The sequence below is a fragment of the Sediminibacterium sp. genome, assembly GCF_051860225.1.
In the GTDB taxonomy this organism is placed as follows: Bacteria; Bacteroidota; Bacteroidia; order Chitinophagales; family Chitinophagaceae; genus Sediminibacterium.
In genome coordinates this window covers 1-57,671 of sequence record NZ_JBHYEI010000004.1, presented here as the reverse complement: position 1 = coordinate 57,671, position 57,671 = coordinate 1, and the positions used below count along the sequence as shown (strand labels likewise).

Below are 57,671 nucleotides of genomic sequence, written 5' to 3'. Positions count from 1 at the left end.
TTTTCCGGCTTTAATAACTCCTATACCAACAGTAGGAATATTTAATTCTTTTAACCATTCTTCTATCTTTTTATTATCAGCAAAATCAAGACTCAAGGTATTTTCAAAAGTTTTTAAATCACAAGTATTAAATCCAACAGTGAAAAGTATACTGTCTTGTTTTAAAATGGTTTTATATAGTGCTGAAGTATCATCTAATTGGGCATTCCCTTTTAGTATTAAGAGCAGCCCAAATGCAAGGGTAAGTATTGATTTAATCATGTCTGTGTTTTTTGCAAAGATGAAAGGCTACCTTAATTGTTTCATCAAAAACACCCTGACAAAAACCTGACAAGTCCCCGTCAATTTTATAAAAGGTTGAAATTAAGCTTGAAATATAGTTTTTTATTTTTATCTATTTCAAATGCGTTTCTTAAAATGATTACTACATTAGATAATGCCAACAGCACCATTAACAGTAGCGTAAACTGATTACCTAATTTTAATAACACTCCTAACAAAAAAATGATTGGAGCTATAATGGTCCACACTATTTGTATTGAGACGATTTGTTTTGTAAGTGGATTTCTAATTTTCCAAACATATATCAATATTATAGGTACTATAATATTAGCAATAGGTATTATTGTAAATGGTAGAGATGAAAGATTGATTAATTTAATTTTAATGTTGACCGTATTAACTGTCTCAGTTTTAATAGAAGTAGTTAATTCATTTTCTTCAATTCCCAATGTTTGGGCTAAAATTCTCAAAGTATATCCTTTGGGATCCTTGCCTGATTCAATACGTTGAATTGTTCTAACCGATACACCCGATTTCTCTGAAATTTCTTCTTGAGTAAAGTTTTGCTGTTCTCTTATTGCTTTTAGTTTTGACATAATCATTCTGTTTTTTATTAAACAGCAGCAATTTGCCTTGCCAATCTTTGACCGTCCATCGCAGCGCTTACAATTCCCCCTGCATAACCTGCACCTTCCCCACAGGGGTATAAATTATTGAGTTGTGGATGGGTTAATGTTGTTGCATCTCTTGGAATGCGAATAGGAGAGGAGGTTCTGCTTTCTGTTGCCACTAATACAGCTTCATTGGTATAATATCCTTTCATTTTTGCACCAAACATTTTTAAAGCACCCTGTAAACTTTCTCGAATAAAATGGGGCAATACTTCTTTTAAATTGGCAGAAGCTAGTCCAGGTAAATAGCTGCATGCTGGTAAATTACTAGATGGCTTGTTGTTGCAAAAATCTACCATTCTCTGCGCAGGTGCTACAAATTTTCCACCACCTGCATTGTATGCTTTTTGTTCTACCGATTGTTGAAAATCCATTAATAACAATGCATCAGCAGATTGCTTTTTAAAATAGTTTAACGCATCTGTTTCTGCCACTTGCACTACCATACCGCTATTGGCAAATGGGTTATTCCTTTTACTAGGACTCCAGCCGTTTACTACTAATTCGCCAGGATCTGTAGACGCGGTGGCTATGATCCCCCCCGGGCACATACAAAAACTAAATACGCCTCGTTGTTTTACTTGTTCTACTAAACTATAAGATGCAGGTGGCAGGTAATCACCACGAAAATCACAGTGGTATTGGGCTGCATCAATAATGCTTTGTGGATGTTCTATTCTAACACCTAATGCAAATGGTTTTGCTTCTATTAAGATGTTTTTTTCTTGCAATAACCTAAAAATATCTCGAGCAGAGTGTCCGGTTGCCAATATATATGCATCTGCAGAAAAACGATTGCCATTAGCGGCAATTAGCTCTTGTATTGCATCTTGCTTTGTAACAAAATTGGTTACTTTGGTTTCAAAATGTACTTCGCCACCTGCAGCTATAATTTGCTCACGCATGGCTGAAATAATCTGTGGTAATTTATTGGTGCCAATATGTGGATGCGATTGATATAAGATTTTTTCTTCGGCACCAAACTGATAAAAAAGTTGTAACACTTTATCTATGCTGCCTCTTTTACTACTGCGTGTATATAATTTTCCATCACTATAAGTGCCTGCACCACCTTCTCCAAAACAATAATTGCTATCAGCATTAATGATGCCCTCTTTGTTTAGTACCGCCAAATCTCTTCTTCTGGCTTTAACATCTTTGCCTCTTTCTAGTATGATGGGTTTAATGCCCAACTCAATTAATTCCAATGCCGCAAATAAGCCTGCTGGTCCGGCACCAATGATAATGACTTTTTTGGCGTTGGCTTTAATGGGCGATAATGGAACGCTGATTTTTTCTCTCTCTACAAAAGGCTCATTAATAAAAGCCTGAAGGGTTAGGTTGATCCAGACTTGCTGTCTGCTTCGGGCATCAATGGATTGCTTAAGCGTTCTGTATCCAGTAAGTGCAGTTAGGTTTACGCCGGCAGACTGCGCAATCATTTCTTGCACTAGTTGTGCATCCGCAGCTTCTTCAGGCTTTAATTTTAAAGTAATCTGTTGTTGCATACTGTCAGGTGTTGATCCTAAAAAGTAGTTAGATAATTTAGAATGGTAAGTCGTCTACCACTTCTCCTGGAGGAGGCATATCGTTGTAATTAGCCGATGGCGGCATATCTCCATCATTAGCAAGTTTCACTGTTTCCATTCTCCAAGCATCTAAATTGGTGATATAATTTTCGCGACCATCTTTCATCCATTTAGTTCCTTTGATATTGAACATCACTTTTACTTCCTCACCTAAATTAAAGCGATCGGGCATGGCTGTTTTATCTTGCACACATTGAAACTTTACATAATTGGTAATAGTTCTGCCGTTGATATCTTCTGATTTTTCTAATACAAATTCTCTTGTTTTAAAGCTTTCTGTGCGTTGCACTATATCAAATTTGGCAACCAATTTGCCCGTAATTTCGTAACTCATACTCGTATTTATTTATTACAAAAGTAGGTTTTAATTTTCCAATTATTATTGTACCTTTCTGTTCATTCAATATCTATTCATGAGAGTGATTTCATTTGTTTATTCCGGAATTTTCTTGTTGTTCCTATCATGTAGTACAGTTCAGGTTCCGAAATCGGTAAGTTATACTGGATACCCTGTTTCTCCTAAAGTATCAGCAGATACTGCTTTGCTAAATTTAGTTCAGCCTTACTCACTTGAAGTGAATAGGACCATGAATAAAGTGATTGGATTTACACCTGCTACGATGACGAAGCGATTACCTGAAAGTGGTTTGGGAAATTTTATGGCAGATTGTATGTTAGAAATGGGCACCAAAAAGTTTGGTATGCCAATCGACATTGCATTTATGAATCAAGGAGGTATTAGAGCGAGTATCAATAAAGGAAATATTACTATTGGCAATGTTTACGAATTAATGCCATTTGATAATTTACTAGTAGTGCAAGAATTAAAAGGTTCTGTGTTAGAAGCATTACTCAATCATATTGCTGCAGATGGTGGATGGCCTATTTCAAAGGGTTCTTCTTTTAAAATTAAAAATAAGCAAGCAGTGGATATTATCATCAATGGTAAGCCACTTGATCGGAATGCAACGTATCTCACTGCTAATTCTGATTATATAGCACAGGGTGGGAGCGATGCCGCTATGTTAAAAGTATTTCCTTTTCAGAACAAAGGGTATCTGATTAGAGACGCTTTATTGGAATATATCCAATTAATTACCGCCAGCGGAAAACCAGTAGATGCAAAAATTGAAAACAGAGTAACAAGTAGCAGCAATGAATAGAAGACATTTTATCAAGCAAACAGCATTGGCAGGATCTGCTGTTTTATCTAGCTCAGTAGTTGGAGCGTCTGTGTTGAATACACAGTCTATTCCTGAGGAGACACAATTAACCATTTTGCATACTAATGATGTGCATAGTAGGTTAGAGCCATTTCCAATGGATGGAAGCAGGAATCAGGGATTGGGTGGTGTTGCTGCTAGGGCTTCTCTAATTCAACTTATTCGAGCGGAGAATCCCCATACCCTTTTAGTAGACGCAGGCGATATTTTTCAAGGGACTCCTTATTTCAATTTATATAAGGGCGAACCTGAAATTAAAGCCATGAGTAAAATGGGCTATGATGCCGTTACCATGGGTAATCATGACTTTGATGCAGGTATCGAAAATTTTGCGAATCAATTGCAACATGCTCGATTTCCTGTGGTGATCAGTAACTATGATTTTGCAAACACTCCTATGGAGTACAATTATAAACCTTATACGATTATTCAAAAAGGGAAACAGCGAATAGGAATTTTAGGAGTAGGTATTGAATTAGAAGGATTAGTCCCTAAAAATTTATATGGCAATACGGTATATAAAGACCCAATTGTTGCTGCAAATGAAACTGCTGAAATTTTGCGTCAAAAAAAATGTGATTTAATCATTTGTTTGTCTCATTTAGGCGATAAATATGGAGACAATAAAGTGAGTGATGAAGTGTTGGCGAAAGAGAGCCGTAACGTCGACTTGATCATTGGGGGGCATACTCACCGCTTTTTTGATCAGCCAAGAAAATATAAAAACAAGGATGGTGGGGATATTTTGGTGAACCAAATGGGCTGGGGAGGCATCCAAATGGGTCGTTTGGATTATAATTTTTCGGAAACAAAAAGAAAAAAATCGCCGAAAGCCCATACTGTGGTTATGATTAGAAAACCTAGCGAATAAAAAAATTTTTTTTTCAACATAAAGTCTACATATTCGCATCCCTATTTTATTTCCTAAACATATCCACATATGGGGAAAATAAGATAACTTGTAGCAAGAGGATTAACTTAACTGATTATATAAAATTGTTCACCTTTTTGTATGGCTAAGAACGCTGAAAATGTTTGGGTCAATTGTTTGAAAATTATCAAAGACATTGTTGAATGGCAACATTTTAAAACATGGTTTGAACCAATTACACCTGTTGAATTAAAAGGGAATGTATTAATGATACAAGTTCCTTCACAGTTCTTTTATGAGTACTTAGAAGAGCATTATGTTACTTTATTGGCTAAAACGCTGAAACGTGAATTAGGAAAAGATGCTAGACTAGAGTACCGTATTATGGTAGATAGTGGCAATACCAATAGCAGAAATGGTTCAGTTGACATTCCTGCTCGTGGTCCTAAATCAATCAACAACAATGAGATGAATTTTCCTTTGGTGATTGATAATCCAGTGAAAAATCCTTTTGTTATTCCAGGGTTAAAGAAAATGCAAATTGACCCACAATTGAATCATGGATATATTTTTGATTCTTTTATTGAAGGAGATTGTAATAGGGTTGCCCGCAGAGCTGGTAAAACCGTAGCAGAAAAGCCAGGTGCCAATTCTTTTAATCCATTGGTTATTTATGGTGGCGTAGGATTGGGAAAAACACACTTAGCCCAAGCCATCGGAAATGATGTGAAAAGGATGCACCCTTCTAAAGTGGTGTTATATGTGAGTAGCGAGAAATTCATTAATCAATTTGTTGATCATAGTCGCAATAATGCAATCAACGACTTTATTCATTTCTATCAATTAATTGACGTATTGATAATAGATGATGTACAGTTTTTTAGCAGGGCAGAAAAAAGTCAGGATGCTTTCTTTGCCATCTTTAATCACTTGCACCAAAGTGGTAAACAGTTGGTGTTAACTTCTGATAAACCCCCTAAAGACTTAGATGGAATGCAAGAACGGTTGTTGAGTAGGTTCAGGTGGGGATTAAGTGCAGACTTACAAGTACCTGACTACGAAACAAGAATTGAGATTTTAGAAAAGAAAATGAAGAATGATGGGCTTGATATGCCGAAAGAGGTAATCAAGTACGTTGCATACAATATCAATACGAATGTGCGTGAATTAGAAGGGGCATTAATTTCTTTATTGGCACAATCTTCTTTAAATAAGAAAGAAATTGATGTAGAGTTGGCTAAGAAAGTATTGAGAAACTTTGTAAAAACAAGTAGCAAAGAAATCACCATTGATGCCATTCAAAAAATGGTCTGCGAATATTTTGATGTTCCTTACGATCGTTTATTGCACAAAACTCGAAAAAGAGAGATTGTTCAGGCTCGTCAAATTACCATGTACTTGGCCAAAGCTTTTACCAAGAACTCTTTAAAAACGATTGGAGAGCATTTTGGCGGTAGAGATCATACTACGGTGATTCACTCTTGTCAAACCGTTAAAGACTTAATGGATACGGATTCTATATTCAGAGAAAACGTAATGGAATTGACGCAGAAAGTACAGTTAGCTGCGATGTAATTTGATTTTTTTTGGGTCTCAAAATATTGTGCATCCTGTCTCTTGTAGACAGGATGTTTTATTTTATGAATTTTTGCATCATTTTTTGGCAGTTAAGCTTAGGAAACTTATTTTTGCAGCCCTCTCCCAAAAGGAGTAAGGACGGTGAGGTGGATGAGTGGCTGAAATCAGTAGTTTGCTAAACTGCCGTACGGGTTAAACTGTACCGCGGGTTCGAATCCCGCCCTCACCGCAGATTAATTAAACACTAATCTGCTAGCAAACTCAAGAATGATTTTCTCCGGCGAAAATCAGGATAACAAAGTCTCGGGAAGTAGCGCAGGCCGGTAGCGCACCTGGTTTGGGACCAGGGGGTCGCAGGTTCGAATCCTGTCTTCCCGACGAAACAAGAAAACCCTTCGACGAAGTCGAGGGGTTTTTTAGTTTGAGGCCGTCGCGAACTTGTTCGCGTAAGGGCGAGAAATTAAAAAACCCAAAGCGCGAAGCGCTGAAGGGTTTACTTGTTTTGGCTACCCCACAATTAGGATCAGCGAACGAAGTGAGCTAATCCTAATTGACGGAGCGCAGCGACGTGAATCCTTTGGTGATCTGCGAGTGAAACGAGCTAATCGATAAAAGGATCAGCGAACGCAGTGAGCTAAATTGATTTATTTTAAAAGGGACTGAATAAGCAATTTCTCAACTGGTGGATTTTGTTTTTAGGAATTGATTCATAACAAACACCAAAATTGATTCACTCTGTAGATTTTATAACGTAAAATAAATCATACTAGAAAATGGCAATGTTCTTGCTTTTATTTGAGTAATCATAACAAATCTATGTTAACCCAATAAATTGAATTCAAATTAACTTGTTCAGGTATTCCGGTAAGCTCCCCACCGATAAAATAATTTATTTTTTACTGAAGGAAGACTAGTATAACTATGTTGCAAAGCAAATAGTTATACTAGAGCACGATAAAATTATTTCATAAGTGATTAGAGTTATTAATCAAATTAAAAGTATAAAAAACAAAAAACTACTTGTCACTTCAATGCTTTTTTTGATTCAAATACTTAAAAAACTCAATCCAGTTGTATTTGAAAGTATCATTCAGGTTCTTTTAAATAAGATAGAGACAAATTCTATTGCGCCAAGTAAGTTAATCATTGACGAGCAATTTAGGATATGGCTTCCAGACTTTAATAATATTGAGATCGAAATGACTCCTCTGCCTAAAGCGTTTTATATATTCATGTTAAAGCATCCAGAAGGCATTTTGTTTAAACATCTTTCAGAATACAAAAGTGAATTATTTGAAATTTACTCACGAATCGCTAATCGTGATGATTTAGATAAAATCAAGCAGAGCATTAACGATATTGCTGACATACGATCAAATTCAGTGAATGAAAAATCCTCTAGAATCAAAGAGGCATTTCTATTAAAAATTGATGATTCAGTTGCCATTAATTACTACATCACTGGTGGCAGAAATGAATTGAAAAGTATTAAGCTTAATTCTTCACTAATTCATTTTCCAAAAAATATATAGTTTCTGCAAGGTTGCAGATATTTTTTATTCGTTTATAAGTCCAACAAATTTGATTGTAAATTCCTCCCTAATAATATGGCATATCTGCCATTGTCGGGTGAGGCGTTGTAATACAAATTTGTCTTATGTCAATGTCGAAAGAAGAATTCTGTGCTAGAGTAGGTTATCAAATCCGAAAGCTAAGATTAGAAAAGCAACTAAGTATTGAAAAATTAGCATTAGAGGCAGGTATGGAATATACCCAAGTTAGTCGCATAGAACTGGGACGTATAAATACAAGCATTTACCAAATTTATAAAATCTCAAAAAGCTTGGATGTGACAATACCTGAAATCTTCTTTGGAATTCACGGTTTCAATTTAAACAATTCCAAAAAAATAAGTAAATCGGTCCCACTTAAAAAAAGGGAAGTAATCTGAAAATGACAAAAAGTAAAGCCAACCAATAAAATATTAACAAAATCTACCTCTCAATCCAATTTCTCTTATCCTATTTATAAAACAGATGTTAGCAGTTTCGAATTATATAAATTACATTACATTTTTCTTATCCTTAATTTGTTTATTAATTGTATTATTAAGAGGTGATTGGAAGTTGCCGATGATATTTTTATTTGCTTCTACTTCAATACTATTTCTTCAAAACATTACATTAATATTATATCAAACGAATGATTATTTAAAATTTACATACTTAATAAGAGCACCAGGGCCTTTTTTATATTTAGGTGGCCCATTGATTTATTTATTTGTTAGGACTCTTTTCTATAATGAACATAAGCTTAGGCGATGGGATTTCTTACATTTTCTTCCATTTATAATGAATGTAGTAGAATTGATGCCTTTTTATTTAAGCTCTCCAGAGTTTAAGATTAAAACATTACAGGTGGTTGTTTCTGGTAAGTTAATTGATTATGATTTGTATCGAGAAGGACTATTGGGAACAATTTGGCATACTATGCTAAGAGTTATTAGTTGGGCAATTTATGCAGTTTTTAGTTGTTTAATATATGTTCGTTTTAGGAGACAAATCAAATCTAACTTAATAACAGATTTTGAATCTAAATTTAAGTTCATAAGATTATTTTTAACCTTAAAGATTTTTGGATTTATTCTTGCAGTTATTGCTGTCATTTTTATTACTGTTGCTAGTTCCATCTTTTTTGTTATGATCCTTAATAATTTGGTTAATTTGATAGTTGTCCTATTATTATTTATCAAGTTTCCTGAGTTTATTTATGGGAATTCCGTTCAAAAGGGTTCAAATATCCAACGTGAAGGTTTAATGGATATTGCTTTGAGCCAGTCCATGTATTTAAGTTTGCTTGAGTCTAGTAAATATGATATTAATATATTGATTGACAATAATTTTAAAGTTTTGTATTACGATAAATCTGCAGAGAAAATCGTATGTAATATTTTTAATAAGAAGATTGAATTTAATGTTGATTTAAGAAATGTAATCGATTTAACATTGGCACCTTTATTCATAACTAATATTAAACAAGCATTAAATAGTAAGGAGGTAGATAGTGAAATGGTGTTAACCAAATATGATACAAAAAACATGTCATATTTTGAAATTAACTTTCGACCCTTTTACAATGAAATTGGTAAAATGGTTGGTGTTGCAATAGGTGCAAATAACATTGATGAAAAAAGAAAAATGAATTTACTTCAAGAGCAGTATGTTCAAAGTTTAGATTCACTCGCTTGGAAAAGTTCTCATACTTTAAGAGCTCCTGTTGCAAATATGAAAGGAATTATTGAAATTTTAAAGTGTAATTATATTGATAAGTCATATGAAGAATCCAATCAACTAATTGATTATTTATCAACTGAAATAAATCGATTGGATAATGTAATTATTGACATGGTTTCTAAAGCTAGAGAAGAATTAGGAAGCTAAGGCTAGTATATTTAAATTAATGTTGGTTCTATTAAATATTCCATAAAGCTTAACTGTAATACTCCCATTATTTAGAAACAAAATAAGTTATCAAGACTTTATATAGTTTCAATTAAACACAAATTAAATTTTTAGCCCTTAAACTTTTAAAATTAGCATATGATAGATCAAAGCCAGGTATTAATTACTTTACCCGATGGGGTTTTTATGGAAGGTCATTTTAAGACCAAGCATTCATTAAAGATAGAAAGCAGTATAAATGGTACGCTTTTGTCAAAGCAAAAAGTGCTACTCGAATGCAATTCAGTGTTTAATGGCGATTTAATTTGCTCAGAATTGGTATTATCTGGAAAATTTAGTGGCAATATATTTTGTACTGGAAAAGTACAAGTGAAACAGGGCTGCCAAATTTCAGGAAGAATATATACTTATCGTTTTGAGAACGATGAAATGACCAATCTAGATTGTATTATTAGTGTACCAGATGCCAATACCATAAATAAAATCAAAGAAATTATTGAAGGTATAGATGTAGATCAAAAACTTAGTATAGATCCTAATTTGCCAAGCTTGATTAAAATCTACGAAGATAATTTGGCCATCAAGGAGAAAATAAAGTTACCAGAATTAGTAAAAGAAACAATTAAACCAATTCCAGTTGCTTTTAATGGAATCCCAATTTCATCCAACGGAGTTCCCAATGCCGCAAAAGGTGTATCTAAATAACAGAGATAACCTGAATAATTTTTTAAAAATTGCCTACTAGTCTGCAAATGACATGTATTATATTCATAATTAAATTTTCGGCTCACGTTTGGCTATTAAAGCTCTTAGAAATACAATCCTAATTGACGGAGCGCAGCGACGTGAATCCTTTGGAATCAGTTTAGTATTTTATTTATGTATAATTTTAGTTGAATGAAAAAACTAACTATTCTACTTTCCATAGTCTTTAGCTTTCTAAACCTCTATGCTCAAGAGAAAACAGTTCCTGTTTTTGTTTCAGGTACCGATGGTTATAAAAGTTTTCGAATTCCTGCAATTATTGCTTTGAAAAATGGTGAGTTGTTGGCTTTTTGTGAAGGGAGGGTAAATGGTGCAGGCGACTATGGAAATATTGATATTGTAATGAAACGCAGTACTGATAAAGGAAACACTTGGTCACCTTTACAAGTAGTGGCAGAGTTTGGAAACGAGCAATTGTGTAACCCTGCACCAGTGGTTGATTTAAAAGATTCTAATTTCCCACAAGGTCGAATTTTTCTATTTTATAATACTGGTAATAATCATGAAAGGGAGATTTTAAAAGGAAACGGAATTAAATATTGCTTTTATAAAACATCGATAGATGGAGGTATCAATTGGACTGAACCGATTGATATAACCGAACAGGTTCATCGCCCCAATCAACCAGCAATTAATAGCAAATTTAATTTCGTTGAAGATTGGAGATATTATGCCAACACTCCTGGACATGCTATGCAGTTTCAAGAAGGGAAATATAAAGGCAGAATCTTTATTGCGGCAAATCATAGTGAAGGAGAGCCACAAAAAGCTGCCGGACATTATGTTGCTCATGGGTATTACAGTGATGATCATGGTAAAACTTTTCACGTTGGCAAATCTCTAAGTATACATGGTAGTAATGAATCAATGGCTGTAGAATTGAGCAATGGACAACTAATGATGAATAGTCGTAATCAACGCGGTGATATAAAGGCTAGGATTGTTTCTATAAGCAGTACCGGTGGTGCAACTTGGGACACCACTTATTTTGATCAAAATTTAATTGATCCAGTATGTCAGGGAAGCATACTGAATATCGGAAAGAAAAAAGGAAAAAATATACTTGCGTTTTGCAATGCAGCAGATTCTCAAAAAAGAAATAATCTGACATTGCGCATCAGTTATGATGAGGGAGAAACATGGGATAAAAGTATATTAGTTGATAGGAGTACAGATGAAGCGAAAAGAGATTTTACTGCTTATTCTGATTTAGTTAAAGTTGGGAAAAAGAAAATTGCAGTGTTGTATGAACGCGACAATTATAAGGAAATAGTATTTAAAATAATGGGCTACTAAATAGAATTACTTTATGTTAAAACTTGTAGCCTTTCTCCGCGGCATCAATGTTGGAGGCCATCATAAAGTGCCAATGGCGGAGCTAAAGACTATACTGACCCATTTAGGATGCGAAAATGTAACAACTATTTTAAACTCAGGAAATATTGTTTTTGAAACCACAAAAAAAGATATTGCTGGTTTGGAGCGTATTATAGAATCTGCCTTTACGGAGAATTTTGGTTTTTTAATCCCAGTGATTTTAATCCCCCATAAACAAATAAACGAATTGGTAAATGATGATCCATTTGCTAGCATTGATGTTCATAAAAACATACGGCTTTACATCTCATTTTTAAAAGAACCTTCAACAATCAAATTAACACTCCCATATATTTCCAAAGACAATTCGTTTAAAATTATTGGTACAAAAAACCACATTATTATAAGCGTTTTAGACATCACCACAAGCAATACCCCAAAAGGAATGGAAGACTTAGAGAAGCTTTTTGGAAAAAATATCACCACCAGAAATTGGAATACCATTCAGAAAATAAATAACTGTTGAGTTCTCTTCGATTGAATATACCTAAAAGGGTATAATCTATGTTTAAAAATAAATTTTATACCTAAAAAGGTATAATTAAAATAAATTTATTACATTTATACCCATAAAGGTATAAAATGAATCTTTCTACTTTTCTAAAAGAACAACGAAAGCACAATAATCTTACACAGGAAGATCTTGCTGTAAAATCTGGAGTGGGTCTTCGACTCGTTAGAGAAATTGAGCAAGGAAAAGTGACTATGCGAATGGATAAGGTAAACCAGATACTGGCTTTATTTGGTGCGGAACTAACTGTCAACTTTAAAGAATACAAAAATGGCTAAAACTGCAAGAATTTTTTATGATGGGGCATTGGCTGCCTTGCTATCTGAAACAGATGATGGTTATGTTTTACAATACGATGAGCATTATCTACAAAATCCAACAAGTAAACCCATCAGTCTTACTTTACCATTACGTAAAGAAATTTACGTCAGCAAAGTATTATTCCCCTTTTTTGATGGGTTAATACCTGAGGGCTGGTTGCTAGATATAGCAGTTACTCATTGGAAAGTAAAAGCCAATGACCGTTTTGATTTATTATTAGCTACCTGCAGAGATACTATTGGAGCAGTTTCTGTTGAATCTGAATAAAATTGCACCATGAATAATTGTTGGTTTTGTTATAAAGCAATAGAAGATGGAAAATATCATCCTTCCTGTGCAAAAAAATTTTTTGGTACGAAGGAGGTACCAACGTTACAATTGGATGATGCATTGATAGATGCATTGGCTAAACAAACCGTTAATAAACGGATTGCAGTAACGGGAGTTCAACCAAAATTATCACTTACGCTACAAAAAGAAAATGACCAAAGTCGGTTAACAATTGTTGGATTGTGGGGTGAGTATATTTTAAAGCCACAGCATTACGCTTATCCGATGATGCCAGAAACAGAAGACTTGACCATGCATTTAGCAACATTGTTTAAAATACCTGTTTGCGAACACGCTCTTCTACAAGCAAGTAATGGAAGCATGGTATATATCGCAAAACGGTTTGACAGAGTTAATGGAAAAAAAATTCATGTTGAAGACTTGTGCCAAGTGTCCGAATTTTTAACAGAAAATAAATATAAAAGCTCTTACGAAAAAGCAGGTAAGCTTGTTGCAAATTATTGTAATAGAGGTCTTGACACGCTATATTATTTTGAAATTATTTTATTTAGTTTTCTATGTGGTAATAATGATATGCATTTGAAGAATTTTACCTTAATGCATCAGGAAAATGGGATTAGACTAAGTCCAGCTTACGACTTGCTAAATGTGAACTTATTAAATCCAAAAGATTTAGAAGAATTGGCACTTACAATAAATGGTAAAAAAGCTAGAATAAAATTAGTAGACTTTAAAGTATTAGCAGAAAAGTTAAGTATTAATGAAAATGTCTACAACAAAATATTTAAATTTTATAGTAGTAAAAATGATGAAGTAATGAATCTGATTGATCGGTCATTTTTAGATGATAATATGAAAATAAAGTACAAAGAAATCTGGATGAATAAACAAAAGTTATTTACTTAGAAATCATTACGAATCACTCATAAAAGCCGACTATTTAATTAAAGCTATCTTTGTATATTATTACATACTATGACGTTTCAGCAACTCAACCTCAATACCGCTCTTTTTTCAGCCTTAGATGATTTAGGATATACAACACCTACAACCATTCAACATAAGGTATTTCCCATCGCCATGTCTGGTAAAGATGTATGCGGTATTGCCCAAACAGGAACCGGTAAAACAATCGCTTATTTATTGCCCTGTTTAAAGCAATGGAAATTTGATAAAAATAAAGATCCTCAAATTTTAATTGTGGTACCTACCAGAGAGCTGGTTGTTCAAGTAGTAGAAACAGTTAAGAAATTGTCTTCGTATATGAGTTTGGATGTGGTGGGTGTGTATGGTGGTGTAAATATTAATACCCAGCAAATTGAAGTGGAGAAAGGGGTTGATGTGTTGGTTGCAACACCTGGCCGTTTGTTTGATTTAGCTATGAATGGTGCTTTTAAAACAAAGTATATTAAAAAGCTGGTAATAGATGAAGTAGATGAAATGATGAATCTTGGATTTAGAACACAGTTGAGAAATATCATGGATTTGTTACCGAAAAAAAGACAGAACTTATTATTCTCTGCAACCATCACCGAAGAAGTAGAATCATTAATGGAGACTTATTTTAATGCTCCTGTGCGAGTAGAAGCTGCTCCAACTGGTACGCCACTAGACAATATTGAACAAAGTCGTTTTAATGTTCCTAATTTTTATACAAAGGTAAATTTGCTTGAACTGCTTTTAAAACAGGATGCTTCAATGACCAAAGTATTGGTATTTACAGCAACTAAAAAATTAGCGGATCAATTGTATGAATCTTTAGAAAAACGTTTCGAAGGCACAATAGGGATTATACACTCTAATAAAGAACAAAACCATCGTTTTAATACTGTTAAACAATTCAAGGATGGGATTTATCGATTTATCATTGCAACAGATATTGTTGCAAGAGGAATTGATATTGCCCAAGTAACGCATGTGGTCAATTTTGATACCCCAGATATTCCTGAAAACTACATACATCGAATAGGAAGAACCGGAAGGTTCGATAAAAAAGGTATTGCCATTAGTTTCACCACAGAGAAAGAAATGCCTTTTATTGTTGCTATTGAGCAATTGATGAAATATGAAATACCTGTTGTTGAATTACCTATTCATTTAAGTATTTCTGATGTTCTTACAGAAGACGAGAAGCCCAAGGTTTACATGAAAGTGCCTTATATTAAGCCCAAAAAGAAATCGGACGCAGGGCCTGCATTTCATGAAAAATCAGCTAAAAATCAAAAGCGAAATGTAAAAGTGAGGCGCAAAGATGCCATGAAGAAAAAATATGGTAAACCCATCAAAAGAGGAGCTAAAAAATAAGCTATATCGTATTTTTAGTACCAGATTTTACTTTTCAAATGTAACTCTAGTAATATTGTTTAAAATATTGCAGGAATGAAAAAAGGAATTTTACTTTTTGTAATCATGCTGAGTACTATTGGGTTTATTTATTTTCTTGTAAAATATATGGGTGTTCAAGGCTTTTTATTTGCATGGGTATTGAATTTCATGTTAATGATGTTTGTGCTCATGTTTACCGAGACATTAAAATCAGCCTGTACCTCAAATTATTTCAAGGAAAAAAAATGGGAGCAAAAAGGTAAAATTTATGAGCAACTTGGCATACACCTTTTTCGAAAATTATTAGTTATAGTTGGATGGGAGAAGCTAAATAAAAAGGAAAATCCAGTTAAAAATAATTTGGCAGCCCTCGTTCATTTAGAATATAGAACAAAACAATCTGAACTAGGACACCTCATCATCTTTTTTATTGTTGGTGGATTTTCTATTTATGTTGCTATCCGGTATTGCTTTTCAGCATCAGCGTGGCTGATTTTCCTAAATCTCGTGTTAAACTTTTATCCAATTTTGTTACAGCGCTACAATCGTCCTAGATTACAAAGGGCGATTCAAATCTTTCAGCGAAAGTAATCTCTAATATAATTGCTTAAACAATGGATTGGCATTTATGAAACCTACCAAAAGAAATTGCTTCATTAATATTTTAAGAAAAGTTAGAATTAACTTTCTAAAAATTTATCACGCTCGTGGTAGTGCGCATGAAATTGCATTAGGCGCGGCTATAGGGGCTTTCTGGGGCGTGTTTCCTACTTTTGGGTTGAGTACAGTTTTGTCTTTATTGATGTATAAATTTCTTCGCTTCAATTTATTAGCTGCAATATCAGGGGCATTTATTTCTAACCCCTTAACTAGTCCATTTTTATTGATTCTTAGTTATAAAGTTGGACAATATTTCATACCAACAAATCAAACACTTGAGTTGAGTAATTGGTACACCACTCTTCCTCAAATTGGATACGTGTTGTTAGTTGGTGCTACCCTGGTTAGTATAGTAACAAGTTTCATCGTTTATTATCTTACTAAATTTGCCATTGAAAAAAGACGAAGCACTATTAAGTTATAAATCATGGCTTATTACCAATTTAGCTTTATCCGTTGCTTCCAATAACTTTTCCTTGTCTTTTAAAAAACAGGAAACATGAAAATTTCCTTCCCAAAAAAGTATGCAAAGTGGCAAATCATTGTTTAGTGTATAAAAAGAACAATCCCCTTGATCTGGATTATTAAAATGCAAAATGAGTCTGCTTTGTTAAGATTTGAGGAAAGCGGATTAAGGTGATTATATACTGGTGTTAAAATAGCCAAAACATCAATCCAGCTGCAATACTTAAGGGCCTTTTAAAAGTACTGGTTAAATTAGTCTGTCTTGTGCTGCCAAAAAATATGCTTCAATTATTTTAGTATTGCCTATAACAAAATTGGATAAGATTAATTATTGTTACGATTCACTTAAAAAGTAATATAAATAAGATTTACAATGTCATGGGGATTATGTTTCTTCGACTACTTATTATTATACTTTTTTTAAGTTTCCAAATAAAGTCTTTTTGCTATTAACTACCTATTATAATTAGACCACCAATCTATAATTTTTAATCTCTTAAAGACAGATCAAAATCAAAATTATTTTTTACAAAAATAAACAGCAATGAAAAAGAAATTCTACAAATTGAGTTTATTCTTAATGATTATTCCAGTATTTATCATTAGTTGTGCATCTATTTTAGGAAAGTCTTCCTATCCTGTTTCAATCAATACTAATCCTAATGGGGCTAATATTAGTATTACCGATAAAAAAGGAAAGGAAGTCTACAAAGGACAGAGTCCTTCTACTGTTACATTAAAATCTGGAGGCGGTTTTTTTGTGAAAGCAGAATACCAAGTTAAGATATCATCAAATGGATACAGTGAAATCATTGTACCTGTGAATTATAAATTGAATGGATGGTATTTTGGCAATTTACTGCTTGGGGGTGTAATTGGAATGTTAATAGTGGATCCCGCTACAGGTGCTATGTGGAAATTAGATACTCCACCCATCAGCGTTACCTTATCAAGGCCAACTGCAATGAGTAAACCAACTTTGGAAATTTTATCTGTAGATGAAGTAAGCAATGCTGTAAAGGAAAATATGGTTCGAATTAACTAGCAACGAATCTATGGCAAATACTATTGATATACAAGTAAACAAATACAGACAAAATGAGTACTTCTAGAAGATCATTTATTTCTCAGGTGATGCTTGCAACAGGTGGGTTGAGCGTTACTCCTTCATTTGCAGCATTTTTAGAGAATAATCTGGTTCAAAATCCAATAGGTGCTACTGGCAAATGGATGGAACTTGCAAAGTTGTTAAAGGGCTCGTTGATTATGGCTAGTGATCTTGATTTTGCAAAGTTCAATACACAATACGCACTTGCTTATTTGACAGAAATACCTGAGGCGATTGCACTTTGCACTTCTGAAAAAGACGTTATTGCTTGTGTAAAATGGGCTCGTAAGCATAAGGTTCCAATTGTGCCTAGATCAGGAGGACACTCCTATGCTGCATTTTCTCGTAATACTGGTTTGATTGTTGATCTTTCTCAAATGACTGATATCAAATTTGATGGCACTACCAATTTAGCTACACTAGAAGGTGGGGTTCACAATCAGCAGGTTTATAACTGCGGAAGACTGGCATCTGTATCTGTTTCTCATGGTCGCTGCAAGGGTGTTGGCGTTGCCGGACTTGTTTTGGGTGGAGGTATTGGTTTCAATATGCGTAAGTATGGTTTAACATGCGATCAATTAATTTCAACACGTATTGTATTAGCAAACGGTGAAGTTATTGTTGCTAGTGCCACAGAAAACCCTGAAGTATTTTGGGCAATACGAGGTGCAGGTGGTGGCAATTTTGGGATTCATACGCAATTTGTAATGCAGATGTTTCCAGTTTCCACTGTAACATGGTTTCGAATTCAATGGAGAACATCGCTTGAGCAAATATTTGATATGTTTCAAGATATTGCAATGGAAGCACCCCCTGAGCTGGGTGTAAAGTTCATGATAAACGCACAAAATGGTAATCATGAAAAAGGTAATGATCTCTACATAGAAATTTTAGGTCAGTTTGCAGGTCAGCAAGACCAATTAAGATCCTTACTATACCCACTTTATCAACTGGCAGCTCCTTCTCTTGAAATTATTCAAAACTTACCTTATTGGGATGCGCAAGAATTCCTTTCTGAAGACGGCAATCCAGAATATGCACATGAGCGTTCACGTTTTTGTTTTAGTAAAATATCTCAGGATGGGCGAGATACAATTTTTCGCAATTTGAGGAAATGGCCTGGTACATCGATTGATGCTATGTGGAAGTATTTTCTAATGGGAGGTAAAATTAAAGAAATTCCAAAATCTGCCACATCATTTCCATTCAGACAAGCAACCATGATTACTTCAATTGATGTGGAATGGTTACCAGCTGACCATAGAGATTTAGAAGCGAATTTTAAATGGTTGGATACTTTCCATGATGAAATGGAAAAATATACTTCACCATATTGCTATGTTAATTTTACAGATAGGAGACAAAAAAATCATCTGAATGCTTATTACAGTGATCACTTGGATCGCTTAAAAGCTGTAAAGCGTCAATTAGACCCTGATAACACTTTCTACAATCCGCAAAGTATACCTAGCAAATAATGAAGAATCGTTTATACCTCTATTTGCTGATTGTTTTGATAAGTTGTTCAGAGAAAGTGTCTGCGGAAGTATCAGACTCACTTGAAATGGAAAATGGGAAAATACTTGTTGGTGAATTTTTGGGATGGCTGAATAATGAAATTAGTTTTTGTATTCCAGATGTGGGAATAGTAGCTATCAAATATGAAAAAGTAAGAAAGTTGAATGCGAATTCGAATAAATATCATATTGAAACTTATACAGGAAAAATATTTTATAACAAGCTTATATGTATAAATCCTCGTGATTTTCTTTTTATTGAAAATGGTATCCCGATCTCAATTAAGTTCAAGGAAATTGAAATGATAAGTCCACTTAAAAAAGGGGTATTAACTAATGGATTTATAGGGCTTGGATACAATTATTCAAAATTTACCAATTATGGATTAATTACTATTGATGGCGGAGTAAACTTTAAAACCGAAAATTGGGTATTTGATATAGGGGCTAATAGTATGTTTATTCATAAAGAGTCAAATGGATTAGAACGTATTCGAGAGTCTGCGAATATTAAAATAGATCATAATGTGAACGCTCGATGGCAATTTGCTACTAGATACATCTATCAGCGTAATAAAGAACTCGGTCTTGCATATAGACACCTGGCTGGTGGAGGCCTACTTTATAAGATAATTAGAAGATCAATTTTACATTTAAATTTCTCTACCGGCATTGCTGCAATGGCTGAAGGAACATTTGATAATCAAAACTATAACAGATATGAAATTCCTTTTCTTCTCGAGGTAAGGTTATCTAGACTTGGCAATTCAAATATGTCCTTATATCATACACAGATTCTTTTTATTGGCACTGGAAATAATAAGCGGATTAGACACGACGGTGAGTTGCGATTGAATTTGTTATTCAATAAAAAGTTATCCTTAACCACATATATTTTTAATAATTATGACAGTGCCCCTGTTCAAAAAATTGAAACAAACAAGTTAGACTATGGATGGAATACTGGGCTTAGATATGCATTCTGAAATAAACAAGAAATTCTATTTTATCAATAAAAATGCTGTATGAAAAAATTTTTAATTATTGTGCTAGCTATAACCTTTGTGATAGCCTGCAACACAAAAGTAAATTTTCAAGGATTTTATAAATCCGAGTCTGTTCAATTTGCAGAACAGGGCTGGAGTGAAGGCGAACGAGATTACTGGCACCATCTTAACGCTGGTCAGGAGTTTGCTCCTCTCAGTTGGTTAAAATCCTTACAAGCTCCAGATACCAGTCTTTCATTAACAGATCCTGCATACCTCAGGAGTTTGGGTTTTTTAGATAAATCTGTTACTGAAAATAATCCTGAGGGTCTCCCCATTGGCTTTTCTATAAAGCCTGCAGAAAAAAATGGACGAGTAATGGTTGGATTAAACTGTGCTTCTTGCCACACTGGTCAAATCAATTTTAAAGGGAAAGCATTACGAATTGATGGGGCCTCAGCTGGGTTCAATATTTATCAATTTTTTGTTGATTATGGAATTGCTCTAGGAAAAACAATACAGGATAGTGCTGCTTGGAGAAAGTTTTCTTCTAATGTATTAAAGCAAGAGCTAGGTGATGAATCGGTTTTGCGAAAAGAGGTAGAAGAGCTGATTAAGTCTGCTCAATGGGAGGCAGAAGCCTATTCAAAAATAAAAAAAGAATCAGTTAATGCAGGCCATGGACGGATGGATCCATTTAATCGAATTGGCAATGAAGTTTTTGGCCTTGGATTAAGAGAGCAATCTAATTATTACGCTAGTGATGCCCCAGTTGGTGTTCCTTATCTCTGGGATATAGCTCGCTTAAATTGGGTGCATTATAATGCATCGTTTAATCACCGCGTATCAAGAAATATTTTACAGGTATTAGGTAACGGTGGTAAAACCTACTTCATGGATGAAAATGGAAATGTAAAAAAGGGGCCTGAGAAATGGGAAAGCAATTTTAATATTGAGCGCTTGCTCGAGATCGAAGAAGGCTATTCTGCTTTAAAAGCGCCACAATGGCCAGATGAAATGTTAGGAAAAGTAGATATGCAGAAGGCTAAAAAAGGTAGAGAACTATTTATGACAAATTGTGCAAGTTGTCATGCGCCTCGCCCCATTAATGGCTCAAATTCTGCTAAGCCTGATTGGGCAGTTGTTACATTGCCCCATAGTGTAATAGGGACAGATTCTAGTGAGGCTGCAGGATTTGTGAATAGAAGGTATGATGCATCAAAGCTTTTGGGTAAAAAATCTCCTCGTATAGATGCAGCCACAGGACTTGAACTACTTACTTCTGAAATGGCCAAATATGCCTACAATAAATTAGGATGGACAGCAGAACAAATTGCTTCTGCAAATGGAGATGATCGACCAAATAAAGTGAGAGCATATGCCGGATACAAAGCAAGACCTTTGGATGGTGTATGGAGTACTCCTCCATTTCTACACAATGGTTCTGTTCCCAATTTATATGAATTGCTAAGTCCACCTGAAGAAAGATCTACCACTTTCTGGTTGGGTACTTATGAATATGATCCTATTAAATTAGGTTATATGAGTATGCAGTCGGATAAATCATTTTTGTTTGACACGCGTTTACCTGGAAATTCAAATGCGGGTCATGCATTTTCAAATGATACAAAGACAGTGGGAAAAATTGGGCGTAAACTCAGCCCTGAAGAGCGTATGGAAATTATTGAGTATGTAAAGGTACTCACAACTATGCCACCTGCGGCGCAAAAACCAGTTGAACGTAATTGGAATAAATAACAATCAAACAAATGCTTTATGTCTAATCAATTTTATATTATCCGATTTCTGAAGGCTCAAGTTGTCTGTCTTTTTATTTTTTTATTGTGTAGTTGTTCCAATCAGCCTAATCAAAAAAATGATTCAGAAATTTATAATGGGAAACTTATTCGTGTTGATAGTATTACAACTTTTGATACTTCCAAATTGAATCGAATTCTGAATGAGGAGTTGCAACAATTTTTGCGTGGATCTACTATAACATTTTCAGAAGTAAAGGGCAAATATCAAACACCCCAAAATGGGGTTACTTTATATAAGTTAACTTACCAAAGCAGTATTCCTGAAAAAAATAATAAGCCTGCAATTACAACGGGCTTAATTGCCATACCTTCTGCATTTGCTTCTGGAAGTCCCATGATTTCTTACCAACATGGAACTGTTTTTGGAAAAACGGAAGTGCCAACATTTATTGAAGAGTCGATGGAAACCAAATTGGCAGTAGCACAATTTGGAGGAAATGGTTACATAGTGATTGCGCCCGACTATCATGGCCTAGGCGCATCTAATGAAAAAAATACCTATTTAATTCAAAAAAGTTCGGAGCAAGCTTGTCTTGATTTATATACTGCAGCAAAGGAATTTTTAGAAAAGAAAAATATTAATGTTTCACATTTTTTCACACTTGGTTGGTCACAAGGAGCATATAATACCCTGACATATCTTCGCCGACTAGAACAAGAAGGAGTTAAAGTAAATGCTACTGCTACTGCGGCAACACCATCAGACTTGAATTATTATATAAGTCAAAGTATTTTAAACCCAAGACCCGAAGATCCTGAGTGGATTCCTGCATGCTTCTCTAATCTTTTATTTGCTTATGAAGTCTATTATGATATTAAAGGATTAACAGCTAAAGCAATTCGTCCTGAATTCTTACAAGCTGCCAAAGAATTTTATGAACACAAAATTAATTTTACGGATTTCTTTAAAAGAACTGCCCCAACTGTAAAAGACTACCTCACTCCTGAGTTTATCCAAGAAATACAACTTGGCTCAAGTCCTCTTTGTAAAGCACTAACAGCATCAGAAGGGTATAGATGGAAAAGTGTAACGCCACTTCGGTCTTATTATGGTGATAGAGATGAAGTTTTTCCGGTAGATCTGGCCCAATTGGCCATTAATTACCAAGCTTTATTAGGCAAAAAGAATGGCGAACTTTTTACTGCTGGGATGAATGCAGATCATAGAGGCACATACGCTTTTGCATTATACCATGTGAAACCTTGGTTTGATAGTTTTTTAAAACAATAATTTATTCTAGCAACATCATCTTTTTTATATGCACTACAATTTATTCCTAAATTATTAAAAAATCTAAATGCAAAAAATCTTTTCCGTTTTGTTGTTCACTGCTGTACTTGCATCCTGCTCAAAAAAAGAAACCCCTGCTCCTGCTGTAAAGACTTATTCGGTTGAATATAAGTTAGAGCTAACTAATGCTGCAAATTCTAATGTGGCAGGAACAGTTAGTTACATTTCAAAGACTTCCACATCAGCTACTGCAATGCTTACAAGCCCAAGTTGGGTAGTCACTGAAAGTAATTGGGCCCTCAAATCGGGGGATAGTGTGGGCTTTAAGGCAAATATTACCAATGCGGGTTCTTATAAGGCTTATCTTTTGGTGGATGGCGGAGTTATGAAATACCAGTCTACTGCATCAACTTTTCCGATTAATGGAACAGTAACATTGTATTATACTATGCCATGATAGTTAATACATTGTGCTCTATTTTAAGATTTGTTTTAGGTTTCCAATTTTTGAATTGACTTTAAAAATTGTGTACATAAGCTAGCATAAATCCAGCAGAAAACTTAGATGCTGGTGTATTATCTTTATTCCCTTCTAAAAAATTCATTTCATTAGGGTCGTCAAAATTGACTAATTGTTCAAGTGATTTATTACGACCGTAACTTAATAGTATCCCTGCCTTTAAGTTAAATTTTCTTTTCTTAATATTTGCTCCTGCTTGTAAATGATAAAGGTCGTAATTAATGGATGAGGCGCTAAATCCATTATTATTTTCAAATAGTTCTTTATTAGAATAAGTAAAATCTGTTCTTGCTGAAATAAATCCCTTTACTTCATTTTTCAATGGAAAGCTTATTCCTATTGAAAAATTTAAAATTGATTTCCCTGCATCTTTAAAGCTTATTTCAGACGCACTAAACTCTTTTACAGTTCCTGTATCAGGTCTTATAAACGCTTCGTCTCTTGGTTGCACTAAGCTGTATGGTTTTACTTTATTAAAAAATTCAGATGCTATATATATTTCGCCTCCTTTGTAATAATGCGTATATCCTGCAGCAATACTTAATGGTCTTTTATAAGAGCTGGTTAATTTGGTTTGTCTTGTGCTGCCAAGTAAGAAAATCTCAGTATTGCTGATTCTTAAATTATTAATTGCGTACTCCGCTAGTATATCAGATTTACCAAATATTTTTAAAGTGGGTAATGTTAACATTATCCCTAAATGATTTTTATCATTAAAACTATAAGATAATCCTGCTTTAAATTGTAAGTTATAGTTTCTACTGTTTACTACATAGTATTCTGAAACGGTTACTAATTTTTGAAATAATGTTGAATTATCATTTATCAAAGCTCGAGCAGTAATATTATGACTAAATAATTGTCTTCTATTGGTAAACATTCCTGAAAATCCTATGGCTAATTTTTTGTTGACACTCTTGCCAAAAGAAAAGATTGCAGATGTTTCATTAATGGTATTACTATGAACGTATTGACCAATATAAAACTCTTTACCTGGGCTATATGTATCCGATAATACATTGATTTGCTCATCTCTTCTTTGAGACGCATTAAATTGAAAAACTGGCGTATATAAAATGGCGTAAGCAAACGTAATAGGCTTTTTTAATTTCAAATAAATCGTATTCGATGCTATGACCGGCATAATATTAGTAAATTGATGTCTTAAGTCTAAACCTTCACCTGTTCCATTTTTTATGCTAAGTAAATTGTAATTATATACACTACCGCTAATATTTGAGGCGTTTTTGGTATTATATGCTAGCAATGCTGGATTATAAAAGAGCACCCCACTGTCTCCATTTTTAGCGATTGTTGCCCCTGGAACAAAAAAGCCTCCTGGGCCATAAGCGGATGACCAATAATTGGCATCTTGTGTAAATCCATAATATACTAGCAGTAGGCTAACAAAAAGACTTAAAAACTTGCTCATATATTGTTGATTTATGGTCAGAATCAAAATAATGAATAAATTGGTAATATAAGTAAGCTTATGCGCCCTAAAAATCTTTTATTTTTCTTTCTCTGTTTTTTTAGCATTTCTGCGTTTTGCCAAGACATTGATTCCTCCCGTAGACAATTCATAGAAAAAATAAAAAAGGCAGAGAAGATTGAATTCGAAAGCAGTTTATCTGAGTTAGAGCAACATCGTGCTGAGATTAAACGGGCTAAAGTGCTAGAAGATCTGCTTAAAATAGGGCAAAGGGCTAAATCTTTTTTGAAACAGGGTGTTGACAGCAATGGAATTAAGATTAAACTTGAAAAGATTAAAGAGTGGAATACTATCGTTCAAAAAGGGGTTGAATGGTACATTGGCCCCACTCAAACACAAAGAAATTTATCTATTTCTAGTAAACTTAATAGGGAACTGATTTTTAAACTAGAACAGGAAAATATTCTCTTAGATGAATACCTAAATGAATTGATTTCAAATAGGAATCACTTGGATTCTTTAATGAGCGATAGCAGTTTATACAACTTTCCAAAAGATACAATTGGGTTAACTCAATATTATTTAAGGCTGAAATCTGTATTAGGTGTTTTAAAACCAATCGATTCAAGTTTGCAAAAAGCTATAATAAGTCTAGATAATTTAAAGAATAGATTAGTAGTTCAAAAAAATCAACTCAGTATCGAGAATGATGAATTGCAGGAGCAGCGTAAAATACTTTTTAAAAATAGTTTAAATAAAGAGTTTGTTGAAACAGTAGGATGGAGGATGAATGATTTGCCATTTAGTTACGTATTGAAATTTTCTTTTTTAAAGGAACAGCTAGCATTTATATTTTATATCCAAGATAATATTGCAAAAATATTCTTCTTATTTGTGCTAGTGTTTTTACTTTTTTATTTTGTTAAAACACTTAAGCAAAAAATAGTCGAAAGTCATTTGATTTTTAAGTACCCGTTACTTTCTGCTGTGATTATTGTATTTGGATTATTTCAATTTGTGTTTTTAGATCCCCCTTTTGTGTTTTACTTATGGTTTTGGTTAATCCCAGGTATTTCATTAACTGTTGTTTTTTGGAATTATATTGCAAAGTTTTGGATGAAATTTTGGCTTTCCATTTTATTGTTATTTATTTTAGTAGCTGCCGATAATTTAATTTTGCTAGCATCTAATATTGAAAGGGGTGTTTTATTTGTATTAGCATTTTTAGGATTATTTTCCGGATTCTATTTTCTCTTCAATTGGAATAAGCATGGTCATGAGCTTAAAGAAAGGTACATTAAGTACTTTCTTTATTTCTTAATGGGTATGCAGATTTTATCAATCATGTTCAATTTTTATGGCAGCTATAATTTGTCAAAATCAATCATGGTGTCTGGTTATTTTGGTGTCTTGACAGGCATTTTGTTGCTATGGACTGTTAGATTAATAAATGATGTCTTATTTTTTGCAACTGAAACATATAATGCACACGATAGAAAACTTTTTTATATCAACTTTGAAAAAGTTGGATCTAAAGTGCCTTCATTCTTCTATTTTTTATTAGTTATAGGGTGGTTTGTCTTAGTTAGTAGGAACTTTTATTTGTATAATCAATTGGCTGAACCAATTTCTAATTGGATGTTTGAAGAAAGAACAATTGGTGAATACACTTTTAGTATTAGAGGGGTTGCCAATTTTATTGTCATAATTTTTATTTCTTTTTTCATTTCTAGGGTTGTTTCATTTATTGCTTCAGAACCAAATCATACAAACGAATTTGCTGATAAAAAATCAACAAATGGTATAGGTAGTTGGATATTATTAATTAGAATTGTCATCATAGGTATGGGATTATTTTTAGCATTTGCTGCTGCAGGAATTCCACTTGATAAAATTACTATCATTCTAGGAGCACTTAGTGTAGGCATTGGGTTTGGTTTGCAAACCTTGATAAATAATTTGGTAAGCGGTTTAATTATTGCTTTTGAGAAGCCAGTAAACGTAGGGGATATTGTAGAGGTAATGGGTAAATCAGGTACAATGAAATCGATTGGATTTAGAAGCAGTGTAATTACAACTTGGGATGGAGCTAATTTAATTATTTCCAATGGTGATTTAATGAATGCGCAATTGATTAATTGGACACAGGATAAGGGATTTAGAAGATTAGAATTGAAATTAGATATTGTTTTAGGAATTGACTTAAATCAAGTATACGATATTGTTGAGAAAATAATTCTTGAAAATAATGAAATTCTAAAATATCCTAAATACGTGATTGAATTTAATCAAATTGTGAATGCTTCAGCGGAGTTGTCTATTTATTTTTGGGTAAGGAAATATGGAGATGCCGGACATGTTATGAGTAAATTGATTGTAGATATAGATAAAGTTTTTAGTGCTAATAAAATTGCTTTTGCTAAACCTACAAATAATATTATTATACAAAACAATAATGAAAATTAGACCCGTATATTGGTGATGAAAAACTTCTTTTTTATTTTTTATTTTGTTTCCATCATTTTCACGCTAAACGCTCAGAACCTTAATAGCAGCCTACCTGAGTTGACTAATTCGCCGTTTGTAGAATCTCCATTTAGTTCAAGTAAACCCCCATTTCAACTTTATTGGAAATCAAAAGATGGCAATTTTCTGTTAGTGAATGATAAATCATCTGCAATAAAGAAAATCAAACAATACCAGTTGTATTATTCTTTTTTGGATAAGCCAATGAAGGAAATGGATTTCGTTTCTATGCCAATTCATTTTAACACTAAGCAACCAGTTCAAATTAAACAACTGAGTCCTAAAAATTGGTTGTTGCAATTTGTTGGTTTAAACGAAAAAATATACCAAAGTGCTGTAAGTGCTTACAATGCTGCTAGATGGATGGAGCAGTTTTTAGACCCGCCATCAAGTAAACTGTCGCTAAAAGATATTGTAATCCCTGGTTCACACGATGCTGGTATGAGTGTACTTACGGCAACGGGTGGACAGCAAAAGGGTACTATTAATGCCTGCAATACCTTAACCCAACAAATATCAATTGATGAGCAATTAAATCAGGGTATCAGAATGTTTGATTTACGAGTAGGTATGTACAATCAAATGCTTTATACAAAACATGCTGCATCAGATTGTATGGAAGATGCTATTGGGGGTGGCTATGGCGAACGATTAAAGACAGTTGCAGTGGGGCTAAAAAAATTCTTACAAGTAAATTCAAAAGAAATCGTATTGATCTCTTTTAGTCATTTTTGTGAGAAAGAAGCACCTCTACAACAGTTGCAAGACAGTTTAATTAATTGGATAGGAGAAGATCAAATTTATAAAAATACTGCAGTTGCTATTGCGGATGTTCCGCTTAAGCATTTATCAGGTAAAGTGATATTAAGTTTTGAAATCCCCAATTGGAATCATTCGCTTTTTCCTCGTTGTGATATGAACGACACTTCTACCGCTTTTATTAATTTTAGAAGAGCGTATGCCAGCACGAATGATATGAAAAAACTCATGCAGACTGAGCAAGATTTTTTTAATAAGCTACAAACCGGCGTATCAAAAAATGATATCATCAGACTTGACTGGCAAATTACCCAAAGTGCGGACGAAGCTTCAGCTGTATGCAATGATTTTCAAGATGAAAAATTAAATCCTATTGTGAATGGTGCCATTCTTTTGGCCAATATGATTCGTAAAAACAAGAGCATTATTGACCATGCTAAAATTGCCAATCAACAATTGCCTATTAAAATGAATGAATGGATCCTGAATAAAACTATTACCAATAAAAACAAGCCCAATATTATTTATGTAGATGCAGCAGGTGCATGGGTAACTGACTATTGTATATATTTAATGCAAAGTCCGCTTTACTCTTCCAACTAACATTTAAATCTTTCTGCCGTAGCTTTTTCTAATGCTTCTCTATGATCAGGGTGGGCTATGCTGATTAATGCTTTTGCACGTTGGGTCATATTCATCCCAAATAAATTGACTGCGCCGTATTCTGTTACCACCCAGTGTATATGTCCTCTAGTTGTTACTACACCAGCCCCTTGTTTTAAATAGGGTACAATCCTTGAGATGCCTTTATTGGTGACTGATGGAATGGCTATGATGGGTTTGCCACCTTCGGACAGTGCTGCTCCCCTTATAAAATCCATTTGTCCACCAATACCTGAGTATTGGTACATTCCAATTGAATCGGAACATACTTGCCCTGTTAGATCTATTTCTATTGCGCTGTTTATGGCAGTTACTTTTTTATTCAAACTCAATACCCTGGGGTCATTCACATAATCTATGTCTAATGATTTGATGATGGGGTTGTCGTCGGCAAAATCATATAGTTGTTTTGTTCCCAACATAAAAGAAGTAACGCAATAACCTTTCACTATTTTTTTTCTGCTATTATTGATAGTGCCATTTTGAATCAATGGAATCACTCCATCTGAAAACATTTCTGTGTGTAGCCCAAGGTTTTTATGATTAGTTAAGTTTTTAAGAACTGCATCTGGAATGCTTCCTATGCCTAATTGTAAAGTAGCTTCATCTTCTACTAATTCTGCAACAATCTTCCCAATTTGATGATGTACTTCAGTTGCACCACTTGCATAACTAACTTCTGGCAACGGATCGTCTGTCCAAACAGCCATATCAAATTTGGAGAATGGAATAAATCCATCACCATGTACTCTTGGCATATTGGGATTCACTTGTGCAATAATCATTTTAGCAGAGCGCAATGCAGATTTTACAATATCTACAGAAGTGCCAAGCGAGCAATATCCATGTTTGTCTGGTGGTGAAACGGAAACAATGGCAACATCTACTTTTAGAATATTTCGATTAAATAGTAACGGAATCTCACTCAAGAAAACAGGCGTATAATCTCCCATCCCTTGGCTAATGGCTTTTCGATTGCTATCCGAAACAAATAGTGAATTCATATAAAAATGACCTGCCAAAGAAGGATCGTTTAAGTTGACTCCTTGTTGGGTAATGCTGATTAATTCAACGTTTTGTAATCGGTCTTTTTGCTGAACCATTTCATTGATTAATCTTACTGGAGTGGCTGCACTTCCATGTAAGAAAATGGTTGAATTGGATTGAATTTGTTGAATGGCTTCTGTTGCTGTTACAAAGGGAATAGCTGGCTTAGTGCTCATAATTTAATCGATATCTTCAAATTTACGGCAGGATTAACGAGTGTACCAAAACTGCTTTAATTTCATGATATAAATCATATTAACATGTATCAAAGTAGAGCGATTTTGCAGTTGTGTATTGTAATAAGTTCATTTTTCAATCTGTGCTATGCACAAAAAAATACGGCAACTGCTTACATCACAAGTGGCGATCAAGTGCAATTATTACAAAAGCAAATATTGCCTTTAAGTCAAACTCAATCAAGTACTACTATTCATTCTATCTTAATTGATACTCGAGAAAAATTTCAAACTATTGATGGGTTTGGTTTTACCCTTACGGGTGGATCTGCGCTGTTGATTCAACAAATGGAACCAACAGCCAGAAGGGCTTTATTGCAAGAATTATTTGGACAATCAACCAATGCTATTTCAGTCAGTTATTTGCGTTTAAGTGTGGGTGCATCCGATTTAAGTGAATCAGTTTTTAGTTATAATGATTTGGCAGAGGGAACAATAGATACTTTAATGCAGCACTTTAGTTTGTCGAGAGATACCATTCATTTAGTTCCACTAATAAAACAAATATTAGCCATTAATCCTTCCATTAAATTCATGGCTACTCCTTGGAGCCCACCTACGTGGATGAAAACGAATAAAAATAGCATGGGAGGGAACTTGCTCCCTCAGTATTATAGGGCTTACGCAAGATATTTAGTAAAATATATTCATGCTATGGAGGCAAATGGAATTTCTATTGATGCACTTACCATTCAAAACGAACCACAACATGGGGGTAACAACCCAAGTATGTTAATGACTGCTGATGAGCAAGCCCTGTTTATTAAGGAGCATTTAGGACCAATGTTTTTTCAGCAAAAAATTAAAACCAAAATTATTATTTGGGATCATAATTGCGATCATCCTGAATTTCCCATTCGTGTGTTAAATGATGCAACGGCCAATCAGTATATTGATGGAACAGCATTCCATTTGTATGCTGGTGATATTACTGCATTATCTGCTGTTAAAAAAGTTCATCCCAATAAGAATATTTATTTCACCGAACAGTGGACAGGTAGTAAAGGTAGTTTTGATGGCGATTTAAAATGGCATATAAAAAATGTTCTATTAGGTTCTTTGCAAAATCATAGTAAAATTGCCTTGGAGTGGAATCTGGCAAATGATATAACGTATGGACCCCATACCCCTGGTGGTTGTACTGAATGCAAGGGGGCATTGACCATCAATGGATCTACTGTAACTAGAAATGTCGCTTATTATATTATTGCCCATGCAGCTAAGTTTGTACCTCCAGGATCGATTCGTATTCAAAGTAATAGTACCGAAAACATTGAATCTGTAGCTTTTTTGACGCCAGAAGGGAGTACAATCCTTATATTGCTGAATAATGGAACAGCTAAAGATAGCTTCTATATTGGCTATAATAAGCAATGGGCGAACCTGACTTTAAAAGCAGGGGCTGTTGCTACCATAGTGTTTAAATAAATTGTACAATTGCATAAATAAACGACGATGAAAAAATGGATCGGGTTGGTTGTATTTTGTTGTATCTGTGTGGTGATAAATGCCCAGGATGCTAAAATGAATGCATTCATTAATCAGTTGATGGCTAAAATGACTTTAGAAGAAAAATTAGGTCAATTGAATTTACCTAGCTCTGGTGATTTTGTTACTGGTGCTGCAGCTAGTTCTGATATTGCAAAAAAAATTGAAGCGGGTAAAGTAGGTGGCTTATTTAATATTAAGTCTGTTGCAAAAATCAGAGAAGTACAAAAGTTAGCTGTTGAGAAAAGCCGTCTCAAAATTCCTTTGATGTTTGGAATGGATGTAATTCACGGTTATGAAACAGTGTTTCCCATCCCTTTAGGAATGAGTGCCACTTGGGATATGTCGTTAATTGAACGCAGTGCTAGAATTGCTGCCAATGAAGCAAGTTCTGATGGCATTAATTGGACTTTCTCTCCAATGGTAGATGTTTCTAGAGACCCAAGATGGGGTAGAATTTCGGAAGGCAATGGAGAAGATCCTTATTTGGGTGCGCAAATTGCCAAAGCAATGGTGAAGGGATATCAAGGCAACGATTTGTCTAAGAACAATACTTTGCTTGCTTGTGTAAAGCATTATGCTTTGTATGGTGCTGCTGAAGCTGGAAGAGATTATGGTACTACCGATATGAGCCGTGTTAGAATGTTTAATGAATATATGTTGCCTTATAAAGCTGCGGTAGACGCTGGTGTTGGTTCTGTGATGGCCTCTTTTAATGAAATTGATGGATTACCTGCACATGGAAATAAATGGTTATTAACCGATATTTTAAAAAAACAGTGGGGTTTTAAAGGAATGGTGGTATCAGATTATACTGGTATAAATGAAATGATTGCTCATGGTGTAGGAGATTTAAAAACAGTTTCTGCTTTATCTATGAATGCGGGGTTAGATATGGATATGGTAGGGGAAGGATTTTTGACCACATTGGGCGCATCATTAAAAGAGAAGAAAGTTACACAAGCTCGTATTGATGAAGCTTGTAGGAAAATTTTAGAAGCTAAATATAAACTAGGATTATTTGAAGACCCATTCAGATATATTGATGAAAATAGGGCAAAGTCAGAAGTGTTTTCAGCTGCTAATAGAAAAGAAGCAAGAACCATTGCTGCACAAAGTTTTGTGTTATTGAAGAATGCCCATAATACTTTGCCTTTGAAAAAATCAGGTGCTATTGCATTGATTGGACCATTGGCTGATAATAAAGAAAATATGGGTGGAACTTGGAGTGTAGCCGCTAATTTAAGTAAAGCAACTTCTTTGTTACAAGCATTCAAAGAAACCATTGGAGATAAGGTAGCTATTCATTATGCAAAGGGCTCTAACTTAGATGCCGATGCTAAATTTGAGGAGCGTGCAGGGATGTTCGGAAAGTCTTTAAAAAGAGATGGTAGATCCGATGAGCAATTATTGAATGAAGCATTGGAAGCTGCAGCAAAGTCGGATGTTATTGTAGTTGCTGCGGGTGAAAGCGCCGAAATGAGTGGTGAAGCAAGCAGTAGAAGTAACTTGGATATTCCAGGTGTTCAAAAGAATTTGATTAAAGCATTATTGAAAACGGGTAAGCCAGTAGTATTGGTATTGTTCACTGGAAGACCTTTAACCCTTACTTGGGAAAATGAACATGTTCCTGCTATTTTAAATGTTTGGTTCCCAGGTTCTGAAGGTCCTTATGCTATTGCTGATGTATTGTTTGGTGATGTGAATCCTTCTGGAAAATTGTCTGCAACTTTCCCTCAAAATGTAGGACAAGTGCCGTTGTTTTATAATCATAAAAACACCGGCCGTCCATTGCGTGGGCCTTGGTTCCAGAAGTTTCAAAGTAATTACTTAGACGTAAGCAACGATCCTTTGTATCCATTTGGTTATGGCTTAAGTTATACGAGTTTCAGTTACAGTGATGTAGTTTTAAGTACTACAAAAGCAAAAGGCAATCAATCGGTAACTGCTTCTGTAACCCTTACCAATACTGGCGATTACGAAGGAAAAGAAGTGGTGCAATTGTATATTCGAGACGTAGTTGGTTCTATCACTAGACCAGTTAGTGAATTAAAAGGATTTCAAAAAATTAGTTTGAAACCCGGTGAATCTACTAAAGTGAGTTTCACCATCACCCCTGAAGATTTGAAATTCTACAATTATGATTTGAAATACGATTGGGAAGCAGGTGATTTTGAAATCATGATTGGAACTAATGCACAAGCAGTAAAAAAAGCCACTATCAATTGGACTAAATAATTCATCTCAATCCTCAATTTATCAATATGAAATTTTTTATAAGTTTTCTCTTAGTTGGTTTAATTAGTACTGCTATTCAAGGGCAGGTGAAGCAAGAATGGACGGATGTTTTTAAGAAAATGAATGCCGAAATAGACCAACATTCAAAAGCCTATAGTAGTTTAAAAACTGCTACTGAAACTATTGGCCATCGATTAACAGGATCTGAGAACGGAAAAAAAGCAGAAACTTTTGCATACAACTTATTAAAGTCTTACGGGTTTAAAGACGTGAAATACCAACCCTTTGAAGTAGAGAGCTGGAGTAGGGGAACCCTTTCAGTAAAAATTGGTACTGACCTCAATAACTTACAAACTGTGAAGTCAGTTTCTTTGGCACATGCTCCAGTAAAAGCGAATGTGAAATTAGAACTGGTAGATATGGGAAATGGATTGGAAGAAGACTATATCAATAATCCTGGTAAGGTAACTGGAAAAATTGCAGTGGTCTATTTAGGTATTTTACCGGGTTCTAAAGCTGGATTAAAAAACCTCCACCGTTCTGAAAAAACAGCTTTGTCTACTAAGTATGGCGCAAAAGGAATTATCATCATCAATACTGCTGATGGGGGTATTTTATTGACGGGTACTGCATCTGTAACAGGTAAATTAATTCCTGATCCTGCCGTTTGCATTGGCAAGGAAGATGGATTAAAGTTGAAGGAAGCTATGAAGAAAGCAACCCATTATGCTTCTATTGATATGACCAATCAATCAGGTTTAATCAAAGCGAGAAATGTGATTGCAACGATCAAAGGAAAAACAAAGCCAAATGAAAAAGTAATAGTTGGTGGACACTTAGATAGCTGGGATTTAGCAACCGGTGCAATTGATAATGGAATTGGTTCCTTTGCAGTCATAGATATGGCAAGAACTTATATGGCTTTAAAATTGCAGCCTGAACGTACGGTTGAATTTGTATTATTTATGGGTGAAGAAGAAGGCTTATTGGGGTCAAGGGCTTATGTAGATCAAGCAATAAAGAATAAGACACTAGATCAAGTGCGTTATATGCTTAATTATGATATGACCAATGATCCTAAAGGATTTTCTACTACTATAGCTGAAAGTAAAGAACTTTTTGTAGGTATTGGATCTATTGCTCAAGCCATTGATACCAGCTTCAAAAATTTATTTAACAATGGAGCTGGTTTACACAGCGATCATCAACCATTTATGTTACAAGGCATTCCTACTGGGGGTGGTGCTGGTGGTAGATTACCTAATAATGCAGGTCCTTGTTACCATGCCGACTGTGATGATTTTAAATTGGTAGACGAAAAGGGTTTAAAGAACACCGTTCGCAATGGCGCTATGTTATTGTATGGTATTGCTGATTCAAAAGAATTAAAGTCAAGAAGATTTACTGATATAGAAGTGCGCGACTTCATGATTAAAAACAATTTGAAGGAAGCGTTAGAAATTGCTGGTGAGTGGAGATGGAAATAACTATGCTTCCCATTTCTTATTAAATGCTTTTTGTATCTGCAAAGACAAATACACGCTGATGACGGCGCAAATCATTCCTGCGCCAACATCTAATGGAAAGTGCTGTGCTAAATAAATTCGAGAATAACCAGCTAATAATGCGGCAGTAAATCCTATCAACCAAAAATAACGATAGGGTAGTAGCAAACAGCCTAATAAGAATAAACTAAATGCAGTGGTTGTATGTCCCGAAGGGAAGCTATTATTGGTATGTACGGTTACGCCCTTTACTGTATGTATATTATTTTGTTCAGTTGATACTATTGCTGCAGTGGGTCTAGCTTCATTGGGGTAAATGATTTTCTTTCCTGTTTGCACCAATAAAGTTGATAGGATAATGGCACTTAGGATTAGTGGCAATAATCTTCTCTTATAAAAAATAAAGTAGAGGGCTACAGGTACCCAGAAAATTCCATCTCCTGCATGCGTAAAATACTGGAAGAAAAAATCGGCAGCTGATCCTAAATTGTGGTTTAATAATAAAAACAAGTCTTCTTTACCTCCAAGAAATGAGAATAAAATCAAGCTGATTCCTATTGCAATACTGAAAGTAGTACCTGTTTTAAATGCGGAAAGATTTAATGGATTCAATGCAGTCTATTTCTACAAATATAAGTAAGCATGGGAGTAATTAAGAACCCCGCCCCACAGAACGGGGTTCTACCCTAAAACAAGTAACAATTTTAAATAACCCCTGCTAGTTCAAGGCTTCTTTTTTTTAAATGAACGATATCAAGGTCATCAATGATGGCATCGTGAGTTAAAACCAATGATGTGTTGTTTTGCTTCCACCAATTATTATTAATCAATTTATTGCAGTGCAATACACCAATTAAATATTTCCTTTCTGCTTGTGCATGCCACTCTTCAATCCATTCAAAATCTTCTCTTGGAATGAATTTCCAATCATCAAAACTGACATATACTTTTAAGTAATAATCGTTTGATAACTCGTGTGGTTGATGATGGTATAATTTTTTATACTCGTATTTGTAATTATATCGTAATGCAGCAATATCACTTAATACAGCGGACGCCGTGGGAAAGCTTCCTGCTCCTTTTCCATAGAAAAATTGTTTGTCTGCAAATCCTGATTCAATGACCACCCCATTGTATTCATTTTTTACAAAGGAAAGTGGGTCTGTTAATGGAACAAATTGGGGTAACACAAATGCAGCTACTTTCCCATTTTTTAATTTTTTAGCTTGTCCAATCAACTTAATGTCAAATCCTTTTTCTTTGGCCACCCCTGCATCTGACCCTTGTACGTTTTGAATTCCCGTAAATAAAATTTCAGATGGAGTACTTACAATACCATAGGCATGGTTTAATAAAATGGTCCATTTGTTTAATGCATCATAACCTTCTACGTCCAGCTTAGGGTTGCTTTCAGCAAACCCTAGTTGCTGTGCCAGCAACAGCGCTTCTGAAAAATCCAGTTTTTCTTCAAACATTTTGGTTAAAATAAAATTGGTTGACCCATTTACAATCGCTTTTATTGAATGTAATAAGTCGTTGTCGTAATATTCTTCTAAGTTTCTTATTACTGGAATAGAAGCGCAAGCTGCCGCTTCATATAAAAAAGGTAGGTCTGTTTCTTTTTGTAAAGCCAATAACGCGGGTAAATTATCTGCAATCATTTTTTTACTAGCACTTACTACAGATTTGCCATTTCTTAATGCGGTGGATACAATATCGAATGCCGCCACTGCATCATCAATTACTTCAACAATTACATTGATAGTTGGGTCTTGTAATAATTCGTTTTTATCGGAAGTAAATAATGTTTCCGGCGCATTTCTTTTTTTAGCTGCATTTTTAATGCAGACTTTTTTAATACTTGCTTTTAATGAAGGTGTTTGTTGTAAAACTTTATACAATCCTTCTCCTACTACACCAAATCCAAATAATCCGATTGTCAACTGTTTGTGGGTTTCCATTTGTTACTTTCTTTTAGGGGTTGTTGCTTGTTATTTTTTGTTACTTTTTATATTTTTTTAGTACTTAGTAAGCCTTGCTCACTGCATAAACATCGCTGTTTTCTTTTACCTCAATTGAATCTAAACCGCTTGCTAAGTCTGCTATTAAATCTTCTGCTTCTTCTAATCCAATTGATAAGCGAATCAAACTGTCTTTTACACCTGCTGCTTTTCTTTTTTCAGCGGGTATAGATTTATGGGTCATATTCGCAGGATGCGAAATCAGGCTTTTAATTCCTCCCAAACTCTCCGCCAGCTTGAATAATTGCGTATTGCTTACCAAGTCCACAGCCGCTTCATTGGTGTCACTCACTAATGTGAATGAAATAATTCCGCCTCCGGTTTTACATTGCGTAAGTGCCAATTCGTGATTGGGATGGGTTGAAAGGCCTGGATAATATACATGGGCTATTGCTGGATGTGTAGATAAATACTGCGCTACTTTTAAAGCAGTTCTGCTATGGTGCTTCATGCGTAAGTGCAGGGTTTCTATTCCTCTGATGACCAACCAACTATCAAATGTTGCCAGCACTGCGCCACAGGCATTTTGAAAAAACTTCAGCCTCGCTCCAACTTGTTCATCTTTGGCTACCAATATGCCTGCAATTAAATCACTGTGTCCACCCAAGTATTTGGTGGCGCTATGTATCACTATATCTGCCCCCAATAATAATGGTTGTTGCAATACAGGGGTGGCAAAAGTATTATCTACACAAAGCAAACAGTTGTTGGCTTTGGCAATTTTTGCAATGGCTGAAATATTAGAAATTTTTAAAGTAGGGTTGGTAGGTGTTTCCAACCAAATGAGTTTGGTATGGGGGGTAATAGCTGCTGCTACTTTTGAAGCATCGCTGGTGTCTACAAAATGTACTTTGATGCCATACTGCTCATATACAGCAGTAAATAAGCGATAAGCTCCTCCGTAAATATCATCTACCGCTACAATTTCATCTCCTGATTTTAAGAGCTTTACTACTGCATCAATAGCAGCCAATCCACTGGCAAAAGCTAATCCTGTTGCTCCAAATTCTAATTTAGCAATCAAGTCTTCCAATGCTGCTCTTGTAGGATTATTAGACCTTGAATAATCGTAGCCCTTGTGAACGCCAGGGGCTTCTTGAACAAATGTGCTGGTTTGATAAATGGGAACTGAAATAGCTCCTGTAAGTGGGTCTACCGGAATACTGTGAATGAGTTTTGTTGCACTGAGCATGATACGATGTTTTTTTGTTTAAAAAATATCGTTCTTGTTAATCTCAAGGTGTAGTAGTTTGCTCGGTTGCATCTGTGGAAGAGCCACCAAATAAAAAACCCACCTGATAAAATCAGATGGGCATATATAATTTTCCTTTCGGTAATAATAAAAGCTTGACTCTGACTTATCTTCCCCGTTGCAGTTTTAGTGCATCAGGATGGAATTGGCACCTTCATATCACAGAGTTAATGTAATATGGGTTGCCAAGGCTTCATAGGGCCAAAACCCTCCGCCTTTCTTGATAAGATTATTAAAGAACTACTGCAAAGATAGGGTAGTGGTTTTAATCCACCAAATTAAAAGTCTACTATTTTGATAGGATAGTATAAATTTCTCTTTTTTAATGCATTGCAAACATTGAAGCCCTTCGCTTGTTTGTATCTTTAACTCCCATTATGGCAAAGAACAATTCAGGCAAGCAACCGATCCTTGAAAATGACCAAGATTATATTCAGGTTTTCGGTGCCAAAGAACATAATTTAAAAAATATCGATATCTCTATTCCAAAAAACAAGTTGGTTGTTTTTACTGGGGTGAGTGGAAGTGGTAAATCTTCTTTGGCTTTTGACACTATTTATAACGAAGGCCAACGCCGATATATGGAAAGCTTTGGGGCTTATGCCAGACAATTCATGGGTGATATGGAAAGGCCTGATGTAGATAAAATTACGGGGCTTTCTCCAGTGATTTCTATTGAACAGAAAACCACTAATAAGAATCCTAGGTCTACTGTTGGAACCGTAACAGAAGTATACGATTTTCTTCGTTTATTGTATGCAAGAATTGGGGAAGCATATAGTTATGAGACGGGTAAGAAAATGGTGAAGTTTAGTGAAGAGGAAATTGTAGAAAATATTTATGCTCGGTTTAAAAATAAAAAAGTGAGTCTACTGGCTCCTTTAATTAGAGGTCGAAAAGGGCATTATCGAGAGCTATTCGAAGAAATTCGTAAGAAAGGTTTTTTAAAAGTAAGGGTAGATGGAGAGATTCTAGATCTTACCCCTAAGTTGCAAGTGGATCGTTATAAAATTCATGACATTGAAGTAGTGATTGATCGCTTACCTGTTACTGATGAAATGCGTGTTCGTGTAAGTCAAAGTGTGCAGCAGGCACTAAAGATGGGTAAAGATTTATTATTTCTTTTAATAAACGATACCAACAAAACGATTCAATATTCTAAACAGTTAATGTGTGAAGACACGGGTATCAGTTATGAAGAACCTTCACCCAATGCATTCTCCTTTAACTCTCCTTATGGTGCTTGCCCAACCTGTAAAGGCCTTGGGAATGTTTATTCTATCGATATGTCAGCGGTTATACCCGATAGCAATCTAAGTATTAAAGAAGGGGGAATTGCTCCGCTGGGTGTGCAACGCGATGCTTATATGTTCAGGAATGTAGAACAATTGGCTAAGAAAAATAAAATCAATTTAGATAAGCCCATCAAAGACTTGCCCATTGCAGGGTTAAACATTTTATTATATGGTAATCCAGACGGGGATAGTTTGGAAATTGATAATCCTGAAGAAGTTGCTGGCTTTGATCCATATAGTGGGGATTTTGAAGGAATTATTCCTATGCTCAAGAGATGGTTTAGCGGCGTCAAAAGTGATGGGATGCGCGAATGGGTAGAACAATATATGGAATTGAAAATATGCAATAGTTGCCATGGAGATCGATTAAAAAAAGAAAGCCTTTGGTTTAAAGTAGATGAAAAAAATATAGCTGAATTAAGTGCACTTAATTTAGATAAACTTCATCATTGGTTTATTGGTATAGAAGAGCGGTTGAGCAAAAAGCAAAACCTGATTGCTAAAGATATTTTAAAAGAAATCAGAGAACGATTACAGTTTCTACTAGATGTTGGCTTAACTTATCTTTCTTTAAGTAGGTCTTCTAGAACCCTTAGCGGGGGGGAGTCTCAGCGGATTAGACTGGCTACGCAAATTGGATCTCAATTACAAGGGATCACGTATATTTTAGATGAACCTTCTATTGGTTTGCATCAACGCGACAATCATCAACTTATTTATGCATTAAAAAATCTGCGGGATATTGGGAATAGTGTTTTAGTGGTTGAGCACGATAAAGATATTATGTTGGCTGCTGATTATTTGGTAGACATTGGCCCAAGGGCTGGTAAGTATGGGGGTAATATTGTTGCGGAAGGAACTCCTGCTGAAGTCTTGGCTTCTAATTCCGATACTGCGCAATATTTAAATGGCCAAAAGTCCATTGCGGTTCCTGCGGAAAGGAGAGTGGGAAATGGCAAAGAATTAATTTTAAAAGGTGCATCTGGAAATAATTTGAAAAATGTGACCGTTCATTTCCCATTAGGGAAATTGATTGTAGTTAGTGGGGTGAGTGGTAGTGGTAAAAGCACGTTGATTAATGAAACCCTATACCCCCTTTTATCTAAGCATTGTTACAATAGTAAAGTTCATCCCATGCCTTTTGTTTCTGTCAAAGGCTTAGAACATATTGATAAAGTAATTGAAATAGATCAATCACCCATTGGAAGAACTCCCCGAAGCAATCCAGCAACTTACTGTGGTTTCTTCACCGAAATCAGGACCTTGTTTGCTGCCGTACCTGAAGCAAAAATCAGGGGCTATGCGGCAGGTCGTTTTTCTTTTAATGTAAAAGGTGGTCGTTGTGATGTTTGTGAAGGAGGGGGTATGAAAGTGATAGAAATGAATTTCCTTCCAGATGTATATGTGAACTGCGAGAAATGTAATGGTAAAAGATACAATCGGGAAACATTGGAAATCCGCTATAAAGGAAAGTCTATAAGTGATGTGTTGAATATGACGGTTGATGAAGCTTGTGATTTTTTTCAAGCAGTGCCCTTTTTATTCCGAAAAATTAAAGTATTACAAGATGTTGGATTGGGCTATGTAACATTGGGCCAATCTGCGGTTACACTAAGTGGGGGTGAAGCGCAACGGGTGAAACTGGCTACTGAATTGGGTAAAAAAGATACAGGTAAAACCTTTTATATTTTGGATGAACCTACCACAGGGTTACATTTTCAAGATATTAGCCATTTGTTAGATGTTTTAAATAAATTGGTTGATAGAGGTAACTCTGTCTTAGTGATTGAACACAATTTAGATGTAGTTAAAATGGCCGATCATGTGATTGACTTAGGTCCTGAAGGTGGTGATGGCGGTGGCCAAATTTTATTTGAAGGTACTCCTGAGCAAATGCTATTGCACAAATCAAGTCATACTGCACGATTTTTGAAAATTGAAATGGATTAAATTTATTGAATGAATTTAAGCGAATTGAATTTTTTACCAGAGTGGGACGAAGGCCGATTTAAAGTTGGTCAGGCTGATTCTTCTACTGATTTCAATAATGATTCGGGAAAGTTATTGGCTAGAGCCCTATACAATCAATGGCGAGAGGTTTTCGGTTTGGTAATGGCATTTGCAGAAAATTTGGCAGATGATGGGGATCAAAGTTTACCTGCTTCTACTAAGGCATTGATTTATGAAAATCTACTGATTGTAGCGCCCAAAATCATGGGGGCTATTAGCGTAGATCACTATGTTTTAAAGATGGAAAATGCCGCTAATATTAGGACTAACGCAAAGCAAATGATGGAACAAATTGGCTTTGCGGTTTTAATGGGATGGGCAGATGAATTGCATAGGCAAGTAATAGAAAACGCAATTAATCAATTTAAACAATTGTTTAAACAGTGGGTTTCTACATTCAAAAAAGATAGTAACGAAGATGACTGGGGGCTATTTATTTAGTAGTCTGTTTTTCTAGTATGCAATGGCTTCCATATTAAATAATAATACCCAAGTATTAATATTCCTGCTATAAACGGAATAAGGGCTAAGTGTTTAAAAGTATATGTCCCCCACAAAGTTTTATGATCAAATTCAAAGAACTCGCTTACCATCCAGTATGAGTTAGCAGATATCCAAACAGTGATAGCCAAATTGTGGCATAATTCAGAAATGTACTTTCTCGTTCTGTATGCAATCACAATCGAAATAATCAAAGTAGGGATGATCATTATTGTCCCCAGCCATTTCAGTCCCAAGCACCAGGCTACATCTTTGAATAGCCAAAACACAATGTGTAGATTTTCCATTTTTCTATACTTCAATGGAATTTCGTAACGATCATCGTGTACCAAGGGTGCTTGCTCCATGCCTTTCATTTAATTAAGGCACAATATTAAATTTTTGTAACCATTTAACGGCTTAAAATATTCTTGAAACGTTGCACATTGGCCAAAGGATGTATTGGTTCACCGTTTAGTATATGCTGGGTTAGTTGATGGGCAAAATAGGGTGCTAAGCTACAGCCCTTGGTGCCCATCCCATTTAAAACGCCAATCTTAGAATGAATCGGGTGAAATCCAACAAAAGGTCTCCGTTCTACATTAGCTGGTCTTTCGGATGCTAGATGATCTACAATTTCAAAGGGTAGCTTTAGCCAATTTGACAACTGTTGGGTTGTCTTGTCTAAAAAAGTTTTAGTAGGGGCTAGATTTTCATAGGCCCATTCATAGGTTGATCCCACCCAAAAATAATCCTCTTTCCAGGGCACTACACTAATACCTTGTTTATAAATGTTGTTTCTGGGTAATTCGGGTATTTTTACAATCAGCGCTTCTCCCTTGTTGGTCGCGTAAGGGAGCAATTTAAAATAAGGATTGTTTAATCCCCCAGTTCCGTCACAAAATATAATCTGTTTTGCTTGTATATTTTTCCATTGAACTATGCTATTTACGTTGCAATCATCCCAATCAAATTTTTCTTCAATTAGTATATTTTCTTGACTTAATTTATTTCTCCAACCACTGAGCATGTCTTGTAATTGTATTAACCAACATGGGTGAATTTCTCCAACGCCAAAAAGTAAATTAAAAAAGGTTTCCCATTGTTGATCTTCTACTACACTTAGGTATTCTGTCTCTTTTACTAACCTTTCTGTAAAGGCGATTTTGTTTTGTGAGGTAGCATGAAAGTCAAGAATATTGCATTGACTAATTATGTTTTGGCCTAATTCTTTTCCCAATTGAGTATAAGCTTCTACGGCAAAGGGCATGAATCGTTCAATTTCCCAAGTGCGTACAATTCTTCTTCCAGTTACAGGATTGATTACACCACTTGCAACTTTGGTAGCACTATTCGGTATTGATTCATCTATTACCATTACTTGCTGGCCAGCTTTGAGCAAGTTCCAGCTTAAAAAAGTTCCACATAATCCTTGTCCTACAATAATGGTATCTGCCTGTATCATATTAATCTTCAATTCTTAATTTAATTGCATTTGAATGGGCTTTGAATGCAGGGGCATACATACTCTGGATGCTTGCAAAACCCGCAGTATACAATCCTTTATGCGTAGCTCGTATGGTATAAGTAAATTGATAATTTCCTTTTGGTAAATAATTAAAGTAATAATTATTGCTTACGTCTTTTGTGCTTTGGTAATAGAACAAGCCAGCTTTAAATTGATATCCACTTAATACATTGTTGGGTTCGGTAGCAGCTGGTCTTAAATCTTTTAAGTGCACATAATCCATATCTCTGTCTGCTTTGATTGTTAACTCTACTGTAATGAGCTCACCAACTTTTACAGGCTCATTTTCATTCAATTCAACCCAATTTTTATTTCGTTCTACTAATATTTTTTTATTAATCTGCATAGGTCCTGAGCTAGCAGTAATTTCATCCATATTGGCTAAATATTGCCAGTAAATACTTCCATAAGAGGGTTGATCAGATACCCTATTTTGCGTGGCAGTTGTAACGGTAATATTCCCCATCTCTGGTTTCACTTTTTCTCCTTCAATTCTCTTTTTAAAATAGCCAGACCCTTCCATGGTTTTTTCTGTTGCAGTACTTATGGTTGTTTTACCCAATTCTATTTTTACTGCTCTTTTATTGCTCATCCATTCTTGTCCATTGGCTATCAAGCTGTAAACTGCATCTGCTGTTGCAATTCCATCTCCCCAATGATTGGTCTCCTTATTCAATATCAACCAAGTGAGCATTGCATTTATTTGCTTTAAGTATGGTTTGGATGCTAGTTCGTTATTGATTTCGCTAAAGCAATCAATCATCATACTTTGATGTACTACTGGCATTGCATACCAGCGATTGGTTAATCTATTTTTCCAATACATTCCTTGTTGTGAATGAACAACAGTATTTTCTAAAAGTGCATTGATTATTTTATTTGCCCAAGCGGTTTCATTATTTCTAATGGCAATGATTGCAATCATAGCCTGAGTATATTGGTTTTTTGTATTCCAACTATTTTTTGCCATCCTCCAATAAGCGTTATACGCCGTATCATTTTGAATTAGCTGGTCTTTGTAGAAACTTCTCATGAACAAATAAGCTAATGGGCTACTACCAATTTGTGTTGGTTTACTCTTTTTGAATTCGAAACTGATTGCTTCATCTGTAAATGTCAAAGCCTTCCTTAATAAGGTTCTTAATTGTGCTGCCAATGACGGGGTTATTGCGCCTATCCGTTTTAATTTACCAAGACCCGTTAAAATATACTGAGTAATATATTCGTCAGCATTTCCTCCTTTATACCAACTGAAACTTCCATCAGCTAGTTGTAGTTTTTCTAATTGAATCAATAAGTTTTCATTTTCTTTAGCAATTTGTTGGACATCCATTTGATTGGCCAATTCTTTTAAAAGAATATTTCCGTTTTGGGCATCCATGACCCAAGGGGTTTCTTGTAATAGTACTTGCTTCAATTCCACATTATTTTCTAATGGATTTTTTAATGCGGTACTATCTTTTTTCCAAGCTTCCAACACTTTTGCAATTATTGGATATTTATCTAAAATATGTAGCGACATTAGATTCGCATAAATACGATTGAATTGATGAATTGCCGACATCTCTGGGTCTGTTTTTAAATAACTCAGCCCCTGAATGGCATTCCATATTGGTTGTGTAGTGTATTCTACTGTTAATCCTTGGGTACTGATTCCTTCACTTTGATTATTCAATAGTTTTTCAAAGCGAAATTCTTGGGTAGTATCTTTTGATAAATAGATGGGTAAGGTTTCAGTTATCAAAGCCCTATTACTTAAAACTGGTAGGGTCTTTTGTTCCCCATCACTAAGTTCATTTGTTCTTGCTATTATTTTATAAGTGAGTGGTTTATTATAACTGAAAGGAACTTGTATCGGAAACTGTGCAATACTTGATTGTCCTGCTTCTGTTGTAAAGTATTGTTGCGGAAATACATTTTGAAACCATCCATCTACGGAGGTATTGGTAGTGGCGTCTATTAATTCTAATGTAATGGTTCCTGTTAATTCTTTATTGGTGAGATTAGCAACTTTAACGCTCAACTCCATTTGATCTCCCTCCCTTAAAAAACGAGGAATATTGGGTTGTACCATCAAGCTTTTTTGCGTCACCAATTTTTCTTCAGCATATCCTGTTGCTAAATCTTTCGTGTGTGCAAAGCTCATCCATTTCCATTGGGTTACTGCATCCGGAAACTGAAAGCTGAATTGGTATTTCCCAGAACTGTCTGCATATAACTGCGGAAAAAAGAATGCAGTTTCATTAAAGTTGGTTCTTATTTTAACCAAATCTTGACCTTGCTTATTACCTGGTATTAATCTTCCGTTTCTAATAATATCTCCTGTAATGGGGTCTACCACTTCAACTGTAGTATAAACTTTGTCGTAACTCTCTTCTTTAATAGAATTGTTTCCTCTAATTGTAACGGGCACTCCTTCAACTCTGGCTTGCATACTCTTTGAAGCCATAGTGGTTTCATACAATTTTTGTTCTATTCTTCTCCAAGTCAGATTAATGGATGCTAATAGACTTGGTCGCTCATAGGGTTTTGCTTCGCAAAAGCATTCGTTATTGTCAAATTGGCGGATGGTTTCTGTTCTAAATATGCCACTGCTAAAATTGGTGCTGCTGTTGTTGGTGTTCCATAAATTTAAAGGGTCCCATCTGTTAGGGTACAATGCATCTAAACTTGCGTCGTACATGCTAGTTAATAACTCAGCCGCTTTTTCTTTTCCATTGATTCCTTCTATTTCAATCGTCCAAGTTTCTTTGGCTCCTGGTTCGTTGATATTCCTAAAAGATCCTGTACGTATTTTTAATTCTTTGTTATTGAATGGTACTGCAATAGCTTGTTGATGGGTAAATAATCTTCCCATCCAGATATATGCTTCATTAATTGAGATTCCTCCTCGGTCTTGATCGGAAATTGTTATCTGCTGCTGCGTCAATCTATTTAATTGAAGAAACTGGTATTCTTCTTTAAGTTGTGCTTTTTTTACTTTTCTTGTAACAAAAGTTTTTTCAATAGGGTAGTTGTTTACAATCAAAATGCTATCACCTGGTTTGGTATAATTATTTGAATAATAGTAAAAAGACTGATTGCTTTTTGTTCCCTCATTATCATAAATCGTAACTATTTTTTCTGCAGCTATTGGCAACCCAAAACTATCTATGGCTGTCGCTTTTATTTTATACATGCCCGTCTCCACTTTATTTATAGGAGTTGCTATTTCTTCTGTGGCCCAGGTTGCTTGATCTGCTTCGTTTTGGTACTCGTCGAAGGGGAAATGTTTTTTATAAGTGGCTTCGTTAAACAAATGCAAGTCAGACTTGCCCCAATATTTTTTTCTAGCAATTTTTGTTGGTTGAATTACTTTATATAGTGCAGTTTGAATAGGGGTGTTTTTTTCGTTGCCTAATCGGTCTATCGCTGTCACATTGATTTTTTGAAAAAATTGTTTGTTTATTGCAATCGGGTGATTAATCACCAATTGCCATGCAGTTTTTGTTGCTGTTACATTCACATTTCCCGATTGGGTTTCTCCATTTAAATCGGTTATATCTACATGAATAATATAGTTAACCGAAAAATCGTTTGAGAGTTCTTTAGTAGAATCATAAATGGCTTTAAAAGATACAGTATAGATTCCTTTTTCGTTGGTGACTCCTATTCCATTGGCAATTTCAGTACCTGATTGATAGATTGGGTTAAGATTTCTTGTGATTGGATAAGGATATCGGCCGTATTGTTTTACCGTGTATTTTACCTTGGCACCATTTAGAATATTGCCTGCATAGGCAGTGGCTTTTATTGCATAATGTATACTATCATTTAATCGATAACCTGTTTTTGGTTGATCAAATATCACTTGAATGGTAGGTCGTTTGTATTCTTCTACCTTTATTGTTTTATAAGAATAATTAAATGATTGAGCTTCTATAGTAAAATTACCTGTTAGTTCATTTTTCGGTAAAATAAAATTGCCTACTATTGATCCATATTGGTTAATTGGTAATAATAAAGAATCAATTTTCTGTCTATTGGCATTCGTTAAATAAATTTTTATTGGAGTTTTTTCTTCAACTATTTTACTAAACTTGCTGTCATAATCTCTTGTTAGTGCAATTCCCTTAAATTGTACCAACTGTCCTGGTCTATATATAGATCGGTCGGTGAAAAAATATACTCTACGATTGCTCTTTTCGTAATTGCTTTTTTCATTAGGCTGGCTACTGAATTCTTGATAACGATATTCGTAATCATTAAAAACAAGTTGGCTTTTCTTTTTAATAATTTCTATTTGAGTGCTCCCATTTAGTTTTTGAGGAATAATGAATTGACCGTTTTCATTGGTTTCTGTTTGGTGGAATAACTGCTTACTTGTAGTTGATGTTTTATAGTCGTATTTGGTTTCAAATATTTTTACTTGTGCTTGGTCAACAGGTTTTCCTGAAGCATATTCTCTAATGAAGTAGTGCTCGTTATCTTTAAAATATACCCAATCCGCTACTGCAAAATGTACATATCCAATTTTATTAGTCGCTAAATTGAATTCCTTTCCTGTGCTGCTTAGAAGGATATAATTGCCTTGTGGTAATGGGTCTATTTTTATTTCTGTGTAATGTGTTTGGTAATCATTTGCCTGCAATAAGGGGATTGCCTGCTCTTGTATCAATTCTTGATTGGTTAATTCCTTTAGTTGATCAGTGCTAGATGCTGATTTGAGATTATAGTTTGCCTTTACTTTAAACACTTTCAAAAATATAGTATCCGTATTTTTGTAACTGAGGTATGCTCTGAATGGTTTCTGGGTCTCATTAATTTTTTCTATCTCCATCAAAATTTGCTCACTCTTGATTTCGTTGGCTAAGTCTAATAAGCCACTTATTTTATAGTCCTTATTGTCTATATCTTTGGCCGCTTGTTGAATAATACCTATTGCTTTTACTAAATCATACTGATGGGCTGTATCACTCAGCGCTTGATATTGTCTTCCTTTTACAGTATAAGTATTGGCAATTAAAAACCAAGCTGCTGCCTTGATAGATGAATGGTATTGGGGTTGGGTGTATTTATTCAGTTCTAATAATAAAGCGTCTTCTTTTATTAATCCGTTTTCTTTTTTCCAAGCCAAAAAATCCAATTTAAACCTTGCTACTATATTATTCCATTGTTCATGTTGGTGAAGCTGAAATATGGCGTCGTAGAGTTCGGCAATCTTCTCTTTGTTTTCCTTGCTTTCATCATTGCCTAAATCGTTGCTGTAATACTGAATTTGCTCGGCTATTAATAAATGGTATAAACTGTAATTTTTTAGTGGCGCTGATCCACCCAATACCACTGCTGAATATTGGTCTATATATACTGATTGTAATGTTTTTGCATGAATCATAGCTGCTTTAAAATGCATTTGAATGCTATCAGTAAACGCATTTCTACTCCAATTCTTTCTATTTAGTAATGTCCATTTTTGTTTGGTATAATAATCGTTATATTTTTTTGCAAGAATGGTATGAATCACCGATTGCATTACTGGTGATTGCGCTTTTTTTAATGCGCCTTTAAAAATTTTGATGCTATTATTGAATCCATCTTCGGTTATTTCATTTTCTAGATCAGCCTTATATACCAAAGCTTTAATTTGTTCTGCTTCTTGATTTTCTAAAACCGCTTTTTTGTAGAGTTGCTCTACTTTATCTATTGCGGTTTTAGTTAATCGCTCTTTCAAAATAAGGCTATCAATTATTTTATAAGCGCTTGAGTAAGCTGTTTCTTTTGATTCTTGTGCTTCTGCTATCAAAAAGGATAAGCAAATGAGTAGTGATAATATTCTGCGCATGAATTTTTTATTAGGAATCTTCTGTAGAGATGCAAGATGCGGCATTTTGCATAAAAAAACCCGAAGCTTGAATACTTCGGGTTTGATATTAACAATTGCTTGTTTATTTTTTTAGTGCAGCAGCCATGGTTACACCAATATCTGCGGGGCTTGCTACTACTTCAATACCACACTCTGCCATAATTTTCATCTTAGCTGCAGCTGTGTCATCAGCTCCTCCAATGATTGCGCCAGCATGTCCCATTCTTCTTCCGGGAGGGGCTGTTTGACCAGCAATAAAACCTACTACTGGTTTAGTCTTGTTTTCTTTTATCCAATATGCAGCTTCTGCTTCCATACTTCCACCAATTTCACCTATCATGATGATGCCATCTGTTTCGGGATCATTCATTAATAATTCAACTGCTTCTTTAGTAGGTGTTCCAATGATTGGATCTCCACCTATGCCAATTGCAGTGCTAATTCCTAAACCAGCTTTTACCACTTGGTCAGCTGCTTCGTATGTTAAAGTTCCGCTTTTTGAAACGATACCTATTCTTCCAGCTTTGAAAATAAAGCCTGGCATAATGCCTACTTTAGCTTCTTCTGCTGTAATTACTCCAGGACAGTTTGGCCCAATTAATCGGGTATTGCTTCCTTGTAAGTAGTTCTTTACTTTCACCATATCTTGTACTGGTATGCCTTCTGTGATACAAACTACCAAGGCAATTCCTGCTTCTGCCGCTTCCATAATTGCGTCTGCTGCAAATGCTGGCGGTACAAAAATGATACTTACATCAGCGCCAGTTTGCTTTACTGCATCGGCTACTGTATTAAAAACGGGTTTGTCTAAATGGGTTGTTCCACCTTTATTGGGTGTTACACCACCTACTACATTGGTTCCATATTCAATCATTTGAGTTGCATGGAACGTTCCTTCTGTTCCGGTGAAACCCTGAACAATGATTTTAGAATGTTTGTTTACTAATACTGACATAGCCTATCGTTTCGGAGATTTTTAAATTTTGGGGCAAAAATAGGTGAAAAAATCCTTGGAAAAAGCTAAATGTCATTCTGCCACAAATTAAATATGGCATTCGTTTTGTATATTCATTTCTTCAAATATTAAAACATGAACACAAAGAGAATTACCCTTATTGTCATTATTGGATTAATTGTATTAATCGGCGGATGCGGTATGAGTGGTTACAATGGTCTGGTTAAATTGGATGAAACCGTTAGCCAGTCTTGGAATAACGTACAAAGTGACTATCAGCGTAGGGCAGATTTGATCCCCAATTTGGTAAATACCGTTAAAGGGGAAGCCAATTTTGAGCAATCAACATTAGAAAATGTTGTTAAAGCTAGAGCCAGTGCAACTCAAATGAAAGTGGATGCTAAAGATTTAACTCCTGAAAAGTTGCAAGAATTCCAAGCTTCTCAAGGCCAATTGTCTCAAGCGTTGGGTCGTTTGTTAATGGTAACCGAAAATTATCCAAATCTTAGAGCTAATGAAGCTTTTCGTGGTTTGCAAGCTCAGCTAGAAGGTACTGAAAACCGTATTAAGGTTTCTAGAAACGATTTCAATGCTGCAGTTGCTGCTTATAATGTTAAAGCAAGATCCTTCCCAATGAATATTTTGGCGAGCATTACTGGTTTTAAAGTAAAAGAAGGATTTAAGGCCGATGCTGGTTCTGAAAAAGCTCCTGAAGTAAAATTCTAAATTCCTTGCATGTTTGGATTATTCAAAAAGAAACAACGGGAATATTTTACTCCTGCTGAAAAAGACATCATCGTTACAGCTATACAAGAAGCTGAGCGCAGAACTAGTGGCGAAATCAGAATTTTTATAGAGTCAAAATGTGAAATGGTTAATCCTGTTCATCGGGCCAAAGAAATCTTTTATCAATTAAAAATGGATCAAACAGCATCTCGTAATGGGGTGCTGTTATATTTAGCCATGGACGACCATCAATTGGCCGTTTATGGTGATGAAGGAATTCACCATAAAGTTGGCCATTCATTTTGGAATAAGGAAGTGGAGCTGATGCTTGCAGAATTCAAACAAAAGCATTTTGTAGAAGGAATTGCTCATATTGTTAAAGATATTGGTGAAGCTTTGGTTACTCACTTCCCATATGATGGCACTACTGATAAAAATGAATTACCTGACGATATTGTTTTTGGAAAATAATGAAGAAACTACTACTCATATTACTGTTGCTGGCTAATTTAACGGGTGCTTTTGCGCAGAATATTATTGCTCCGCCTAATCCGCCTAAATTAGTGAACGACTTAGCAGGCGTGCTCAGTAAAGAGCAAGTAGCTATTCTAGAAGAGAAATTGGTTGCATTAGATGATAGCACATCCAATCAAATTGCCGTCGTTATTTTAAAATCACTTGAAGGGTATGACGTTCAAGATTATGCCAATAAACTATTCAGGTCTTGGGGGATAGGGAATAAGAAAACCAATAATGGGGTTTTGATTCTAGCTTCTATTGATGACAGAAAAGTTTGGATTGAAGTGGGGTATGGCTTAGAAGGAGCAATTCCTGATATTACTGCTTCCAGTATTTACAGGAACGAAATTGTACCAGAATTTAAACAACAGAACTATTATCGTGGTATAGATAATGCAATTAATGCATTGTCTAAAGCTGCTGTTGGCGAATACAAAACCAAGCGGAATAAGAAAAGCAATGGAGAAAACAGTGGCAGTTCAATACTGACTTTTATTTTTATTATCATTGTCGTATTCCTGATTTTGGGAGTAGGCGGAGGCCGAGGCGGTGGTGGTAGAGGAGGTGGAATGATGAGTAGAAGAGGGGCTGCAAACGTTGCTGAAGCTTTACTTTGGTCTTCATTGTTAGGAGGTAACAATCGCGGCGGTGGAGGCTTTGGTGGCGGAGGCTTCGGTGGTGGTGGTTTTGGAGGTTTTGGCGGTGGTAGTAGTGGTGGCGGTGGAGCCGGAGGATCATGGTAATATCAGTAATTATGCAGTTCCGTTATATTAAGTTCCCTTTGCTTTTATTGGTCTTTTTACTGCCAGAAGCAGAAGTAGTTGCTCAAACTGCAAAATCCACATTTGTTGTTTCCCATACATTAATCAACAATACTACATTAAACGTACCCGGTACTGAACTTTTTTTCCAATCAAATAAAACAACTACTACCCAGTTTAATGTTTTACAAGCTCAAGATGAAAATTTTCAACTCTTAGCTACTGTACTTTCTGTTAAAGGCAAGTTATATGCATTTGGTCAAGAGCAAATATTCAATAGTAGTGATACTGCTGGATTGAATAGCAGCGAATTAAATTGGTTAAAAGAAATAGTTAATAAGCCCAAAGCTATTGAGATTAAAAATTTTCATGCTCAACAATCGCCAGTTCAAACAAATTCTTTATTTGACATAGACCAAGAAGATGCTGGTAAGTATTTTTTACCTTTCCCTCCCTCAATAATAAAAATGGGCTTAACCTGGTCCGATACTTCTTTTGCTGATAGTAGCAAAACAATTCATGAATATCTTGTTTTGAAAGTACAGGACAATAAAGCAACCATTTCAGTTTTTTCTGAGTTGTTCATAAAAACATCATTTACACAATCTGGTCAAACAATACGTCAGCAATTAAAGGGATTAGCAAGGGCCGAAAGAATATATGATTTACTAATTGGTAAAATGATTTCTGAATCCGTAACTACAAAATTATCTGGCAGTAGTAATAATGGTACTGATATAGTACCTATCACTATTGAGTTAAAAGGGAATAGTTTGGTAAGTTTTAAATAGAAACGCCTCGAATAAATCGAGGCGCTTTTTAATCCATTTGAATATGCTTAATTTTTCATTTTCTCTTTTACGTAATCTGCTAATGCTTGTGCACCTGCAGCCTCTTTTTTGCTAGCCAATCCCTTTAGGAATACGTTGTTAATCACTGGATCTGTTTGAGGTCTAGCTCCATCAGGAATTTCATTTCTAAAGTTTACTACTGCGTCTACACCAGCTTTAAACTTTTCTGTATCTGTTACTTTAGCTAAAAATTCTACAATAGAAGATAAAGCACTAAATTTTTCTTGAGACAAAGGCATTTTTTTAAAATTGCCTATGATATAATCATAAGCTGTCTCATCCCCATTTGCAATAATTACTGCATTGATTGCAGCACTTAATCTTCCTTTTGCAGGAGCTTTTGCTAACTTATTTGCAATCACATAAGCTTTCTTGCCATCTAAATCATTCAATGCTAATAATGCAGCGCCAGCAACAGAGTAAGATGAATCATTGATATACTCTTCAAATTGGGCTGCATATGCTGCATTTTTTAATTGTCCTAAAACAGTGATTGCATCTGCCCTTACTAATTTAGAAACATCATCTTTTGCTATTTTTTCAATCATAGCAATAGTTGTATTGTCTAATTTGGCATTTCCAAAACTTCCCAAAGCTTTCATTCTTATCCTAAAATATGAATCGTTTAATCCAGCTTTTACTATTTCATAAGCAGCAGTTTCGTTTATTTTTTTTGATGCCAAATCAATGGCCTCTCTTCTGTCTAAATAGTGTCCACCATATTTAAATTGATGTGCATATTCATCGATAGTCTTTGTTTCTTTCTTCTCTGCTAATAAAACTTTATCCGCATCAACATTAATTAAGTCAGGCTTTGTAGTGGACGAAAAATAGAAAGTATCGGCAGTGTTTTTTGCCCATACTATGTGCCTCTTTTTATTTGCTCCATTATAGATGTCAATCGTAACTGGCAATTGAAATGGTCCGTTGTTTTGGGTTTGTTTAATCACCACCATTGCTTTTTGTGCTGCTGCATCATAGCTATTACTGATAACTAAGCTAGGATGCCCACTGTTAAAATACCATTGATTAAAAAACCAGTTGAGGTCTTTACCTGTTACAGCTTCAAAAGCTAATCTTAATTTATGCGCACTTCCTGTTCCAAATTTATTGTCGGTTAAATATTTATTTAACGATTTAAAGAATGCATCATCGCCAACATAATTTCGCAGCATATTTAAAATTCTTCCCCCTTTGCTATAGCTCACTACATCAAACATATCTTCTTGCGAGTCGTAATAAAAACGTACTAAGTGTTTTGTAGCATCTGCTTTACTATTTAAGTAGCCATTCATTGCAACCCAATTGGTATAGGCTGCTTCATCTTTTCCAAATTTATACTCTGCCCATAAATATTCACTGTAGTCAGCAAAACTTTCATTGACAGTTAAATTACTCCAGCTTTCAGCAGTAACATAATCACCAAACCAGTGATGAAATAATTCGTGTGCGATGGTGCCCTCCCAGTTATTCCTATCTGTCAGTTCTCTTGCGTCTTGTTGAGCAGACTCTTGGTGTAAGGTTGCTGTGGTATTTTCCATTGCACCGCTTACATAGTCTCTGCCTGTAATTTGACTATATTTTACCCATGGGTATTCAACGCCTAATTTATTAGAGAAATATTGCATCATTTCTGGTGTATTGCCGAAAATTTTTCTAGCAACTTTTTCATATTCTTTCTCAACATAATAGCTAACTTCTTTTCCCTTGTATTGGTCTTTAATTACTGCATATTCACCAACGCCCATAAAAAATAAATAGGGTGCATGTGGCAGATCCATTTTCCAACTATCAGTTCTAGTTCCGTTAGAGTTTTTAGTTTGCTTAACAAGTTTCCCGTTACTTAGTGTCACATATTTCGCAGGTACGGTCAAATTAAATTCTTGTGTAGTTTTTTGATTTGTCTTATCAATTGTAGGAACCCAAACTGAAGTGGCTTCCGTTTCACCTTGTGTCCATATTTGTGTTGGCTTGGTTTTATCTTCTCCAGTGGGGTTGATAAAATACAAACCCTTTGCATCAGTGATGGCTGCGCTCCCCTTAACTTCTAACTCATTTGGTTTTGCAACATAGTCTATATATACTGTATAATTTTCATTACGAGTATAGAGTTTGTCTAGATTAATTTTTAATAACCATCCATCATATTGATATTTCAATGGAATGTTTTTGCCAGCTTTTACTAATGCAACTTGTTTAATATCCATCCCTTTAGCATCTAATTGTAGGGAGTCTGTTGCATAAAAATGAGGCTTTAATGTAATCCAAACATTCCCATTTAATCTAGCTTGTTTGTAATCAAAACTTGCATTCAGCTTTGTATGAACCAGATTATTTATTTTTTCTGGAACAGCTCTGTAAACTTTTTGACCTAATTCCTTTTGCTCTTGAGCCATCAAATTGCCAACCTGTGAAAAGGCAAATAGTAGTAATAGTTTCTTCATAATTGGTATTAAATAGTAAATTTGAAAAAAGCAAGATTACATGTTCGTCCGTTGTATTGTACGCCGCCTATCCATTTTAACTGGATTTTTAGTCATTGCGTTTTTTGCAGATGCACAAAATAACTTCCTATATATACAATCTGATAATAATCAGCCTTATTATATACAGATTAAAGATAAAATCCATTCTTCTAATGGGAAAGGATATTTACTAGTCCCTAGCTTGGCCGATGGAGACTATGGGATTATTTTAGGATTTCCTGCAGGTGCATATAGCGAATACTTATTTAAGTTTTCCGTTAGCGGCAAGCCCAAAGGATTCTCTCTTCGAATTAATCAAGAAGGTGAATGGATGTTAATGGATATGGTAAGTATGGCATTGATTAGAGGAGAATCGGTTCCTTCATCAACACCCGCTTCCCCTACAGATAAACAAGTTCAAAAAATATCTGAACGAACCACAGACTCAGGAATTGAACAGGTTTTTAAAATTAAAAATGGAAGAAGGCTTGAAAATTTAGTCATTTTAGTCCCTTTTCCAAAATCAGCAACCCTAAGAGAAGCTACCAAAAAGAATAATCCATAATTATGGCTCGATATTTTTTGGAATTAGCTTACAAGGGGACTGCATATCATGGCTTTCAAATACAAGATAATGCCCCTACTATTCAGTTGGAAATAGAGAAGGCATTAGAAACTTTATTTAAAACTAGGTTTGATTTAACCGGTTCCTCTAGAACAGACGCAGGCGTACATGCGCTCCAGAATTATTTTCATTTTGATACCAATTTGGAAATAACCAATAGGCACAAGTATAATTTAAATGCCATTTTGCCCCCTGACATTGCGGTAAAGTCTATTAAAACAGTTGCAGATGATGCACATTGTAGGTTTGATGCAGTTGCAAGGTCTTACGAATACTATATATATCAGGATAAAAATCCTTTTTTGAAAGATCGAGGTTGGTTCTATCCGTATGAATTAGATTTTTCTCTTTTACAACAAGCTGCTACCCTTTTAAAAAATCATACCGATTTCACCAGCTTTGCCAAGCGCAATACACAAGTGTTTACACATAATTGTACTATATATGTTTCCGAATGGAGCAAAGCAGCTGCTCAACAATACATTTATAAGGTTCAGGCAAATCGATTTTTGCGCGGAATGGTGCGTGGATTAGTAGGCACTATGCTGAAAGTAGGTAGAGGACAGCTATCTATAAGCGATTTTGAAAATATCATCCTTACAAAAGATTGTACAAAAGCAGACTTTAGCACCCCTCCACAAGGTTTGTTTTTAGCTAAAGTGATTTATCCATAATTTTTTTTAGCGCTTGAAAGCCTTATAAATAAAAGGTTTTAGCGAGTAAGCATAATTTAGTTTCAAAAAACATTTGTCAGGTAAAATATCCGTCCTATATTTGCATCCCGCTTAACAAAAAGGGGATGTTCTTTAAAGGTTATAGGAGAGGGGTTAGGAGAAAAAAAGTTTTAAATTTTCCGAATAAAAGTTTGGTAGTTT

Annotated in this window: 48 protein-coding genes, 2 tRNA genes and 1 riboswitch (1 of these 51 running past the window's edge); of the genes, 36 read left to right on the top strand and 14 right to left on the bottom strand. The window is 35.0% G+C overall.

All coding sequences use genetic code 11. From position 1 onward, the window contains the following. The 4 genes from ACTIEI_RS13190 to ACTIEI_RS13175 all read right to left on the bottom strand — a co-directional run. Nucleotides 1-261 carry the beginning of a serine hydrolase domain-containing protein gene (locus ACTIEI_RS13190; protein ID WP_439506761.1) on the bottom strand. The gene continues 885 nt to the left of window position 1, outside the view, so only the first 261 of its 1,146 coding nucleotides appear in the window; it begins with the start codon at nt 259-261; its stop codon lies off the left edge, out of view. An 86-nt stretch (nt 262-347) separates the two neighbouring features. Beyond that, the gene (locus ACTIEI_RS13185) at nt 348-878 is read right to left on the bottom strand and encodes a helix-turn-helix domain-containing protein (RefSeq protein ID WP_439506760.1); all 531 of its coding nucleotides are present in this window, start codon (nt 876-878) and stop codon (nt 348-350) included. A 17-nt stretch (nt 879-895) separates the two neighbouring features. Beyond that, on the bottom strand, nt 896-2,461 hold the full coding sequence (locus ACTIEI_RS13180) for an NAD(P)/FAD-dependent oxidoreductase (protein ID WP_439506759.1): 1,566 nt from the start codon (nt 2,459-2,461) through the stop codon (nt 896-898). Nucleotides 2,462-2,498: 37 nt separating this feature from the next. Next, the gene (locus ACTIEI_RS13175; protein WP_439506758.1) at nt 2,499-2,876 is read right to left on the bottom strand and encodes a DUF3127 domain-containing protein; all 378 of its coding nucleotides are present in this window, start codon (nt 2,874-2,876) and stop codon (nt 2,499-2,501) included. Between the two features lie 79 nt (nt 2,877-2,955). Here ACTIEI_RS13175 and ACTIEI_RS13170 point away from each other — a divergent pair, with 79 nt between their 5' ends. The 23 genes from ACTIEI_RS13170 to ACTIEI_RS13060 all read left to right on the top strand — a co-directional run bounded on the left by ACTIEI_RS13170 (nt 2,956) and on the right by ACTIEI_RS13060 (nt 23,509). Then, nucleotides 2,956-3,705, top strand: a complete 750-nt coding sequence (locus ACTIEI_RS13170; protein ID WP_439506757.1) for a 5'-nucleotidase C-terminal domain-containing protein — start codon at nt 2,956-2,958, stop codon at nt 3,703-3,705. After that, nucleotides 3,698-4,636 (top strand): bifunctional metallophosphatase/5'-nucleotidase, encoded by a 939-nt coding sequence (locus ACTIEI_RS13165; protein WP_439506756.1) that lies wholly within the window; start codon nt 3,698-3,700, stop codon nt 4,634-4,636. Before ACTIEI_RS13170 ends, ACTIEI_RS13165 begins: the two co-directional genes overlap by 8 nt. A gap of 141 nt (nt 4,637-4,777) precedes the next feature. After that, nucleotides 4,778-6,211, top strand: coding sequence for a chromosomal replication initiator protein DnaA (gene dnaA / locus ACTIEI_RS13160; RefSeq protein ID WP_324206149.1), 1,434 nt, complete (start codon nt 4,778-4,780; stop codon nt 6,209-6,211). 143 nt (nt 6,212-6,354) lie between these two features. Beyond that, a tRNA-Ser gene (locus ACTIEI_RS13155) sits at nt 6,355-6,443 on the top strand. Nucleotides 6,444-6,518: 75 nt separating this feature from the next. Beyond that, a tRNA-Pro gene (locus ACTIEI_RS13150) sits at nt 6,519-6,592 on the top strand. 593 nt (nt 6,593-7,185) lie between these two features. Continuing rightward, nucleotides 7,186-7,746, top strand: a complete 561-nt coding sequence (locus tag ACTIEI_RS13145; RefSeq protein WP_439506755.1) for a hypothetical protein — start codon at nt 7,186-7,188, stop codon at nt 7,744-7,746. Nucleotides 7,747-7,877: 131 nt separating this feature from the next. Further along, nucleotides 7,878-8,165 (top strand): helix-turn-helix domain-containing protein, encoded by a 288-nt coding sequence (locus tag ACTIEI_RS13140; RefSeq protein WP_439506754.1) that lies wholly within the window; start codon nt 7,878-7,880, stop codon nt 8,163-8,165. 400 nt (nt 8,166-8,565) lie between these two features. After that, on the top strand, nt 8,566-9,654 hold the full coding sequence (locus ACTIEI_RS13135) for a hypothetical protein (RefSeq protein ID WP_439506753.1): 1,089 nt from the start codon (nt 8,566-8,568) through the stop codon (nt 9,652-9,654). A 159-nt stretch (nt 9,655-9,813) separates the two neighbouring features. Beyond that, nucleotides 9,814-10,380, top strand: a complete 567-nt coding sequence (locus tag ACTIEI_RS13130) for a polymer-forming cytoskeletal protein (protein WP_439506752.1) — start codon at nt 9,814-9,816, stop codon at nt 10,378-10,380. A 192-nt stretch (nt 10,381-10,572) separates the two neighbouring features. Next, nucleotides 10,573-11,736, top strand: coding sequence for a sialidase family protein (locus tag ACTIEI_RS13125; protein WP_439506751.1), 1,164 nt, complete (start codon nt 10,573-10,575; stop codon nt 11,734-11,736). A gap of 13 nt (nt 11,737-11,749) precedes the next feature. Next, nucleotides 11,750-12,283 carry a DUF1697 domain-containing protein gene (locus ACTIEI_RS13120; RefSeq protein ID WP_439506750.1) on the top strand — a complete coding sequence of 178 codons (534 nt, stop codon included), beginning with the start codon at nt 11,750-11,752 and terminating at the stop codon, nt 12,281-12,283. 116 nt (nt 12,284-12,399) lie between these two features. Beyond that, nucleotides 12,400-12,606, top strand: a complete 207-nt coding sequence (locus tag ACTIEI_RS13115; RefSeq protein WP_439506749.1) for a type II toxin-antitoxin system Y4mF family antitoxin — start codon at nt 12,400-12,402, stop codon at nt 12,604-12,606. Further along, the gene (locus ACTIEI_RS13110; protein WP_439506748.1) at nt 12,599-12,916 is read left to right on the top strand and encodes a HipA N-terminal domain-containing protein; all 318 of its coding nucleotides are present in this window, start codon (nt 12,599-12,601) and stop codon (nt 12,914-12,916) included. Before ACTIEI_RS13115 ends, ACTIEI_RS13110 begins: the two co-directional genes overlap by 8 nt. A 9-nt stretch (nt 12,917-12,925) precedes the next feature. Further along, nucleotides 12,926-13,846, top strand: a complete 921-nt coding sequence (locus tag ACTIEI_RS13105; protein ID WP_439506747.1) for a HipA domain-containing protein — start codon at nt 12,926-12,928, stop codon at nt 13,844-13,846. A 69-nt stretch (nt 13,847-13,915) separates the two neighbouring features. Continuing rightward, nucleotides 13,916-15,244: a DEAD/DEAH box helicase gene (locus tag ACTIEI_RS13100; RefSeq protein ID WP_439506746.1), complete on the top strand. Its 1,329-nt coding sequence runs from the start codon at nt 13,916-13,918 to the stop codon at nt 15,242-15,244. A gap of 75 nt (nt 15,245-15,319) precedes the next feature. Beyond that, on the top strand, nt 15,320-15,856 hold the full coding sequence (locus ACTIEI_RS13095) for a hypothetical protein (protein WP_439506745.1): 537 nt from the start codon (nt 15,320-15,322) through the stop codon (nt 15,854-15,856). Between the two features lie 37 nt (nt 15,857-15,893). After that, entirely contained in the window at nt 15,894-16,349 is a 456-nt protein-coding gene (locus ACTIEI_RS13090; RefSeq protein WP_439506744.1) for a DUF2062 domain-containing protein, read from the top strand. A gap of 585 nt (nt 16,350-16,934) precedes the next feature. Beyond that, complete coding sequence (locus ACTIEI_RS13085) at nt 16,935-17,435, top strand: hypothetical protein (RefSeq protein WP_439506743.1); 501 nt, start codon at nt 16,935-16,937, stop codon at nt 17,433-17,435. Between the two features lie 53 nt (nt 17,436-17,488). After that, nucleotides 17,489-18,976: an FAD-binding oxidoreductase gene (locus ACTIEI_RS13080; protein ID WP_439506742.1), complete on the top strand. Its 1,488-nt coding sequence runs from the start codon at nt 17,489-17,491 to the stop codon at nt 18,974-18,976. Beyond that, nucleotides 18,976-20,001: a DUF481 domain-containing protein gene (locus tag ACTIEI_RS13075; RefSeq protein ID WP_439506741.1), complete on the top strand. Its 1,026-nt coding sequence runs from the start codon at nt 18,976-18,978 to the stop codon at nt 19,999-20,001. The genes ACTIEI_RS13080 and ACTIEI_RS13075 overlap by 1 nt, the downstream gene beginning before the upstream one ends. Nucleotides 20,002-20,040: 39 nt before the next feature. Continuing rightward, nucleotides 20,041-21,759, top strand: coding sequence for a di-heme-cytochrome C peroxidase (locus tag ACTIEI_RS13070; RefSeq protein WP_439506740.1), 1,719 nt, complete (start codon nt 20,041-20,043; stop codon nt 21,757-21,759). Nucleotides 21,760-21,777: 18 nt separating this feature from the next. Further along, entirely contained in the window at nt 21,778-23,052 is a 1,275-nt protein-coding gene (locus tag ACTIEI_RS13065; RefSeq protein WP_439506739.1) for an alpha/beta hydrolase family protein, read from the top strand. Between the two features lie 67 nt (nt 23,053-23,119). Then, nucleotides 23,120-23,509: a lipoprotein gene (locus ACTIEI_RS13060; protein ID WP_439506738.1), complete on the top strand. Its 390-nt coding sequence runs from the start codon at nt 23,120-23,122 to the stop codon at nt 23,507-23,509. Nucleotides 23,510-23,570: 61 nt separating this feature from the next. Here ACTIEI_RS13060 and ACTIEI_RS13055 read toward each other — a convergent pair whose 3' ends face one another. Further along, on the bottom strand, nt 23,571-25,004 hold the full coding sequence (locus ACTIEI_RS13055) for a hypothetical protein (protein ID WP_439506737.1): 1,434 nt from the start codon (nt 25,002-25,004) through the stop codon (nt 23,571-23,573). A gap of 60 nt (nt 25,005-25,064) precedes the next feature. On the opposite strand from ACTIEI_RS13055, the gene ACTIEI_RS13050 reads away from it, so the two are divergent. Together ACTIEI_RS13050 and ACTIEI_RS13045 are read left to right on the top strand one after the other, a co-directional pair. Further along, a complete protein-coding gene (locus tag ACTIEI_RS13050; protein WP_439506736.1) occupies nt 25,065-27,470 on the top strand; it encodes a mechanosensitive ion channel family protein in 2,406 nt (801 codons plus the stop codon). A gap of 15 nt (nt 27,471-27,485) precedes the next feature. Next, nucleotides 27,486-28,892 (top strand): hypothetical protein, encoded by a 1,407-nt coding sequence (locus tag ACTIEI_RS13045; protein ID WP_439506735.1) that lies wholly within the window; start codon nt 27,486-27,488, stop codon nt 28,890-28,892. Here the strand turns inward: ACTIEI_RS13045 and ACTIEI_RS13040 are convergent. Then, nucleotides 28,889-30,175 (bottom strand): acetyl-CoA hydrolase/transferase family protein, encoded by a 1,287-nt coding sequence (locus ACTIEI_RS13040; RefSeq protein WP_439506734.1) that lies wholly within the window; start codon nt 30,173-30,175, stop codon nt 28,889-28,891. The genes ACTIEI_RS13045 and ACTIEI_RS13040 overlap by 4 nt on opposite strands. Nucleotides 30,176-30,259: 84 nt before the next feature. Here ACTIEI_RS13040 and ACTIEI_RS13035 point away from each other — a divergent pair, with 84 nt between their 5' ends. The 3 genes from ACTIEI_RS13035 to ACTIEI_RS13025 are packed head-to-tail and all read left to right on the top strand — an operon-like array spanning nt 30,260 to nt 35,448. After that, on the top strand, nt 30,260-31,663 hold the full coding sequence (locus tag ACTIEI_RS13035; protein WP_439506733.1) for a glycoside hydrolase family 30 protein: 1,404 nt from the start codon (nt 30,260-30,262) through the stop codon (nt 31,661-31,663). Nucleotides 31,664-31,690: 27 nt separating this feature from the next. Next, the gene (gene bglX, locus ACTIEI_RS13030) at nt 31,691-33,961 is read left to right on the top strand and encodes a beta-glucosidase BglX (RefSeq protein WP_439506732.1); all 2,271 of its coding nucleotides are present in this window, start codon (nt 31,691-31,693) and stop codon (nt 33,959-33,961) included. A 26-nt stretch (nt 33,962-33,987) separates the two neighbouring features. Further along, on the top strand, nt 33,988-35,448 hold the full coding sequence (locus ACTIEI_RS13025) for a M28 family peptidase (RefSeq protein ID WP_439506731.1): 1,461 nt from the start codon (nt 33,988-33,990) through the stop codon (nt 35,446-35,448). On the opposite strand, the gene ACTIEI_RS13020 is transcribed toward ACTIEI_RS13025, so the two are convergent. The 3 genes from ACTIEI_RS13020 to ACTIEI_RS13010 form a co-directional block, all read right to left on the bottom strand. Further along, nucleotides 35,449-36,078, bottom strand: a complete 630-nt coding sequence (locus ACTIEI_RS13020; RefSeq protein ID WP_439506730.1) for a phosphatase PAP2 family protein — start codon at nt 36,076-36,078, stop codon at nt 35,449-35,451. Between the two features lie 92 nt (nt 36,079-36,170). Next, on the bottom strand, nt 36,171-37,427 hold the full coding sequence (locus tag ACTIEI_RS13015) for a homoserine dehydrogenase (RefSeq protein WP_439506729.1): 1,257 nt from the start codon (nt 37,425-37,427) through the stop codon (nt 36,171-36,173). 64 nt (nt 37,428-37,491) lie between these two features. Further along, on the bottom strand, nt 37,492-38,679 hold the full coding sequence (locus ACTIEI_RS13010) for a trans-sulfuration enzyme family protein (protein ID WP_439506728.1): 1,188 nt from the start codon (nt 38,677-38,679) through the stop codon (nt 37,492-37,494). 163 nt (nt 38,680-38,842) lie between these two features. Continuing rightward, nucleotides 38,843-38,969: riboswitch (SAM riboswitch) on the bottom strand. A gap of 147 nt (nt 38,970-39,116) precedes the next feature. Between ACTIEI_RS13010 and uvrA the strand changes: the two genes are divergently transcribed. Both uvrA and ACTIEI_RS13000 read left to right on the top strand, forming a co-directional pair. Continuing rightward, complete coding sequence (gene uvrA / locus ACTIEI_RS13005) at nt 39,117-41,984, top strand: excinuclease ABC subunit UvrA (protein ID WP_439506727.1); 2,868 nt, start codon at nt 39,117-39,119, stop codon at nt 41,982-41,984. A 9-nt stretch (nt 41,985-41,993) separates the two neighbouring features. Then, on the top strand, nt 41,994-42,485 hold the full coding sequence (locus ACTIEI_RS13000) for a hypothetical protein (protein ID WP_439506726.1): 492 nt from the start codon (nt 41,994-41,996) through the stop codon (nt 42,483-42,485). Here the strand turns inward: ACTIEI_RS13000 and ACTIEI_RS12995 are convergent. The 4 genes from ACTIEI_RS12995 to sucD form a co-directional block, all read right to left on the bottom strand. Then, a complete protein-coding gene (locus ACTIEI_RS12995; protein WP_439506725.1) occupies nt 42,482-42,892 on the bottom strand; it encodes a hypothetical protein in 411 nt (136 codons plus the stop codon). The two genes, ACTIEI_RS13000 and ACTIEI_RS12995, sit on opposite strands and share 4 nt — an antisense overlap. Before the next feature lie 44 nt (nt 42,893-42,936). Next, nucleotides 42,937-43,989, bottom strand: a complete 1,053-nt coding sequence (locus tag ACTIEI_RS12990; RefSeq protein ID WP_439506724.1) for an NAD(P)/FAD-dependent oxidoreductase — start codon at nt 43,987-43,989, stop codon at nt 42,937-42,939. A gap of 1 nt (nt 43,990) precedes the next feature. Continuing rightward, nucleotides 43,991-49,873, bottom strand: coding sequence for an alpha-2-macroglobulin family protein (locus tag ACTIEI_RS12985; protein ID WP_439506723.1), 5,883 nt, complete (start codon nt 49,871-49,873; stop codon nt 43,991-43,993). Between the two features lie 103 nt (nt 49,874-49,976). After that, nucleotides 49,977-50,849 carry a succinate--CoA ligase subunit alpha gene (gene sucD, locus ACTIEI_RS12980; protein WP_439506722.1) on the bottom strand — a complete coding sequence of 291 codons (873 nt, stop codon included), beginning with the start codon at nt 50,847-50,849 and terminating at the stop codon, nt 49,977-49,979. Between the two features lie 135 nt (nt 50,850-50,984). On the opposite strand from sucD, the gene ACTIEI_RS12975 reads away from it, so the two are divergent. The 4 genes from ACTIEI_RS12975 to ACTIEI_RS12960 are packed head-to-tail and all read left to right on the top strand — an operon-like array spanning nt 50,985 to nt 53,646. Further along, nucleotides 50,985-51,575 carry a LemA family protein gene (locus ACTIEI_RS12975; protein ID WP_295186814.1) on the top strand — a complete coding sequence of 197 codons (591 nt, stop codon included), beginning with the start codon at nt 50,985-50,987 and terminating at the stop codon, nt 51,573-51,575. A gap of 9 nt (nt 51,576-51,584) precedes the next feature. Further along, nucleotides 51,585-52,046, top strand: coding sequence for a TPM domain-containing protein (locus tag ACTIEI_RS12970; RefSeq protein WP_439506721.1), 462 nt, complete (start codon nt 51,585-51,587; stop codon nt 52,044-52,046). Then, on the top strand, nt 52,046-52,837 hold the full coding sequence (locus ACTIEI_RS12965) for a TPM domain-containing protein (RefSeq protein ID WP_439506720.1): 792 nt from the start codon (nt 52,046-52,048) through the stop codon (nt 52,835-52,837). Before ACTIEI_RS12970 ends, ACTIEI_RS12965 begins: the two co-directional genes overlap by 1 nt. An 11-nt stretch (nt 52,838-52,848) precedes the next feature. Further along, a complete protein-coding gene (locus ACTIEI_RS12960) occupies nt 52,849-53,646 on the top strand; it encodes a hypothetical protein (protein ID WP_439506719.1) in 798 nt (265 codons plus the stop codon). A 47-nt stretch (nt 53,647-53,693) separates the two neighbouring features. Here the strand turns inward: ACTIEI_RS12960 and ACTIEI_RS12955 are convergent, their stop codons facing one another. Then, on the bottom strand, nt 53,694-56,150 hold the full coding sequence (locus tag ACTIEI_RS12955) for a M1 family aminopeptidase (RefSeq protein ID WP_439506718.1): 2,457 nt from the start codon (nt 56,148-56,150) through the stop codon (nt 53,694-53,696). Between the two features lie 40 nt (nt 56,151-56,190). Here ACTIEI_RS12955 and ACTIEI_RS12950 point away from each other — a divergent pair, with 40 nt between their 5' ends. Then, a complete protein-coding gene (locus tag ACTIEI_RS12950) occupies nt 56,191-56,736 on the top strand; it encodes a hypothetical protein (protein ID WP_439506717.1) in 546 nt (181 codons plus the stop codon). A gap of 2 nt (nt 56,737-56,738) precedes the next feature. Then, nucleotides 56,739-57,470 (top strand): tRNA pseudouridine(38-40) synthase TruA, encoded by a 732-nt coding sequence (gene truA, locus ACTIEI_RS12945; RefSeq protein WP_439506716.1) that lies wholly within the window; start codon nt 56,739-56,741, stop codon nt 57,468-57,470. The last annotated feature ends 201 nt before the right edge of the window (nt 57,471-57,671 follow it).

Excerpts from the sequence above, each read along its gene's own strand:
- ACTIEI_RS13185 (WP_439506760.1), bottom strand. The coding sequence starts at position 878 with ATGTCAAAACTAAAAGCAATAAGAGAACAGCAAAACTTTACTCAAGAA.
- ACTIEI_RS13180 (WP_439506759.1), bottom strand. The coding sequence starts at position 2,461 with ATGCAACAACAGATTACTTTAAAATTAAAGCCTGAAGAAGCTGCGGAT.
- ACTIEI_RS13175 (WP_439506758.1), bottom strand. The coding sequence starts at position 2,876 with ATGAGTTACGAAATTACGGGCAAATTGGTTGCCAAATTTGATATAGTG.
- ACTIEI_RS13170 (WP_439506757.1), top strand. The coding sequence starts at position 2,956 with ATGAGAGTGATTTCATTTGTTTATTCCGGAATTTTCTTGTTGTTCCTA.
- ACTIEI_RS13165 (WP_439506756.1), top strand. The coding sequence starts at position 3,698 with ATGAATAGAAGACATTTTATCAAGCAAACAGCATTGGCAGGATCTGCT.
- dnaA (WP_324206149.1), top strand. The coding sequence starts at position 4,778 with ATGGCTAAGAACGCTGAAAATGTTTGGGTCAATTGTTTGAAAATTATC.
- ACTIEI_RS13140 (WP_439506754.1), top strand. The coding sequence starts at position 7,878 with ATGTCGAAAGAAGAATTCTGTGCTAGAGTAGGTTATCAAATCCGAAAG.
- ACTIEI_RS13135 (WP_439506753.1), top strand. The coding sequence starts at position 8,566 with ATGAATGTAGTAGAATTGATGCCTTTTTATTTAAGCTCTCCAGAGTTT.
- ACTIEI_RS13130 (WP_439506752.1), top strand. The coding sequence starts at position 9,814 with ATGATAGATCAAAGCCAGGTATTAATTACTTTACCCGATGGGGTTTTT.
- ACTIEI_RS13125 (WP_439506751.1), top strand. The coding sequence starts at position 10,573 with ATGAAAAAACTAACTATTCTACTTTCCATAGTCTTTAGCTTTCTAAAC.
- ACTIEI_RS13120 (WP_439506750.1), top strand. The coding sequence starts at position 11,750 with ATGTTAAAACTTGTAGCCTTTCTCCGCGGCATCAATGTTGGAGGCCAT.
- ACTIEI_RS13115 (WP_439506749.1), top strand. The coding sequence starts at position 12,400 with ATGAATCTTTCTACTTTTCTAAAAGAACAACGAAAGCACAATAATCTT.
- ACTIEI_RS13110 (WP_439506748.1), top strand. The coding sequence starts at position 12,599 with ATGGCTAAAACTGCAAGAATTTTTTATGATGGGGCATTGGCTGCCTTG.
- ACTIEI_RS13105 (WP_439506747.1), top strand. The coding sequence starts at position 12,926 with ATGAATAATTGTTGGTTTTGTTATAAAGCAATAGAAGATGGAAAATAT.
- ACTIEI_RS13100 (WP_439506746.1), top strand. The coding sequence starts at position 13,916 with ATGACGTTTCAGCAACTCAACCTCAATACCGCTCTTTTTTCAGCCTTA.
- ACTIEI_RS13095 (WP_439506745.1), top strand. The coding sequence starts at position 15,320 with ATGAAAAAAGGAATTTTACTTTTTGTAATCATGCTGAGTACTATTGGG.
- ACTIEI_RS13090 (WP_439506744.1), top strand. The coding sequence starts at position 15,894 with ATGAAACCTACCAAAAGAAATTGCTTCATTAATATTTTAAGAAAAGTT.
- ACTIEI_RS13085 (WP_439506743.1), top strand. The coding sequence starts at position 16,935 with ATGAAAAAGAAATTCTACAAATTGAGTTTATTCTTAATGATTATTCCA.
- ACTIEI_RS13080 (WP_439506742.1), top strand. The coding sequence starts at position 17,489 with ATGAGTACTTCTAGAAGATCATTTATTTCTCAGGTGATGCTTGCAACA.
- ACTIEI_RS13075 (WP_439506741.1), top strand. The coding sequence starts at position 18,976 with ATGAAGAATCGTTTATACCTCTATTTGCTGATTGTTTTGATAAGTTGT.
- ACTIEI_RS13070 (WP_439506740.1), top strand. The coding sequence starts at position 20,041 with ATGAAAAAATTTTTAATTATTGTGCTAGCTATAACCTTTGTGATAGCC.
- ACTIEI_RS13065 (WP_439506739.1), top strand. The coding sequence starts at position 21,778 with ATGTCTAATCAATTTTATATTATCCGATTTCTGAAGGCTCAAGTTGTC.
- ACTIEI_RS13060 (WP_439506738.1), top strand. The coding sequence starts at position 23,120 with ATGCAAAAAATCTTTTCCGTTTTGTTGTTCACTGCTGTACTTGCATCC.
- ACTIEI_RS13055 (WP_439506737.1), bottom strand. The coding sequence starts at position 25,004 with ATGAGCAAGTTTTTAAGTCTTTTTGTTAGCCTACTGCTAGTATATTAT.
- ACTIEI_RS13050 (WP_439506736.1), top strand. The coding sequence starts at position 25,065 with ATGCGCCCTAAAAATCTTTTATTTTTCTTTCTCTGTTTTTTTAGCATT.
- ACTIEI_RS13045 (WP_439506735.1), top strand. The coding sequence starts at position 27,486 with ATGAAAAACTTCTTTTTTATTTTTTATTTTGTTTCCATCATTTTCACG.
- ACTIEI_RS13040 (WP_439506734.1), bottom strand. The coding sequence starts at position 30,175 with ATGAGCACTAAGCCAGCTATTCCCTTTGTAACAGCAACAGAAGCCATT.
- ACTIEI_RS13035 (WP_439506733.1), top strand. The coding sequence starts at position 30,260 with ATGTATCAAAGTAGAGCGATTTTGCAGTTGTGTATTGTAATAAGTTCA.
- bglX (WP_439506732.1), top strand. The coding sequence starts at position 31,691 with ATGAAAAAATGGATCGGGTTGGTTGTATTTTGTTGTATCTGTGTGGTG.
- ACTIEI_RS13025 (WP_439506731.1), top strand. The coding sequence starts at position 33,988 with ATGAAATTTTTTATAAGTTTTCTCTTAGTTGGTTTAATTAGTACTGCT.
- ACTIEI_RS13015 (WP_439506729.1), bottom strand. The coding sequence starts at position 37,427 with ATGGAAACCCACAAACAGTTGACAATCGGATTATTTGGATTTGGTGTA.
- ACTIEI_RS13010 (WP_439506728.1), bottom strand. The coding sequence starts at position 38,679 with ATGCTCAGTGCAACAAAACTCATTCACAGTATTCCGGTAGACCCACTT.
- uvrA (WP_439506727.1), top strand. The coding sequence starts at position 39,117 with ATGGCAAAGAACAATTCAGGCAAGCAACCGATCCTTGAAAATGACCAA.
- ACTIEI_RS13000 (WP_439506726.1), top strand. The coding sequence starts at position 41,994 with ATGAATTTAAGCGAATTGAATTTTTTACCAGAGTGGGACGAAGGCCGA.
- ACTIEI_RS12995 (WP_439506725.1), bottom strand. The coding sequence starts at position 42,892 with ATGGAGCAAGCACCCTTGGTACACGATGATCGTTACGAAATTCCATTG.
- ACTIEI_RS12990 (WP_439506724.1), bottom strand. The coding sequence starts at position 43,989 with ATGATACAGGCAGATACCATTATTGTAGGACAAGGATTATGTGGAACT.
- ACTIEI_RS12985 (WP_439506723.1), bottom strand. The coding sequence starts at position 49,873 with ATGCGCAGAATATTATCACTACTCATTTGCTTATCCTTTTTGATAGCA.
- sucD (WP_439506722.1), bottom strand. The coding sequence starts at position 50,849 with ATGTCAGTATTAGTAAACAAACATTCTAAAATCATTGTTCAGGGTTTC.
- ACTIEI_RS12975 (WP_295186814.1), top strand. The coding sequence starts at position 50,985 with ATGAACACAAAGAGAATTACCCTTATTGTCATTATTGGATTAATTGTA.
- ACTIEI_RS12970 (WP_439506721.1), top strand. The coding sequence starts at position 51,585 with ATGTTTGGATTATTCAAAAAGAAACAACGGGAATATTTTACTCCTGCT.
- ACTIEI_RS12965 (WP_439506720.1), top strand. The coding sequence starts at position 52,046 with ATGAAGAAACTACTACTCATATTACTGTTGCTGGCTAATTTAACGGGT.
- ACTIEI_RS12960 (WP_439506719.1), top strand. The coding sequence starts at position 52,849 with ATGCAGTTCCGTTATATTAAGTTCCCTTTGCTTTTATTGGTCTTTTTA.
- ACTIEI_RS12955 (WP_439506718.1), bottom strand. The coding sequence starts at position 56,150 with ATGAAGAAACTATTACTACTATTTGCCTTTTCACAGGTTGGCAATTTG.
- ACTIEI_RS12950 (WP_439506717.1), top strand. The coding sequence starts at position 56,191 with ATGTTCGTCCGTTGTATTGTACGCCGCCTATCCATTTTAACTGGATTT.
- truA (WP_439506716.1), top strand. The coding sequence starts at position 56,739 with ATGGCTCGATATTTTTTGGAATTAGCTTACAAGGGGACTGCATATCAT.